Source organism: Pseudactinotalea sp. Z1732 (assembly GCF_049724975.1).
In the GTDB taxonomy this organism is placed as follows: domain Bacteria; phylum Actinomycetota; class Actinomycetes; order Actinomycetales; family Beutenbergiaceae; genus CALKWS01.
On record NZ_JBMPQC010000007.1, the window covers coordinates 57480 to 113484 of the forward strand.

The 56005-nt window shown below is 69.8% G+C and carries 52 protein-coding genes and 1 riboswitch (1 of these 53 running past the window's edge); of the genes, 23 read left to right on the forward strand and 29 right to left on the reverse strand.

The window, feature by feature from the left end; genetic code table 11:
- The 8 genes from ACPL7H_RS13420 to ACPL7H_RS13455 form a co-directional block, all read right to left on the reverse strand.
- Nucleotides 1–169, reverse strand: partial view of an MsnO8 family LLM class oxidoreductase gene (locus tag ACPL7H_RS13420; RefSeq protein WP_424797386.1) — the start only. 818 nt of this gene lie to the left of the window's left edge; 169 of the gene's 987 nt are visible here — the first part of the coding sequence; its start codon is at nucleotides 167–169; the stop codon falls past the left edge of the window.
- Nucleotides 170–252: 83 nt separating this feature from the next.
- Nucleotides 253–1065: an alpha/beta fold hydrolase gene (locus ACPL7H_RS13425; protein WP_424797387.1), complete on the reverse strand. Its 813-nt coding sequence runs from the start codon at nucleotides 1063–1065 to the stop codon at nucleotides 253–255.
- A 200-nt stretch (nucleotides 1066–1265) separates the two neighbouring features.
- The gene (locus ACPL7H_RS13430) at nucleotides 1266–1616 is read right to left on the reverse strand and encodes a class I SAM-dependent methyltransferase (RefSeq protein ID WP_424797388.1); all 351 of its coding nucleotides are present in this window, start codon (nucleotides 1614–1616) and stop codon (nucleotides 1266–1268) included.
- Between the two features lie 109 nt (nucleotides 1617–1725).
- Nucleotides 1726–2901, reverse strand: coding sequence for an RtcB family protein (locus ACPL7H_RS13435; RefSeq protein ID WP_424797389.1), 1176 nt, complete (start codon nucleotides 2899–2901; stop codon nucleotides 1726–1728).
- A gap of 495 nt (nucleotides 2902–3396) precedes the next feature.
- Nucleotides 3397–4485 carry a DUF2332 domain-containing protein gene (locus tag ACPL7H_RS13440; RefSeq protein ID WP_424797390.1) on the reverse strand — a complete coding sequence of 363 codons (1089 nt, stop codon included), beginning with the start codon at nucleotides 4483–4485 and terminating at the stop codon, nucleotides 3397–3399.
- Between the two features lie 55 nt (nucleotides 4486–4540).
- Complete coding sequence (locus ACPL7H_RS13445) at nucleotides 4541–5317, reverse strand: amino acid ABC transporter ATP-binding protein (protein WP_424797391.1); 777 nt, start codon at nucleotides 5315–5317, stop codon at nucleotides 4541–4543.
- Nucleotides 5314–6156 (reverse strand): amino acid ABC transporter permease, encoded by an 843-nt coding sequence (locus tag ACPL7H_RS13450; RefSeq protein WP_424797392.1) that lies wholly within the window; start codon nucleotides 6154–6156, stop codon nucleotides 5314–5316. The genes ACPL7H_RS13445 and ACPL7H_RS13450 overlap by 4 nt, the downstream gene beginning before the upstream one ends.
- Before the next feature lie 5 nt (nucleotides 6157–6161).
- Entirely contained in the window at nucleotides 6162–7040 is an 879-nt protein-coding gene (locus ACPL7H_RS13455) for an ABC transporter substrate-binding protein (protein ID WP_424797393.1), read from the reverse strand.
- Between the two features lie 157 nt (nucleotides 7041–7197).
- Between ACPL7H_RS13455 and ACPL7H_RS13460 the strand changes: the two genes are divergently transcribed.
- Nucleotides 7198–7926: a PIG-L deacetylase family protein gene (locus tag ACPL7H_RS13460; RefSeq protein WP_424797394.1), complete on the forward strand. Its 729-nt coding sequence runs from the start codon at nucleotides 7198–7200 to the stop codon at nucleotides 7924–7926.
- A gap of 71 nt (nucleotides 7927–7997) precedes the next feature.
- On the opposite strand, the gene ACPL7H_RS13465 is transcribed toward ACPL7H_RS13460, so the two are convergent.
- Nucleotides 7998–8966, reverse strand: coding sequence for a PPK2 family polyphosphate kinase (locus ACPL7H_RS13465; RefSeq protein WP_424797395.1), 969 nt, complete (start codon nucleotides 8964–8966; stop codon nucleotides 7998–8000).
- 115 nt (nucleotides 8967–9081) lie between these two features.
- Between ACPL7H_RS13465 and ACPL7H_RS13470 the strand changes: the two genes are divergently transcribed.
- Nucleotides 9082–10488 carry a sn-glycerol-1-phosphate dehydrogenase gene (locus tag ACPL7H_RS13470; protein ID WP_424797396.1) on the forward strand — a complete coding sequence of 469 codons (1407 nt, stop codon included), beginning with the start codon at nucleotides 9082–9084 and terminating at the stop codon, nucleotides 10486–10488.
- On the opposite strand, the gene ppdK is transcribed toward ACPL7H_RS13470, so the two are convergent.
- The 4 genes from ppdK to ACPL7H_RS13490 form a co-directional block, all read right to left on the reverse strand.
- A complete protein-coding gene (gene ppdK, locus ACPL7H_RS13475; protein WP_424797397.1) occupies nucleotides 10478–13228 on the reverse strand; it encodes a pyruvate, phosphate dikinase in 2751 nt (916 codons plus the stop codon). The two genes, ACPL7H_RS13470 and ppdK, sit on opposite strands and share 11 nt — an antisense overlap.
- A gap of 13 nt (nucleotides 13229–13241) precedes the next feature.
- Nucleotides 13242–14081, reverse strand: a complete 840-nt coding sequence (locus ACPL7H_RS13480; RefSeq protein ID WP_424786616.1) for a pyruvate, water dikinase regulatory protein — start codon at nucleotides 14079–14081, stop codon at nucleotides 13242–13244.
- A gap of 59 nt (nucleotides 14082–14140) precedes the next feature.
- Entirely contained in the window at nucleotides 14141–14920 is a 780-nt protein-coding gene (locus ACPL7H_RS13485; protein WP_424797398.1) for a hypothetical protein, read from the reverse strand.
- 127 nt (nucleotides 14921–15047) lie between these two features.
- On the reverse strand, nucleotides 15048–15569 hold the full coding sequence (locus ACPL7H_RS13490) for a hypothetical protein (protein WP_424797399.1): 522 nt from the start codon (nucleotides 15567–15569) through the stop codon (nucleotides 15048–15050).
- 14 nt (nucleotides 15570–15583) lie between these two features.
- On the opposite strand from ACPL7H_RS13490, the gene ACPL7H_RS13495 reads away from it, so the two are divergent.
- On the forward strand, nucleotides 15584–16045 hold the full coding sequence (locus ACPL7H_RS13495; RefSeq protein ID WP_424797400.1) for a hypothetical protein: 462 nt from the start codon (nucleotides 15584–15586) through the stop codon (nucleotides 16043–16045).
- Here the strand turns inward: ACPL7H_RS13495 and ACPL7H_RS13500 are convergent.
- A complete protein-coding gene (locus ACPL7H_RS13500) occupies nucleotides 16003–16653 on the reverse strand; it encodes a hypothetical protein (protein ID WP_424797401.1) in 651 nt (216 codons plus the stop codon). The two genes, ACPL7H_RS13495 and ACPL7H_RS13500, sit on opposite strands and share 43 nt — an antisense overlap.
- Before the next feature lie 8 nt (nucleotides 16654–16661).
- Nucleotides 16662–17333 carry a hypothetical protein gene (locus tag ACPL7H_RS13505; RefSeq protein ID WP_424797402.1) on the reverse strand — a complete coding sequence of 224 codons (672 nt, stop codon included), beginning with the start codon at nucleotides 17331–17333 and terminating at the stop codon, nucleotides 16662–16664.
- Between the two features lie 158 nt (nucleotides 17334–17491).
- On the opposite strand from ACPL7H_RS13505, the gene ACPL7H_RS13510 reads away from it, so the two are divergent.
- The 4 genes from ACPL7H_RS13510 (at nucleotide 17492) to ACPL7H_RS13525 (ending at nucleotide 22123) form a co-directional block, all read left to right on the forward strand.
- Entirely contained in the window at nucleotides 17492–20326 is a 2835-nt protein-coding gene (locus ACPL7H_RS13510; protein WP_424797403.1) for an FAD-binding and (Fe-S)-binding domain-containing protein, read from the forward strand.
- A gap of 107 nt (nucleotides 20327–20433) precedes the next feature.
- Nucleotides 20434–20655, forward strand: coding sequence for a hypothetical protein (locus ACPL7H_RS13515; protein ID WP_424797404.1), 222 nt, complete (start codon nucleotides 20434–20436; stop codon nucleotides 20653–20655).
- A gap of 9 nt (nucleotides 20656–20664) precedes the next feature.
- On the forward strand, nucleotides 20665–21225 hold the full coding sequence (locus ACPL7H_RS13520; RefSeq protein WP_424797405.1) for a methylated-DNA--[protein]-cysteine S-methyltransferase: 561 nt from the start codon (nucleotides 20665–20667) through the stop codon (nucleotides 21223–21225).
- Between the two features lie 16 nt (nucleotides 21226–21241).
- Complete coding sequence (locus ACPL7H_RS13525) at nucleotides 21242–22123, forward strand: DNA-3-methyladenine glycosylase family protein (RefSeq protein WP_424797406.1); 882 nt, start codon at nucleotides 21242–21244, stop codon at nucleotides 22121–22123.
- Here the strand turns inward: ACPL7H_RS13525 and ACPL7H_RS13530 are convergent.
- From ACPL7H_RS13530 to ACPL7H_RS13545, 4 genes are all read right to left on the reverse strand, one after another.
- The gene (locus tag ACPL7H_RS13530; RefSeq protein WP_424797407.1) at nucleotides 22113–22640 is read right to left on the reverse strand and encodes a DinB family protein; all 528 of its coding nucleotides are present in this window, start codon (nucleotides 22638–22640) and stop codon (nucleotides 22113–22115) included. The genes ACPL7H_RS13525 and ACPL7H_RS13530 overlap by 11 nt on opposite strands.
- A gap of 79 nt (nucleotides 22641–22719) precedes the next feature.
- On the reverse strand, nucleotides 22720–23406 hold the full coding sequence (locus ACPL7H_RS13535; RefSeq protein ID WP_424797408.1) for a SprT-like domain-containing protein: 687 nt from the start codon (nucleotides 23404–23406) through the stop codon (nucleotides 22720–22722).
- Nucleotides 23407–23435: 29 nt separating this feature from the next.
- Nucleotides 23436–27755: a DUF3418 domain-containing protein gene (locus ACPL7H_RS13540; protein ID WP_424797409.1), complete on the reverse strand. Its 4320-nt coding sequence runs from the start codon at nucleotides 27753–27755 to the stop codon at nucleotides 23436–23438.
- 72 nt (nucleotides 27756–27827) lie between these two features.
- Nucleotides 27828–27965: a FeoB-associated Cys-rich membrane protein gene (locus ACPL7H_RS13545; protein WP_424797410.1), complete on the reverse strand. Its 138-nt coding sequence runs from the start codon at nucleotides 27963–27965 to the stop codon at nucleotides 27828–27830.
- Nucleotides 27966–28124: 159 nt separating this feature from the next.
- Between ACPL7H_RS13545 and ACPL7H_RS13550 the strand changes: the two genes are divergently transcribed.
- The 3 genes from ACPL7H_RS13550 (at nucleotide 28125) to ACPL7H_RS13560 (ending at nucleotide 30189) form a co-directional block, all read left to right on the forward strand.
- The gene (locus ACPL7H_RS13550; protein WP_424797411.1) at nucleotides 28125–29087 is read left to right on the forward strand and encodes a GlxA family transcriptional regulator; all 963 of its coding nucleotides are present in this window, start codon (nucleotides 28125–28127) and stop codon (nucleotides 29085–29087) included.
- A 45-nt stretch (nucleotides 29088–29132) separates the two neighbouring features.
- Nucleotides 29133–29534, forward strand: coding sequence for a VOC family protein (locus tag ACPL7H_RS13555; protein ID WP_424797412.1), 402 nt, complete (start codon nucleotides 29133–29135; stop codon nucleotides 29532–29534).
- Between the two features lie 76 nt (nucleotides 29535–29610).
- A complete protein-coding gene (locus tag ACPL7H_RS13560) occupies nucleotides 29611–30189 on the forward strand; it encodes a histone deacetylase (RefSeq protein WP_424797413.1) in 579 nt (192 codons plus the stop codon).
- Between the two features lie 170 nt (nucleotides 30190–30359).
- Here the strand turns inward: ACPL7H_RS13560 and ACPL7H_RS13565 are convergent, their stop codons facing one another.
- The gene (locus ACPL7H_RS13565) at nucleotides 30360–32027 is read right to left on the reverse strand and encodes an MFS transporter (RefSeq protein ID WP_424797414.1); all 1668 of its coding nucleotides are present in this window, start codon (nucleotides 32025–32027) and stop codon (nucleotides 30360–30362) included.
- Nucleotides 32028–32297: 270 nt separating this feature from the next.
- Here ACPL7H_RS13565 and ACPL7H_RS13570 point away from each other — a divergent pair, with 270 nt between their 5' ends.
- From ACPL7H_RS13570 to ACPL7H_RS13610, 9 genes are all read left to right on the forward strand, one after another.
- Entirely contained in the window at nucleotides 32298–32987 is a 690-nt protein-coding gene (locus ACPL7H_RS13570; RefSeq protein WP_424797415.1) for a GntR family transcriptional regulator, read from the forward strand.
- Nucleotides 32988–33001: 14 nt separating this feature from the next.
- Nucleotides 33002–34093 carry a mandelate racemase/muconate lactonizing enzyme family protein gene (locus ACPL7H_RS13575; RefSeq protein WP_424797416.1) on the forward strand — a complete coding sequence of 364 codons (1092 nt, stop codon included), beginning with the start codon at nucleotides 33002–33004 and terminating at the stop codon, nucleotides 34091–34093.
- Entirely contained in the window at nucleotides 34090–35154 is a 1065-nt protein-coding gene (locus ACPL7H_RS13580) for an Ldh family oxidoreductase (RefSeq protein ID WP_424797417.1), read from the forward strand. The genes ACPL7H_RS13575 and ACPL7H_RS13580 overlap by 4 nt, the downstream gene beginning before the upstream one ends.
- Before the next feature lie 59 nt (nucleotides 35155–35213).
- Nucleotides 35214–36284 (forward strand): DctP family TRAP transporter solute-binding subunit, encoded by a 1071-nt coding sequence (locus tag ACPL7H_RS13585; RefSeq protein ID WP_424797418.1) that lies wholly within the window; start codon nucleotides 35214–35216, stop codon nucleotides 36282–36284.
- A gap of 2 nt (nucleotides 36285–36286) precedes the next feature.
- Nucleotides 36287–36832 carry a TRAP transporter small permease gene (locus ACPL7H_RS13590; protein WP_424797419.1) on the forward strand — a complete coding sequence of 182 codons (546 nt, stop codon included), beginning with the start codon at nucleotides 36287–36289 and terminating at the stop codon, nucleotides 36830–36832.
- Between the two features lie 12 nt (nucleotides 36833–36844).
- Nucleotides 36845–38107, forward strand: a complete 1263-nt coding sequence (locus ACPL7H_RS13595; RefSeq protein WP_424797420.1) for a TRAP transporter large permease — start codon at nucleotides 36845–36847, stop codon at nucleotides 38105–38107.
- A gap of 25 nt (nucleotides 38108–38132) precedes the next feature.
- Complete coding sequence (locus tag ACPL7H_RS13600; RefSeq protein ID WP_424797421.1) at nucleotides 38133–39515, forward strand: enolase C-terminal domain-like protein; 1383 nt, start codon at nucleotides 38133–38135, stop codon at nucleotides 39513–39515.
- The gene (locus ACPL7H_RS13605) at nucleotides 39512–40702 is read left to right on the forward strand and encodes a fumarylacetoacetate hydrolase family protein (RefSeq protein ID WP_424797422.1); all 1191 of its coding nucleotides are present in this window, start codon (nucleotides 39512–39514) and stop codon (nucleotides 40700–40702) included. The genes ACPL7H_RS13600 and ACPL7H_RS13605 overlap by 4 nt, the downstream gene beginning before the upstream one ends.
- 81 nt (nucleotides 40703–40783) lie before the next feature.
- Nucleotides 40784–41728 carry a pirin family protein gene (locus ACPL7H_RS13610; RefSeq protein ID WP_424797423.1) on the forward strand — a complete coding sequence of 315 codons (945 nt, stop codon included), beginning with the start codon at nucleotides 40784–40786 and terminating at the stop codon, nucleotides 41726–41728.
- Nucleotides 41729–41754: 26 nt separating this feature from the next.
- On the opposite strand, the gene ACPL7H_RS13615 is transcribed toward ACPL7H_RS13610, so the two are convergent.
- From ACPL7H_RS13615 to ACPL7H_RS13640, 6 genes are all read right to left on the reverse strand, one after another.
- Nucleotides 41755–42441 carry a FadR/GntR family transcriptional regulator gene (locus ACPL7H_RS13615; RefSeq protein ID WP_424797424.1) on the reverse strand — a complete coding sequence of 229 codons (687 nt, stop codon included), beginning with the start codon at nucleotides 42439–42441 and terminating at the stop codon, nucleotides 41755–41757.
- A gap of 61 nt (nucleotides 42442–42502) precedes the next feature.
- Complete coding sequence (locus ACPL7H_RS13620; protein ID WP_424797425.1) at nucleotides 42503–43261, reverse strand: SDR family NAD(P)-dependent oxidoreductase; 759 nt, start codon at nucleotides 43259–43261, stop codon at nucleotides 42503–42505.
- On the reverse strand, nucleotides 43258–44094 hold the full coding sequence (locus tag ACPL7H_RS13625) for a fumarylacetoacetate hydrolase family protein (protein WP_424797426.1): 837 nt from the start codon (nucleotides 44092–44094) through the stop codon (nucleotides 43258–43260). Before ACPL7H_RS13625 ends, ACPL7H_RS13620 begins: the two co-directional genes overlap by 4 nt.
- A 236-nt stretch (nucleotides 44095–44330) precedes the next feature.
- Nucleotides 44331–44522 (reverse strand): hypothetical protein, encoded by a 192-nt coding sequence (locus ACPL7H_RS13630; RefSeq protein ID WP_424797427.1) that lies wholly within the window; start codon nucleotides 44520–44522, stop codon nucleotides 44331–44333.
- Nucleotides 44523–44641: 119 nt separating this feature from the next.
- Nucleotides 44642–47884: a fused isobutyryl-CoA mutase/GTPase IcmF gene (gene icmF / locus ACPL7H_RS13635; protein ID WP_424797428.1), complete on the reverse strand. Its 3243-nt coding sequence runs from the start codon at nucleotides 47882–47884 to the stop codon at nucleotides 44642–44644.
- A 53-nt stretch (nucleotides 47885–47937) separates the two neighbouring features.
- Nucleotides 47938–48456 (reverse strand): MarR family winged helix-turn-helix transcriptional regulator, encoded by a 519-nt coding sequence (locus ACPL7H_RS13640; RefSeq protein ID WP_424786584.1) that lies wholly within the window; start codon nucleotides 48454–48456, stop codon nucleotides 47938–47940.
- A gap of 151 nt (nucleotides 48457–48607) precedes the next feature.
- Nucleotides 48608–48708, forward strand: a riboswitch (SAM riboswitch).
- Between the two features lie 58 nt (nucleotides 48709–48766).
- On the opposite strand from ACPL7H_RS13640, the gene ACPL7H_RS13645 reads away from it, so the two are divergent.
- The 3 genes from ACPL7H_RS13645 (at nucleotide 48767) to ACPL7H_RS13655 (ending at nucleotide 52503) form a co-directional block, all read left to right on the forward strand.
- Complete coding sequence (locus ACPL7H_RS13645; protein WP_424797429.1) at nucleotides 48767–49687, forward strand: methylenetetrahydrofolate reductase; 921 nt, start codon at nucleotides 48767–48769, stop codon at nucleotides 49685–49687.
- A 76-nt stretch (nucleotides 49688–49763) separates the two neighbouring features.
- Nucleotides 49764–52088, forward strand: a complete 2325-nt coding sequence (gene metE / locus ACPL7H_RS13650; RefSeq protein ID WP_424797430.1) for a 5-methyltetrahydropteroyltriglutamate--homocysteine S-methyltransferase — start codon at nucleotides 49764–49766, stop codon at nucleotides 52086–52088.
- A 106-nt stretch (nucleotides 52089–52194) separates the two neighbouring features.
- Nucleotides 52195–52503: a YtxH domain-containing protein gene (locus tag ACPL7H_RS13655; protein ID WP_424797431.1), complete on the forward strand. Its 309-nt coding sequence runs from the start codon at nucleotides 52195–52197 to the stop codon at nucleotides 52501–52503.
- A 46-nt stretch (nucleotides 52504–52549) separates the two neighbouring features.
- On the opposite strand, the gene ACPL7H_RS13660 is transcribed toward ACPL7H_RS13655, so the two are convergent.
- The gene (locus ACPL7H_RS13660) at nucleotides 52550–53275 is read right to left on the reverse strand and encodes an HNH endonuclease family protein (protein ID WP_424797432.1); all 726 of its coding nucleotides are present in this window, start codon (nucleotides 53273–53275) and stop codon (nucleotides 52550–52552) included.
- 143 nt (nucleotides 53276–53418) lie between these two features.
- On the opposite strand from ACPL7H_RS13660, the gene ACPL7H_RS13665 reads away from it, so the two are divergent.
- Complete coding sequence (locus tag ACPL7H_RS13665; protein WP_424786579.1) at nucleotides 53419–54489, forward strand: VIT1/CCC1 transporter family protein; 1071 nt, start codon at nucleotides 53419–53421, stop codon at nucleotides 54487–54489.
- A 21-nt stretch (nucleotides 54490–54510) separates the two neighbouring features.
- Here the strand turns inward: ACPL7H_RS13665 and ACPL7H_RS13670 are convergent, their stop codons facing one another.
- Nucleotides 54511–55563, reverse strand: a complete 1053-nt coding sequence (locus ACPL7H_RS13670; protein ID WP_424797433.1) for an App1 family protein — start codon at nucleotides 55561–55563, stop codon at nucleotides 54511–54513.
- Nucleotides 55564–55603: 40 nt separating this feature from the next.
- On the reverse strand, nucleotides 55604–55834 hold the full coding sequence (locus ACPL7H_RS13675) for a DUF6458 family protein (RefSeq protein ID WP_424797434.1): 231 nt from the start codon (nucleotides 55832–55834) through the stop codon (nucleotides 55604–55606).
- Nucleotides 55835–56005: the final 171 nt, after the last annotated feature.

Consider the following 56005-nt stretch of genomic DNA (forward strand, 5'->3'; position numbering starts at 1 on the left):
AGGCGATCCCCGGCACCGCGTGGTGCTCGGCGACCCAGAACCGGTGATGGCCCAGGTCCTCCACGTGCCTTGCCCGCTCGACCGTGGCCCACAGCGCGCTGGCGTGGTCTTCGCCCGCGCGGGTGCGGGAGCGATCCAGGAGCGACACGGGGACCTTGAGTGCGCTCATGCCTCACCTTATGTGTTGACCGACGTGTGATGGGGTTCGCCCGTGCCGGGCCGGACGCCTGCCCGGTAAGCCCGGACCGCGGATCAGGCCGGAGTGCGCAGTGAATCCAGCAGGTGCGCCAATGTCTCGGGCGCCTCCAGGTGCGCCATGTGCCCTTGTCCGGGGAGTTCGTGCACGCCGGCGTGCGGGGTCAGCACCTGCACGTGCTCGAAGGAGGTCCCATAGGGTGCCCGGCCCCGGTTGTTCCCACCCACGACGAGGTCGACGGGCACGGACGGGGCGAACGCCTCCGGCGGGGGCGACTCGTTCAGGGCCACCGTCTCGGCGTACACCGGGCGTGCCAACGCGCGCATTGCCTCCCAGACGGCGCTGTTCCTTCGGAGAGCCTCGATGGCGGCGGCATCCATTCCGGAGATCTGGCCGCAGACGATCTCCACGGTCCGGTCCAGGTCAGCGTCCTGGTGCGCCTCCTCGAGGTCACCCAGGGCATGGGCAGCGAAGGGCCGCACCACCGGTTCGTACGCGATCACCTGGGGAACGCTGGTGCGGCTTGCCAGCGTGAGGGTGATCAGCCCCCCGTAACTCCAGCCGAACAGCGCCGACACGGACGGCATGGCCCCGATCGCCGTGGCGACGTCGTCGAGTTCGGTCGCCAGGGAGTAACCGGGGGGAAGGTCACCTGAGGGGTGTCGTCCCCGGCGGTTGACGACGGCGACCGCGGGCCAGGCGGTGATGGCACCCGCCATGCGGCGCCACGCCCGGGCATCGCTCATCACGCCCGGCACGACCATCAGGGCGGGTGCGGCCGGGTCTCCGTGGATGTCGACGGTCAACCATGAGCCATCGGCCAGGTCCACCCTGTCCTGGATCACTTGCGACCCGCCCGTGGCACCCACGCATCTGGTCTCACCGATGAACCGGGGTCGTTGCGGTAGTCGATCACTGGCCACACCTTCCTATAGCCGTTGCACCGTGGCCGTGAAGGACGGCGAGACGTCGGAAACTGCTTCGCCCGTGTCGTCGTCCCTGAGATCGACGATTCTCAGTCCGGCGCGCGGGCAGAGAGCGCTGATTGTCTGTGGCCTGCATGGCTGTCTCATCGTCGGCCAGCAGGTTGAACGTCGGACCGTTCAAAGTAGATCGACGAATAGCGTCGGTTCAGTTCGAGGGCGTCGACGCGCTGGTGGAAGACATTGGTGGCGAGGCCGCGTTTGGCTGCGTTTGCGCGACATCGCTCGACCATGTCGGCGGAGGAGTCGACGCCATCAACCTCGAGCCCGGCTGCGCAGAGATCAAGCAACGGTTCGCCGTCGCCGCAGCCGACCTCCAGGGCTGGTCCGCCGTGCGTCCTGACGAACTTCAGGTACGGCCCGGCCTGAAAAGTCGATGACTTCAAACGGGCGTAGGCGTCGACCACGATGCCGGAGTAGAAGTCCGCAGGGTCCATGGGCCGGAGCGTTTCATGCGTGGACGCGAGCAGGCATCCTGTTTTCCGGCCGGCCGGATCTCTGGCCTGCCGGCTTGCTGTCGGGAAGGATCGGTCCGGCCTCCGCGTGCTACTGCCCCTTGACGTTGATGATCTGGCGCAGCACGTGGTCCACTTCCACCAGGTCCGCGGCATCGTCCATCACCTGGTCGATGTCCTTGTAGGCATCGGGGATCTCATCGATGAAGGCTGCGTCGTCGCGGTACTCGATACCGGCCATCCGCCGGCGCAGGTCATCCTGGCTGAATGTCTGGCGGGCCTTGCGCCGGGAGTACATCCGCCCCGCACCGTGCGGGGCCGAGCACAGCGACATCTCGTTGCCCTTCCCCGTCACCACGTATGAGGCGGTCCCCATCGAACCGGGGATCAGCCCCCGGGTCCCGGCGTGCGCGGCGATCGCACCCTTGCGGGAGACCACCAGGTCCTGCCCGAAATGGGTTTCGGTGGCGGTGTAGTTGTGGTGACAGTTCACCTCCTCCAGGCGCTGCACCTCCTCCTCCATGAACGCCCCGAGTTGATCGATCACCCGGTCCATCATCACCTCCCGGTTCAGCCGAGCGAACTCCTGGGCCCAGTGCAGATGGGACATGTACCCCGCGTAGTGGAAGTCGGTCACGGCCAGGTGTGCCAGGTTGGCATCGGGTAGATCAGGGTCTCGCTTGGTGGCGTACTTCTGGGCCTGCTTGATGTAGCGCTGGGCGATCTTGTTCCCCACCCCGCGGCTGCCCGAGTGCAGGAACGTCCACACCGCGCCGGTCTCGTCGACGGTGACCTCGATGAAGTGGTTACCCCCACCCAACGACCCCAACTGCAACCGCCAGTTCTTCGCGAACTCCTCCGGCGTCACGTTCTCGGCTGCGGCCAGTTCCTCCAACTGGGTGACCTTCGGTGCCGTTGCCTCCTGCACCTTGCGGTTGTACCGGCCCGGGCTGAGCGGAACGGCCCGTTCGATCCGCTCCCGCAGGTGCGACAGCGGCCGGCCGGCGGCGCGCAACCGCTCGGCGGAGAACTGGGTGCGCACCGCCACCATCCCGCACCCGATGTCCACGCCGACCGCCGCGGGGATCACCGCCCCCTGGGTGGGGATGACCGAACCGACGGTGGCGCCCATCCCCACATGCGCATCCGGCATCAGCGCCACGTGTGGGGTGACGAAGGGCAGCGCGGCCGTCAGCTCGGCCTGTGCGAGCGCGTGCTCGTCGATGATCGAGGCCCAGGAGTACAGCTTCTCGCTGATCTGCTTCATGCGCGCCACCATCTCAGGTCCGCCCGGGCCCAGCACCCCCGCCCGCCCCGCACCCGCCTCCCGCCCCGCACCCGCCCCGCGCGCCCGCGCCCTCCCGCCCCGAGCGCCCGCGCCGCGCTCCGGAGGGCGCCCTCACGCCGCGGTGGCCGCTCGGCAAGCGCCGAGGGCGATCCTTGTGGCCGAGGACGAGTGGTAGACGTATCGTCCTCGGCCGCGGGGCTCGTCCTCGGCGGATGTGGCGACGGGAGCCCCTGGGCTGCGGATGCTCGCCCAGGGCCGCCGCCCAGCGCCGGCGGATGGTCGAGGGCGATCTTGGCGGCCCAGGACGAGCGGTAGAAGGCTCGCCCTCGGCCGGGGGGCTCGCCCTGGGCGGGTGTGGTGACGGGAGCCTTGGCATCTTGGCCACAGGGCTCGTCCTGGGCGGGTGTGGTGACGGGAGCCTTGGCGTCTTGGCCGCGGGGCTCGTCCTGGGCGGGTGTGGTGAGGGGAGTGGGGTCAGTGGAGGCCGTGCACCGCGCTGCCGTGCGGGTTGGTGCGCGCCCGGGGGATGCCGTCGACGGTTAGCAGGAACTGGCCGTTGTCGGCCCCGGCCCCGGCCCCGGCCCCGGCCCCGGGTCCGGCGCCCGGTGCGGGGGCGCCCCGCGTGGAGGCAGCCGGCGGTGAGCCACCCTGCTCGGAGGCACCCAGCGTGGAGCCATCCAGCGTGGCGGACGGCAGGACCGGGGCGAGCACCGAGGCGCCCTCGTTGCTGATCCAGTGCCCGGGAAGACCCCCGACCGTGTCCACGAACTGTGCCCGTGCGTCGGTGTCCAGATAGGCCAGCACCGCGGAATGGAACACCACCAGCGTGGCCTCCGATGGGGCCTGGGCGGCCAGGGACGGGAGCGCCTCGCCCAGATCACCGGCGACCAGGCGCGGGCGCTCGCGAGCGGCGATGTCCAACGCGGCCCGCAACCGCCGGCGCCGGACCGGCTGCCCGGGCCAGATGAGGGTCTCCAGCCACGCCCGGGCGTCGGGGTCGGTGGCATCGATCGGGTTCAGGTCGATTCCGGCACGCCAGGCGACCTGCGGCATCGCTGGGGCGGGCACACCGGCACCCAGGCGAGCCTCGATCACCACCGAAGAGGGGCCGGCGTCAGGGTCGAGGCTGGTGTCGTCGTCGTAGGCGTAGGAGTAGTGGTCCGGCAGTAGGCATAGTCCGGCGGCGGCACCGACCTCGATCAGAGCCAACGGTTGGGGAAGTTCGGCCAGGAACGGGAGCAGGGTGGCGCAGCGAGCGGCCTCGTTCGTCTGCGTCGCCCTGGTCATGATGGTGGAGCGGACCTGATCCCAGCGCCGCAGCACCGTCCCCCGGAAGGAGGCATAGGACTCATCCGCCCCGTGCCAGCGGGCCGCGGCGAAGACCAGGTTCGGCTGGCGCTTACCCCCGGGCAGCGCGGAAAGAAGGTCCAGCACCTCCCTGTCCTGGGCGACCGCGTGCGCCCAGTCCGTGTAGACCGCCGAGACCCCCCGTGCTTCCTGCTCGGCGAACAATCGGTAGCCCTCGGCGAGGGGGCGCCGGCCCAGATGAATAGATGGATCCATCGGGCCATCCTGCCCGGGACCAGCCGCTGGTGGGCAAGTCCTTACTGACCTGCGCTCAGCCGGCCAGGGGGTTGAGCACCCGGCGCAGGAAGTCGCGGGTGCGCGGCATCTGCGGGTCGCCGATCACCTTGGCGGCCGGTCCCTCCTCCACCACCACGCCGTCGTCCAGGAAGACCACCCGGTCGGCGACCTCCCTGGCGAAGCCCATCTCATGGGTGACCACGAGCATGGTCATCCCGGCCTCGGCCAGGTCCCGCATGGTCGAGAGCACATCGCCCACGGTCTCGGGGTCCAGCGCGGAGGTCGGTTCATCGAAGAGCATCAGTTCCGGTTTCATGGTCAGGGCCCGGGCGATCGCCACCCGCTGCTGCTGACCGCCGGAGAGTTGCGATGGCCGCCGCTGCGCCAGGTCCTTCAGGCCCACCAGGTCCAACTGGTGCATCGCCTCGGTCTCAGCGGCCTCCCGGGAGAGCTTGAGCACCCGGCGGGGAGTGATCGTGCAGTTCTCCAGCACGCTCAGGTGCGGAAACAGGTTGAACTGCTGGAAGACCATCCCGATCCGCCGGCGCATCGCATCGAGGTTCACGTCCAGGTCAGTGGCATCGAACCGGCCCACGGTGATCCGGCCGGAATCGGGGTCCTCCAACCGGTTCACACACCGGAGCAGGGTCGACTTGCCCGACCCGGAGGCCCCGATCAGGCAGACCACCTCCCCGGGGTCGACGGTGAGGCTCACGCCCTTGAGGACCTCGTTGTCGCCGAAGGACTTGTACAGGCCGGAGATGGTGACCCCGGAGTACTGCTCGGCCGGCGCGCTCGCCTGCTTGCTCATGGCACTCCCTGGGTCGCCGGCGTGGTCGTGATGGGTTTCTTGCGCCGCCGGGCGGGTTTGCCCGAGCCCCGGCTCTCCATCCGACGGGCGAGCAGCGCCAGCGGCACCGTGATGATCAGGTAGCACGCTCCGGCCACCACCAGCGGCGTCATGCCTGCCTGGTACATGGTGATGCCGTCACGGCCCATCTTGGTCAACTCCGCCGCGGAACCGGCCATCCCCACCACGTAGATCAGCGAGGAGTCCTTGGTCAGCAGGATCGCCTCGTTCGTCAGCGGGGGCAGCACGATCCGGAAAGCCTGGGGAATCTGGATGGTGATCATCGCCCGCCAGGCCGGCATGCCCAGCGCCCGAGCGGCTTCCACCTGCCCCTTGGGCACTGCCTGCAGGCCGGCGCGGATGGTCTCGGCGATGTAGGCGCTGCCCACGATCGCCAGGGCGGTGGCCGCGGTCTGCAGGGTGGTCAGGTTGAGCCCGAACGCCAGGCTGGCCCCGAATCCCAGCGCGATGAACACCAGGATCGCGGGGATGCCGCGGAAGAACTCGATATACCCAGTGGCCAGCCAGCGATAGACCGGGAAACTGGCCATGCGCATCAGCGCCAGCAGCGTGCCCGCGAGCAGCCCGAAGACGAACCCGAAGAACGTGTACTGCACCGTGTTGACCAGACCGGTGGTGATCACCCCGGGGAACATGGAGCTGATCCGCTCGAAGTTGAAGAAACTCTGCTGAACGGCACCCCAGTCGATGAGGACCAGCAGGGTCACCACCACGACGACGAACAGCAGGGACTGGATCCCCAGGCTGATCCTGCGACGCTGACGGTTCGACAGGGCCATGGGGCTTAGCTGTCGTCCCCGGTGTCGCCCTCTTCAGGAGTCTCGGAGTGGAACCAGGCCTCCTCGATCTCATCCAGGCCGCCACTGGACCTCAGTTCCGCGAGGACCTCGTTGACCGCGTCGATGAGTTCGGTGTTGTCCAGTTGGGCCGCGACGCCGAGCTGCTCCCCGGTGTCGATCTCCTCCACGAACACGTACTGCGGATCCTCACCGGCCTGGTACCCGAGGATGGAGATGTTGCCGATCAGGGCCTCCACCTGGCCGGCCTGCAGTCCCTGGAGCATCAGCCCCGAATCCTCGTACTGCACCACGTCCAGACCCAGTTCCTCGCTGGCGTAGACATCACCAGTGGTGGCGGCCTGAACGCCGACCGAGACCCCTTCCAGGTCATCGACGCTTTCGATGCCGGAGCCCTCGGTGGCCAGCAGCCCCAGGTTGTCGTCCAGGTAGGGGTCACTGAAGAGCATGTTCCCGCTGCGATCCTCGGTGATCGTCATCCCGGAGATCGTCAGGTCGCAGTCCTGGGCGTTCAGGGCCACACCGGACTCCAGACCGTCCCAGGAGGATTCGATGATCTCCAGGTCCAGGCCCAGGCCGTCGGCGATGGCAGAGGCGATGTCGATGTCGAAGCCGACGACGTTTCCGTCGGCGTCGTAGTACTCGAACGGCGGGTAGGGCACGTCGGAGCAGACCTGCAGGGTGCCTTCGTTGAGGGTCTGGACCTCGGCGTCGACACTCACGTCGGCGTCGACCTCGGATTCGGCGTCAGCTCCGTCGCCGTCATCGCCGTTGCCGCCGCAGGCGGTCAGTGCCAGGGTCGCGGCGGAGACGAGTGCGAGGCCCTTCAACCAGGGCCTTCCGTGAATCTGTGCGGTGTTGCGCATCGTCTTTCCTCCGTCGGATGGTGAAGCGCTCAGGTGCCTGGGGGGTGAGGTTGAGTATAGGACGGCAGAACCTGGTGATGGCGCGACGACGCGGTCGCGAACCGGCGCGATAGCGTGGCGCACAGTTCGCCCGATGGTCGACTGCACTGGAGGAACGATGTCCACCCCACCCCTGCCGCACGTCACCGAGGACTGGGACCGCGCACTCGCCGTCGTCGCCCACCCCGATGACATGGAGTTCGGCTTCGCCGCCGCCGTGGCCCGCTGGACCGGCCAGGGCAAACAGATCACCTACTGCATGGTGACCTCCGGGGAGGCCGGCATCGACGGTATCGAACCCGGGGAGGCCGGGCCGTTGCGGGAGGCCGAACAGGTCGAGGCCTGCCGGATCGTGGGTGTGGCCGACGTGGTCTTCCTACGCGAACCGGACGGTGTCCTGGAGTACGGCCTGCACCTGCGCCGGCGCATCGCCCACCAGATCCGCCGGCACCGCCCCCAGATCGTCATCACCAACAACTTCCGCGAATCCTGGATGGGCGGCGGACTGAACCAGGCCGACCACATCGCCACCGGTCAGGCCACCCTGGACGCCGTGCGCGACGCCGGGAACCGCTGGGTCTTTCCCGACCAGGTCAGCGAGGGCGGCCTGCAACCCTGGGACGGGGTACGCCAGGTGTGGCTGCCCGGATCACCGCAGGAGAACCATGGTGTGGACGTCAGCGACACGATGGACGACGGCGACGCCTCCCTGCGTGCGCATCGCGCCTACCTGGAGGGGCTGGGTGGGGACTTCGACTTCCCCGCGATGATCCAGCAGAACGCCCGGGCCACCGGAGAGCGGATGGGTGTGGCCTTCGGTGCCGGGCTGGAGGTCCTGGAGCCGTAAGCGGCGATGACCGTTGCGCAGTAGTCGATCCTGCGAGGGGTGTCGCGGAGCCCCCCACCAGCGGGCGGAGCTCAGCGGTACTTGTCGGCCTCGGCGACGGCTGCGGCGAAGGCCTGCTCCTGCCTACGCACCTTCTTCTTCGCATCCTTGGCCGCGGCCCTGGCCTCCGCCAGCGTCTCCTCGCTCATCGTCTCGGCCAGCCGTCGCTTCTGGGTCGCCACCTTCCACCGGGGCGTGGGCCAGGCCAGGTCGAGGTCGATCAGGGCCTGGGTGAGCAGTTCGGTGACGGCCAGCCGGGCGTACCACTTCCGGTCGGCCGGGATCACGTGCCAGGGCGCGACCTCGGTGTGGGTGCGGGCGAACACGTCGGCGTAGGCGTCGCGGTAGTCCTCCCACTGGCGGCGCGCGTCGACGTCGGCGGGGTCGAACTTCCAGTACTTGTCGGTGCGGTGCAGCCGCTTCATCAGCCGCAGGCCCTGCTGCTCATGGGAGATCATCAGCGCGACCTTGACGATGGTGGTGCCGGACTCGGCGACCTCCTTCTCGAACCGGTTGATCTCCTCGTACCGCTTCTGCCAGACCGCCTCCTCCACCAGGCCGTCCACGCGAGCGATGAGGACGTCCTCGTAGTGGGATCGGTCGAACACCCCGATCTGACCGCCGGCCGGCAGGGCCCGACGGATCCGCCACAGGAAGTGGTGATCCAGTTCCTCCTGCGTGGGCCTGCCGAAGGCGCGCAGCGTCACGCCCTGGGGATCGACCATCCCGATCACGTGCCGGGCTATGCCACCTTTCCCGGAGGTGTCCATGCCCTGGATCACCAACAGCACCGACTTCTCCCCACCGCTGCGGCCGTGGGCGTACAGTCGCTCCTGCAACTCTGAGAGCAGCCCGCCGCGATGCGCCATGAACTCGCGCGCGTGCCGCTTCCTCCCCGACCAGCCCGGGGTTGAGCGGTGGTCCAGGTCGGCCAGGGAGAAGTCCTCACCGGGGCGCAGCAGGGTGCGGGGGTGCTCGGTCCAACGGTTCTTCGGTGGCATGGCGATCCTTCGTCGGGGCTGGCTCGGTACGCTAGCGCGCGGCGCCGCTACGCGCGCGCCATACCCTCGGGTGACCCGCTCCGGCAGGCTCACCTGCCCCGACAGAGAGGCCCAGATGACTGAGGATCGCGCGTCCGCAGACGTGCTCCAGGCCGCATTGGCCGCAGCGACCGACACCCGGGTCCTGACCGCGGGCACGGACGTGCTGGGACGCACCGGTTCGGTGTTCGCCGAGGCTTTCGGCACACCCACCGGGTTGCCATCGGCGCAACTGATCGCCGACGGGAACACCTGGGCTGTGGCCGGGGAGCAGGTCGGTGCCGCGCTTCGCCAGGCCGGGGTGGGACTGGGCGAGCCGCTCATCTTCCCGGCCGTGCCCACGGTGTACGCCTCCTACGACAACGTCGAACGGATCCGGGAGCACCTGCGGGCCCGGGACGGCGTGCCGGTGGTGATCGGTTCGGGCACCCTGAACGACCTGGTCAAACTGGCCGCGTGGGAACTGGAGCGGGAGTACCTGGCGGTGGCCACCGCCGCCTCGATGGACGGCTATGCCGCCTACGGCGCCTCCATCACCAAGGGCGGTTTCAAGATCACCCGGTACTGCCCGGCGCCGGCGGCGATCGTGGCCGATTACGGACTTCTCGCCGCTGCCCCGGGCCGGCTGACCGCCACCGGCGTGGGCGACCTGGTGGAGAAGATCCCGGCCGGTGGGGACTGGATCCTGGCGGATGCCTTGGGCATCGAGGCGATCGACGACGACGTATGGCACCTGGTGCAGGACCCGCTGCGGGACTCGATCGCGCACCCGGAACTGATCGCCGCCGGTGACGCGGGAGCGATCAGGGGGCTCTCGGAGGGGTTGTTGATGTCCGGCCTGGCGATGCAGGCCCACCAGTCCTCCCGGCCGGCCTCCGGCGCCGGACACCAGTTCTCCCACCTGTGGGAGATGGAAGGGCTCGGCCTCGATGAGGAGCCGCCGCTCTCCCACGGGATGAAGGTGGGGCTGGGCACCATCTCCCTGTGCGCGCTGTACGAGGTGGCCCTGAACCGGGATCTGGCGACCTTGGACGTCGAGGCGGCCGTGGCGGCCTGGCCGACCTGGGAACAGATGGAGGCGCGGGTGCGCGGGGCCGCGCTGCCGCCGGAGGTCACCGAGGCGGCCGTGGAACAGTCGCGCCTGAAGTACCTGGCGGCGCCGGAACTGCGGGCTCGACTGGAGCGCCTGCGGGACCTGTGGCCCGGGCTCGCCCAGCGCCTGCGGGCCCAACTGCTGCCAGCCGCCGACATCCAGCACCGCCTGGCGACGGTCGGCGCGATCACCCATCCGAGCCAGATCGGGGTGGAGGAGGCCCGGTTCCGGGCCACCTATGTGCGCGCGCAGATGATCCGCAGCCGCTACACCCTGCTTGATGTGCTGCTGGAGGCGAACCTGCTGGAGGAGTGCGTCGCCGAACTGTTCGCCCCCGGCGGTTTCTGGGGCTCCCAACCGTGGCGGGGGCCCGGGGAGATCACGAACTGACCGCGTCAGCCTCCTGGGCGGCCAGAACGGCCTGGGCGGCGGCGAAACGGGCGATGGGCACCCGGTAGGGGGAGCAGGAGACGTAGTCCAGCCCGATCCGGTTGAACAGGTCGATCGAGGCCGGGTCCCCACCGTGCTCACCGCACACCCCCAGCTTCAGCCCCGCCTTGGCGGCCCTGCCCTTGGTGGCACCGATGCGCACGAGCTCGCCCACGCCGTCGGCGTCGATCGTGGCGAACGGGTTCTCCGGCACGATCCCGCCTTCCTCGTAGGCCGCCAGGAAGGAGCCCTCGGCGTCATCACGGGAGATGCCGATCCCGGTCTGGGTCAGGTCGTTGGTGCCGAAGGAGAAGAAGTCGGCGTGCTCGGCGATCTCATCGGCGGTCACCGCCGCCCGCGGCAGTTCGATCATGGTGCCCACGCTGATGTCCAAGTCCGCCCCGGCGGCGGAGAGTTCCTCCGCCACCGTCTCGGTGACGATCGCGCGCATCCGGCGCAACTCCTCGGCGAAGGCCACCAGCGGCACCATGATCTCCACCACCGGCTCCCCGCCGCCCGCCCGCACGGCCAGGGCGGCACGCACGATGGCGCGCACCTGCATCCGGGCGATCTCGGGGTACAGCAGTGCCAGGCGCACCCCGCGGGTGCCCAGCATCGGGTTCATCTCCGTGAGCGAGCGCACCTGCCCCAGCAGCCGTCTGGCCCGGGCCAGCTCGGCGGCGTTGCCATCGCCGCTCAGTTCCAGACGCTGGACGGTCAGGGCCTGGGTGACCAGATCCGGCAGGAACTCGTGCAGCGGCGGGTCCAGCAACCGGATCGTGACCGGCAGGTGGGACATCGCCGAGAGGATCTCGGTGAAGTCGTCCTGCTGCATCGGCAGCAACGCCTCCAGCGCCTGCGCACGCTCGGAATCATCGGCGGCCAGGATCATCGCCCGCACCGCGGGCAGGCGGTCCTCAGCCATGAACATGTGCTCGGTGCGGCACAACCCGATGCCCTCGGCGCCGAACTCCCGGGCCTTGGTCGCGTCGGCACCGGTGTCGGCGTTGGCGCGCACCCCCAACGTCCGGATCTCATCGGCCCAGCCCACGATCGTTGCGAAGTCCTCACCCAACTGCGGTGGCACCAGGTCCAGCGCCCCGGCGAAGACCTCACCGGTGGACCCGTCCAGGGTGATCAGATCACCTTCGTGCAGCACCACGTCCCCCACGGCCAGGGTGCCGGCGTCGGTGTCGATGCGGATCTGCCCGGCCCCGGCCACGCACGGTTTACCCATCCCACGGGCCACCACCGCCGCGTGGGAAGTCATCCCCCCGTGCGCGGTGAGCACACCTTGTGCGGCCAGGGTGCCGGCGATGTCGTCGGGGGTGGTCTCCCAGCGCACCAGCACCACCGGGGTGCCGGCCTTGCCGCGCTGCTCGGCCACATCGGAGTCGAACACGATCTGGCCCACGGCCGCCCCGGGGGAGGCGTTCAGCCCGCGGGTGAGCACCTCGCGGTGGGCGCCGGGGTCGATCGCCGGGTGCAGCAGCTGGTCCAGGTGGGCCGGTTCGATGCGGCGCAGCGCCTCGGCGCGGTCGATCACGCCGTCGGCCTCCAGGTCCCGGACCACTTTGAGCGCCGCTGCCGCGGTGCGCTTACCGCTGCGGGTCTGCAGCAGGTACAAGGATCCTTCCTCCACGGTGAACTCGATGTCCTGCATGTCGCCGTAGTGGACCTCCAGGCGGTTCATCGTCTCCACCAACTGGGCGAACGCCTCGGGCAGCACCTCCTCCATCTGCGCCAGCGGGAGCGGTGTACGGATCCCGGCGACCACGTCCTCCCCCTGGGCGTTCAGCAGGAACTCCCCGTAGAGCTCCTTGGCGCCGGTGGAGGGGTTGCGGGTGAAGCACACCCCGGTGGCGGAGGTGTCGCCGCGGTTGCCGAACACCATCTGCATCACGTTCACGGCGGTGCCCAGGTCGTCGGGGATCCGGTGCGCCTTGCGGTACACCCCGGCGCGCGGGTTCTGCCAGGAGGCGAACACCGCCTCGATTGCCCGTTCGAGCTGGGTGTGCGGGTCGGTGGGTAGGTCGGTGCCGATGTACTCGGCCGAGACCCCCTTGAACGTCTGCACCAACTCGCGCAGGTCCGCGGCGGTCAGATCGGTGTCGTTGTGCACGCCCCGGTCGCGCTTCATCGCGCTGAGGGCGTCCTCGTAGGCATGGGCCGGCACCCCCTCGACCACCTCGCCGTACATCTGCAGGAACCGGCGGTAGGAGTCCCAGGCGAACCGCGGGTCATCGGCCTCGGCGCCCAGGGCTTCCACCGTGTCATCGGAGATCCCCAGATTCAGGATGGTGTCCATCATCCCCGGCATCGACACCACCGCCCCGGAACGCACCGACACCAGCAACGGGCGCTCCGACCCGCCCAGGGTGCGGCCGGTGCGTTCCTCCAGGTCCGCCAGCGAGGTGCGGATCTGCTCGGCCAGGCCATCGGGCCACCGTCCGCCGGCGCGGGTGGCGGCCACGCAGGCGGTGGTGGTGACGGTGAACCCGTCCGGCACCGGGATGCCCAGGTTGAGCATCTCCGAGGCGTTGGCGCCCTTGCCGCCGAGCAACTCCTTCAGGTGCGCCCCGCCCTCGGCGAGGTCGTAGACGTAGCGGGTTGCGTCGTCGTCGGCGCTGCCCTGACCGGACTCGCCCGCCCGGGAGGCGGCTTTGATCCCGGTTGCGCCCGGCTGGTTCTGGTTGGTCATCTGTTCCTCCTGCTCAACTGCCCGTCAGGGCCCGACGCCGGTTCTCCACGAGTTCGATCACCCGCACCGCGGCTTCTTCCAGCGCCAACTCGGTGGTGTCCACCACCGGGCAGCCCAGGCGCCGCTGGATCGCCTTGGCGTGGTCGAGTTCGTCGTAGATCGCCACCAGATCCGAGTACCCCTCGTTCACCCCGGAGGCGCCCATCGTGCGCAGCCGGCGCTGGCGGATGTGCAGCAGTCGTTCGGGGTCGATGCTCAGCCCCACCACGTGCCAGGGCGTCACCGTGAACAACTCCTGCGGCGGTGGCACCCCGGCCACCAGCGGGATGTTCGCGGTCTTGTAGCCCAGGTAACCCAGGTACATCGACAGCGGGGTCTTGCCGGTGCGCGAGACGCCCACGAGCACGATGTCGGCCTCGGTCAGGGACTCGGGGCGCTGGCCGTCGTCCAGGGCGATCGCGAACTCCATCGCCTGGATCTTCTTGAAGTAGTCGGCGTCTATGCCCACCGGGCGGATCTTGCGCCGGGGTGCGGTCCCGGTGACCCGCTCCATCGCCTGCATCGCCGGCAGCAGCAGGTCCACGTGGGAGATCCGGTGCTCATCGCACAGGTCATCCAGCAGACTGCGCAGCCCGTCGTCGACGAGGGTGGAGAAGACCACCACGTCCTCCTCCGAACCGGTGATGTCGCGGAACGCTGCCCGCAGCACCGCGGAGGTGCGGATGCGCGGGTGGCGCACGATCCGGGTGTCGAAGTCCTCGTACTGCACACGCGTGGCCCGGGCCACACGCGCGGCGGTGTCCCCGGTCGAATCGGCCATCACGTGGATCGCGATCGGCACCTCGCTGACCATGGGCCTCACAGTACGGCCAGAACCTCACCCGGGCGGGGCCTATCGCGGAGTGGAACGGTTCAACGGATGGTCTGTCCTGCCCGCGCGGCCTCGTTGCTGCGATACCGGTACCACTGCGGTGCCGGGGGTACCAGGAAAAGAACGACGACGAGGGCCGGGATGAGCACGGCCAGCGCGCCCTCCATGGTGGGCACCTCCACCACGGCCGGCAGGGCGCCCAGCGCGGCCAGGCCGATCAGGATCATCAGCACCCAGCGGGCCCCGTTGGAGCCGCGGAAGGCGCCGACGGTCAACGCGCCGAAGACCAGGCCCATCGCGATGGCGAAGGCGCCGATGAGGCTGATCAGGATCGAGAAGCCGGCGTGGAACTCCGGGATCATGAACGGCAGCGAGACCAGCAGGTCCGCGGCCCGGTCCCGGACCACCAGCACCCCGATCCCCGCGACCAGGGAGGCGGCGCAGGCCAGCCACACCAGGATCGAGCCCAGCAGCACGGTGACCGGGCGGCGCGGCGGTGGGCCCGGGGGATGGTCAGCGGTGGTGGGCATGCCCTCATGGCCGGGCGGGGCGTAGGGGTACTGAGCTGGTGCCGGTTGCGTGCCGGGCTGGGCATAGCCCGGTTGGCCGTAGGCGGGGTGGGTGCCCGGCTGACTGTGTGGGGACTGGCCGTAGGCGGGGTGAGCACCGGGCGGCCGGCTCTGTGCGGCGTCGCCGTAACCGCCCCGGTGGCCGGGGTGCCCGTAACCCGGTGCCGCTGCGTCGGGTTGGGCGGACGGGTTCTGGGCGGGCCCGCCGGTCCACTGCCCGCCGTCGTGCTGCTGCGGGTAAGGATTCGTCACGGTCCCCTCCACGCCGTCGTCCTCTCGGCCGCACCCGGTCAGGAGTGCTCCTGCGCCAGCCTAATCTCGGCGGGGTCGGTTCCGGGCTCATTCGGCAGCGCGGCAGGCAACTTTCAATGCCCGAGGGCTACCTGCCCGGGGACGCTGGATGGCCCGGTCGTGCTGGGCGACCCGGGGGCGCCGGCCCGGGCCGGCGCCCCGGACGGCGCTGGGTCTCGATCAGGTGGCGGCGCCATCGCCGCCGGGACGTCTGGTGTCGGTACCAGGCCGAGGCCGGCGGGAGTAGGAACAGCAGGATCACCACCGCTGGACCGAAGCCCAGGAGCACGCTCACCGGGTGCGGGTGGACGGTCCCGGCCAGCACAGTCGGCAGCGACCAGAAGCCGAGCAGACCCACCAGCACCCACCGGCACGCGTTCGACCCCTGGTAGGCGGCCACCGCCAGCAGTCCGAGGGTCAGCACCACCGCCATGGCGGCCAGGTACAGCGTGAGTTCCACGATCCTGATTCCGGTGCCGTGCGGGGGATGGCCGAAGAGGAACCGCGGCAGCAGTTCACGGACGAGCAGATCGTCGGTGGCCAGGGCCAGCACGCCCACACCGAGCCCCAGGGCTCCGGCCACCCACATCAACGCAGCGGCGATGGTCACGGTGAGCGGTCGCCGTGGTGGCGGCGCCGCGCCCCCGGGCCGTACCCCGCCCGGTGCTGCCGACCGGGGTCCGGACGGTGGACCCGGTGGTGCCGGCCGGGGCGGGCCGGCCGGTGGACCCGGCCCGGGCGGCCGTGACGGAGGACCTGCGCCGGGCGGCCCCGCCGGGTGGTGCCCACCGGGCGGCCCAGGTGGATGGTGCGGATTCGTCATCGGCTGCTCCCGCCGTCGTCCTCCGGGAGCGCGCGTGCCGCACCGGAGGGAGGGACCTGACAGAGCCCGACGGTACGAACCGGACCGGCGACGCCGCACGTGCCTCACCCGGCCGTGTGGACAACGAAGAGCGGGCCCACCCGTTGTGGATGGACCCAGCCGGTGGGGGCGATCAGTCACTGTCCGGTGCCGTCGGTGCAGCCGGCGCCGGAGGTGCGGGTCAGCGCCGGAAGGGGGCCGACGACGGCGGCTCGGTGCCGTAGCTCGCCGCGGGTCTGTGCGGCCCACCGCTTGGTCCACCGGGGCCGCCACCGGAGGCGCCACCGTATCGATCGCCGGTCTGCCGGTGTTGACGCTGGACGTACCACTGCCGGGAGGAGGTGACGTGGAACAGGATCACGGCGACACCGGTCCAGGAGGCGGCGATGAGGGAGAGCAGTTCACCGGCCAGCAGCAGGATCGAGATCGCCAGCACGAAGACGATGCCCATCACCGTCAACCCCCAGACCGCTGCCCGGGAGCCCCGGAAGGCGAGCACCGCCAGCAGGAACACCACCGCGCCCCAGACCAGCGAGACCACCCCCGCCGCCGTCATGATCGGCGACAGGTAGGGCAGCGCCTCGCGCAGCAGAGCCAGGAAATCGGCCGCCTGCGAGGGGTGCACCCCCACATCGACCAGCCCCTGCTCACCACCGGCGATCAGGTCCGCGATCATCGCCAGCAGGGAATCCCGTGCCATCAGCAGCACCGCCCCACCCACGATCGGTAACAGCGTGCCGAACCAGGTCATGAGCGAGGCGGCCGCGACCGTGCCGGGTCGGTGGGCCTGCTCGGCCGCGTTGCCGGGTTGTCCTTCGGTGATCGAGCCCATCCAGGAAGTCAGCGGGTGTAGTTGCCGGGGTTGAACTGGGTGGTCTTGCGGGCGTTGTACCAGTCCCGCGACTTCGGGGCCAGGAACAGCCCCACCGACAGGCCCACCCAGATGATGGAGATGAGAGCGAGCGCGTTGCCGTCGAAGAGGTTGAACAGGCTGCCGGCGATGGCCAGGGCACCGAACACCACCAGCACCCAGCGGGCCCAGTTGGCACCACGGAAGGCGAAGATCGCCATCACCAGCACCAGCACACCCCAGATGGCGGCGACCACCCCGAAGATGGCGATGAACTGCAGCACCACGCCCTCGTCGGCGCTCAGCCCGAGATCGGCGGGGTCGAGAGCCTGGGCGAACATCAGCAGCAGCCCGAGGATGATCATGACCGCGGAGCCGATCCAGGCCAGCACCGCCCCGCCGGTGACCGTCCCGGGCCGGAAACTGCGGGAGCCTGCGGCCGAGCCAGCGGGACTGGAGCCGTAGGGGGCGTTCTGGGCGTACTGGGCAGGCTGGCCGTACTGGGCGCCCTGGCCCGCCTGCTGCGTGTACTGGCCCGGCTGCGACGGCTGCCCCGGCTGCGGCGGCTGACCGGGTTGGGTGGGCTGGCCGTACTGCCCGGGCTGAGCCTGCGGCTGCTGGCCGTACTGATCAGGTTGCGGCGTACCGGATGGCGTGGTCATGGTGTCCTCCCTCGTCCGTGCGTCCATCATGACGCATCCGGGGCCAATCGTGTCGGATGAGTTCAGCGATATCGATGGGCACATCTGCCCGGCGCAACACCGATCGGGCGCCCGTTCCGCGCTCACGCGCCCACCCGCCCGGGCGTAGGGTCGGCACTGTGACAGTCACCGAGGATCTGCTGGCGCAGGTGCGCGACGTCGCCGCCCCGGCCGCCTGGAGCACCGATCAGGCCACCCGGACCGCGATGGCCCATGACGCTTCGCACTACCTGCTCACCCCGCGTGCCGTGCACACCCCTCGCACGCTGGGCGAACTCACCGCCGTTCTGGCCCGCGCGAGCACCGCCGGGGTGCCGGTGACCTTCCGCGCGGGCGGCACCAGTCTGTCCGGGCAGGGCGTGGGCGATGGGGTGCTCATCGACGTGCGGCGCCACTTCGCCGGGTTCGACGTGCTCGACGACGGCGCCCGGGTGCGCTGCGAACCGGGGGTGCTGCTGCGCAAGGTCAACGCCGCGCTCATGCCGTACGGGCGCCGGCTGGGACCGGACCCGGCCAGTGAGATCGCCTGCACCATCGGCGGGGTGGTGGCCAACAACTCCTCCGGGATGACCAGCGGCTCGGCCGCCACGGCCTATCACACGATGGAATCCGCGGTGTTCGTACTGCCCTCGGGTACGGCGATCGACACCGCCGCCGGTGACGCCGACGCCCGCCTGCGTGAGCAGGAACCAGCCCTGCACGCCGAACTTGTGCGGATCCGGGACACGATCCGCACCACACCGGCGCTGCGCCGCATCGTTGAGCACCAGTTCTCGATGAAGAACACCATGGGTTACGGGCTGAACGCCTTTCTGGACCACCACGAGCCTGCCCAGATCCTGGCGCACCTGATCGTCGGGTCCGAGGGCACCCTGGCCTACCTGGCCTCGGTGGTGCTGACCACCGTGCCCGCCCACCCGCACGTGGCGACCTCGCTGCTGGTGTTCGACGACGTCAACCGAGCCACGGACGCGTTGCCGGCGATCCTGGGCGCCGGCGCCCGGGCGGCCGAACTCATGGACGCCCGCGCCCTGCGGGTGGCCCAGCGACTGCCGGCGGCACCGGAGTCGATGCGCGGAATCGACGTGCAGGCCCACACCGCCCTGCTGGTGGAGCTGCAGGCCGAGCAGGAGGCCGAACTGACCGAGCAGAGTCGGGACCTGCTCGCGGCGCTGGCCGATGCCCGGCTGTCGATGCCGGCCGAACTCAGCCAGGACGGCGCCGCCCGTGCGGCCATGTGGACGGTGCGCAAGGGGCTCTACCCCGCAGTGGCCGGGGCGCGCCCGGCCGGCACCACCAACCTGCTGGAGGACGTCGCCGTCCCCCCCGAGCACCTGCGGACCACCGTGCGCAACCTGGCGGAGTTGTTCGTGCGGCACGGGTATGACGACGCGGTCATCTTCGGCCACGCCCGCGATGCGAACCTGCACTTCATGATCAATCCGCGGCTGGACGATCCGGCGCAGGTGGACACCTACGCCGCTTTCACCGAGGACATGGTCGAGGTGATCCTGGGCGCCGGCGGCACGCTGAAGGCCGAGCACGGCACCGGGCGGATCATGTCCGCCTACGTCGAGCGTCAGTTCGGCCCGGAGTTGTACGCCCTGATGCGCCGGATCAAGGCGGCCTGCGACCCCGCCGGCATCCTCGCCCCCGGGGTGGTGCTGAACGAGGACCCGCTGGCCCACCTCAAGCACCTGAAGACGATGCCCACCGCCCACCCGCTCGTGGACGCGTGCGTGGAGTGCGGGTTCTGTGAGCCGGTGTGCCCCTCCCGGGACGTGACCACCACCCCGCGCCAGCGCATTGTGCTGATGCGGGAGATGGCGGTGGCCGACCCCCAGCGCCGGGAGGAGTTGGCCAAGGCGTTCGAGTACCAGGCGGTGCAGACCTGCGCCGGGGACTCCATGTGCGTGACGGTGTGCCCGGTGGGCATCGACACCGGCGCGGTGATGAAGGGCATGCGTGCCGAGGCCGCACCCCCGGTGGCGCAACGGGCCGGGCGGACGGCCGCGATGCACTGGGCGGGCACGACGACGGCGGTGCGGGCCGGCCTGGGGGTCGCCGCGGTCCTTCCCGGCGGGGTGCTCGCGGCGGGCAGCCGGGCGGTGCGCACCGCGGCGCCCCATGACCTGGTGCCCGAGGTGGGCAAGGACCTGCCCGGGCCCGGCACGAAACGCTCGGCGCTGCGCCCCGGCGCGGTGACCACACGTACCCCCGCGGCTGGTGCCACGGCTGACCAGGGGGCTGTCGGCGTCGTCCTCTTCCCCTCCTGTACCGGGGCGATGTTCGGCTCGGACTCACCCGGGGCCGCCCAGGCCTTCCTGGACCTGTGCGCCCGGGCCGGGGTGCACGTGCGGATCCCGGAGCAGATCGACTCCCTGTGCTGCGCCGTGCCATGGACCTCCAAGGGCCTGACCGGTGGCGCCCGGACCATGGCCGAGCAGGTGCGCCAGGTGCTCACCGAGGCGAGTGAGGGGGGCCGGTTGCCGGTGGTGACCGACGCGGCCTCGTGCACCCTGGGCCTGGTGGAGTCGGACCCTGGCCTGCAGGTGATGGATGCCCTGGCATTCGTACGCGCCCACGTGCTGCCGAGGGTGCCGGTGGACCCCGACCGGCGCCTGGCCTCGGTGGCGGTGCACCCCACGTGTGCCACCACCCACCTGGACGTCACCGATGACCTGCTCGCCCTGGCCCGCTCGGTGGCGCGGCAGGTGACCGTTCCGGTGAGCTGGGGGTGCTGCGGGTTCGCCGGTGACCGGGGCATGCTGCACCCCGAACTGACCGCCGGCGCCACCGCACCCCAGGTGGCCGAACTGGCCGCGGTCGAGGCCCGGCACGGTGCGTTCGATGCCTACATCTCCGCCAACCGCACCTGTGAGATGGGGATGAGCCGGGCCACCGGGCGCACCTATGAGCATGTGCTGGAGGTGTTGGCGCGTCTGGCGCGTTGAGCCCACCCGCAGGGTCCGCAGCGGCGCCAACGGCCGTCACCCTCGGCGGACCGATGGCGGTAGTGTGCCGACAGGCCCGCCACGCCGGACCGGAGAAGGTGACTTCCATGACCATGATCGTGTTGTTGGTGCAGTTGTTGCTCGCGCTGGGCGTGCTGGCCGTGGTGACCTTCTTCGTGGCGCTCGCAGTTCGGCGTCGCGCCAAGCAGCGACAACTGAACCAGGACATCTACCGCGCGGCCTACTCCCATGTCCAGCAGCCGCAGCACGGCGGCCAGGGGCCGGGACCGCAATCGCCCGGTTCCCAGACGCCGCCACCCCCGCGCTGACCACTGACCATGACCACCCGGGGAAAGGTCGCTCCGGCGGACCGGCGCCACGCCTACCTGCCCACCACGATGGGGACCCTCCTGGCCGTCCGATCGGGCACAGCACTGTCTGGCCTGTACTTCCCGGACCGCACCTACCCACCGAAACCCGGCACGCTCGGGGAACTGGTACACCCCAGCGGTGACCGGTTGCGCCGCCGCGACGATGAACTCCTCTTCACCGTCGGGGAGCAGGTGCGCGAGTACTTCGCCGGGGAGCGGCAAGCGTTCGACCTTCCGCTGCGTACCGCAGGCGAGGAGTTCAACGAGACGGTATGGGCGATGCTGCGGCAGATCCCCTACGGGCACGTGACCACCTACGGCGCGCTGGCGCAGCAAGCGGGGTCGGCGACGTTGGCCCAACGGGTGGGCCAGGCCGTGGGGCGCAACCCGATCAGCATCGTGATCCCCTGCCACCGCGTGCTCGGCGTCGATGGGTCCTTGACCGGGTACGCCGGCGGACTGGACCGTAAGCGGGCCTTGCTGGACCTCGAGGAACCTGCCGAGGCCCGAGCGGCGAGGCTGTTCTGATCGCGCGCAGACGATGATGACTGAACGCTTCCTGCCCGCACGCGGCCCGTGGGATACCCGCGCGACCCTGACCACACTGGGTCATCACAGCATCCCTGGTGCACACCGCACCGACACCGTGAGCGGGACCCACACCCGGGTGCTCAGGATCGGTGGGCATCTTCACATCGTCGACCTGCGGCTCACCCCCGCCGGCGTGTACTGGCGCGTGCGCGGCCACGACCGGGCCGCCGGAGCGCCCGATGCGAGGACCATGGAGCCACTGCTGCGCTGGTGGTTCGACCTGGACGCCGAGATCGGGGCCATCGACGCCCACCTGCGCGGTGATCCACTCCTAGCGGGGCAGGTCGCGGACCGTCCCGGGATCCGGATCACTCGTCATGCTGACGCGGCAGCCGGGGTCCTCACCACGATCCTCGGTCAGCAGGTGTCCCTGGCGGCCGGCCGCACCTTCGCCGGCAGGCTGGTCGCTGCCTACGGCGAGGAGACCGCGGCCCGCCTCCGGGCCTTCCCGGTGCCCGCTCGGATCGCTGCGGCGGACGAGGAGGACCTGCGGGCAGCGATCGGCCTGACCGGGGCCCGCGCCCGCACGCTCAGGGCAACGGCCGCGCTGCTGGCCGAGCACCCCGGCCATCCCGACGCGCCGCACCTGCTCGAGGGGGACGTGCTCGCCCGACTCGCCGACCTTCCCGGAGTCGGTCCCTGGACCCTCTCCATCATTGCGCTACGCGGTAGCGGCGACGGTGATGCGCTGCCGGCCTCCGATCTGGTGCTGCGCCGCGGCATGGGCGGTCTGACGGCGCGTGCGGTCAGGACTGCGGCCGAGGCGTGGCGGCCGCACCGTGGTTACGCCGTCGTGCGGCTGTGGGTGGAAGCCGGCTCACCGACTAGCGGGTGATGTCACCGAGGTGGTGGATGACGTCATGCAGGTGGTACTGGGCGAGAGTGACAGCGGTGAACTGCGCGCCGTCGGAGCGGCGGCCGGTGCGCTGCCACTGGTCCCGGGACAAGCGCTGGTACCGCTCGGCGACGGGCTCGGCGCGCTCGCGCAACTCGGCTAGGACCTGATCGGCATCCTCCTGAGCGTAGTTGCCCTTGATCGCGGCGGCGTCCTGGTCCCAGTTGGGGAAGGTGGGGTCCTCCTCGGTCTGCATCAGCCCCAGTCGCTCGGCGAACACCCCGTGCACATCGCGCACGTGCGCTGCGTACTCCAGCGGTGACCACGTCTGAGCGTTCGGGCGCCGGGTCCACCAGTGGGCGTCGGTGCGCGCCCGCACGTCCTGCCATTGCCTGGCGTTGTCCCGCAGCATCTGGGGGATCAATTCCGGCACCACGGTGCCCGCCTCGAGCCCGCACTCATCGCAGGGTTCGCGCAGGACCCAGGTCCAGTCCTTGGCATCGGGTTCGATGCTCATCGGTTCCTCACCTTCGCCAGTGCCGCTTGCGGGTCTGGATCGAGTCTGCCAGCCATCGGGTGGGCCCGGTAGCCGGGGTTTAGAAGAGGGTGGCCGGAACGAGTGGCGGCGGATCCTTGGGGCGACCGGGAGCCGCCCCGCGGTGGCCGGTGCGAGCGGGCTCGCGTGCGGTGTCGGTGGCACCGCCGCACCGGCGGCACACCCGCTGCCGCTTGGCCCGCCGGGCTGCGTCCTTCAGCGCCCGATGGTAGGTGGGGCCGGGTTGCATGGGCTCGCCGTCGCGGGTCCAGATGATCAGGTTCGCGATGCAGAACTGCGGGCAGCACCGGCTGCAACTGACCGGGCGCGCCGGCTTGCGGAACCGTCGGTGCTCGTGCCCGCCGGGACAGTGGCCCTCCCACGGCGCCGGCGGCAGCGGGGCTTCAGCGGGCAGGGTCCGTTCCGGGCGGGCGCCGATCCGGCCGGCGACCTGGCGCCACTGGGTGCCGTGCCCGGCATCGGGGCCGGCCAGGGCGTGGGCGATCTCGTGCAGCACGGTGTCCCGCACCAGATCGTCGTGGTGCAGTTCGGTCAGGTGACGACTCAGGGAGATGGTGCGGGTGTGGAACCGGCACAGGCCCGCGCGGCGTTTCGCGCGGTCGAAGGCGAAGGTCCAGTCCCTCAGGCCGTGTTCGGCCATCAGGTCACGGGCCATCGACTCGGCTTGCTCCAGATTCACCACATCACCCCAACTGCACCGGTTGGTGCCGACTCTAATCGCTGCCACCGACACCCTCCGGCACCGCTGGTCCGGCCTCAGGCCGAGCCGACCTCGGCGAGGGCCTTGCGGATGCGCTTGGCCGAGACCGGGACCGCGGTGCCCAATTGCTGCGCGAAGAAGCTGACCCGCAACTCCTCCAGCATCCACCGCACCTGCGCCAACTGCTCGGCGTGGGTCGGGTCGGTGGTGGCCCGCTCCGCGGCCCACCAGGCATCGTGCAGGTCCCGGATCTGCCAGGCCAGATCCGCGTCCCGGTTCGGGTTCTCCGCGGCCTTGGCCAGCCGCATCGTGGCCGCCTGCAGGTACCGGGGCAGATGCGTCAGCTGCTCCGGTGGGGTGGTGGTGAGGAACCGGTCATGAATCAACGCGGCGTGCTGGTCGCGCACATCGGTGAGCACATCGAGCAGTGCGATGGAGGTGGTGGCCTTGATCTGGGCCTGCAACTCCCGGGAGGCATCCAGGATCTGCACCGTCAGGGCCGCCAACCGGTAGATCTCATCCTCCAGCCGCGCCCGCACATCGGCCTGGACCTGCGCGAACGCCTCCGCGGTGCGCACCTGCGCCAGGTCCCTGCTCGCGGTGAGGGAGGCCACCGCGGCCCGGTGCAAACCGGTGACCAGGGCGGCGGTGTCCCGGTACGGGCTGGCCGCCAGGGACAGCGCCTCCCGTCCGCCCCACCGGCTGGAGACCCGCCCGGTGGGCAGAGCGGTGGTGTCGGCCAGCAGCCGCCGCACACCGGCGCGGTGGGCGCCGGTTTGGGCCGCGGCATCCTGCAGCACCCGTAGCGACACCCGGCCGGTGACCTCGCCCTCCACCACCAACGCCGGGTAGCCGCGGATCTCCAACCCGCCGGCGCCGGTGGCGGTGACCACGTCCGGGATCCGGTCCATCGCCGGCCATCCGGTCAGGTTCTTCTCCTCAGCCAGCCCGGCGCGCACGCCGCCCTGCGGGAAGGCCGCACGGTCGCCGTCGCCGTCGCCGTCGCCGTCTTCCGCCGACCCGGCACCGGCTGATGCCGCGCCGGCACCGGCCGCTCCAGCGCCCGCCGATGCCCCGCCTGCGGTTCCGGGCCCGGCAGCCGCAGCCCCGGCGCGTTTCCGGGCCGCCAGCAGCGCCGCCTTCACCGCCGTGCGCACCGCGTCGCCGGACTGCCGGGACAACTCCCGCTGCAACGCCTCCAGATGCTGACCGGTGCCCAGCACCGCCCCGCGCTCGGCGTGCACCTGGAAGGTGATGCGCAGGTGCGGGGGCAGTTTCTCCGGATCGCGGTCCCCGGCGCTGATCTCCAACTCCGGGCGCACCTGCCGGGCGGCGGTCGCGAAGGCCTCGGCGTAGGAGACCGCTCCCTCCCCGGCCGGGGCCATCTGCTCCCACGGCGGCAACAGCTCGGCGATCGCGCGTGCGGTGTCCGGCGCCGGCACCAGATGCTTGCGGATCGGCTTGGGCAGGGCCTTGATGCTGGCCACCGTCAGTTCCTGCAGGAGTCCGGGCACCAGCCAGTCGAATCCCTCCGGACGCACCCGGCCCAGCACCGCGATCGGGATGTGCACGGTGACCCCGTCGGCCTCGGTGCCCGGTTCGAACTGGTAGGACAGCGGCAACGTCAGGTCCCCCTGCTGCCACACCTGCGGGTACCGGCCGGGATCGAGTTCCTGCACCTGCGGCACCAGAAGGTCCACGCTCAGATTCAGCAGGTCCGGGTGCTCCCGGCGGGCCTGCTTCCACCAGGTGTCGAAGTGCGCGGCGGTGACCACGTGCTCGGGGATGCGTTCGTCGTAGAAGTCGAACAGGCCGTCCTCATCCAGCATCAGGTCCCGTCGGCGCTCGCGGGCCTGGAGTTCCTCGGCCTCGGCGATCACGCCGGCGTTGTGCTCGACGAAGGCGTGGTGGGTGCGCCACTCACCGTCCACCAGGGCGTGCCGGATGAACATCTCCCGCGCCGCCGGGGCATCGACCCGGGCGTAGGGGACGGGCCGGTCGGCCACCAGGGTGAGCCCGTAGAGCATCACCTTCTCCTTGACCATGCCCGCACCCTGCCGGGTGGACCAGTACGGCTCGGAGTAACTTCGTTTGATCAGGTGGGCCGCCAGCGGCTCGACCCACTCGGGGCGGATCCGGGCCGCGGTGCGGGCGAACAGCCGCGAGGTCTCCACCAGTTCGGCCGCCATCACCCAGTCCGGGCGCTTCTTCGCCAGGTGGGAGCCGGGGAAGATCACGAACCGCGCCCCGCGGGCGCCGAGATAGTCCCGTTTGCGCTCATCCCAGGAACCGATCTGGGTCAACAGCCCAGTCAGCATCGCCTGGTGCACCGCGTCGGCGTCGATGTCCCCGGGTGCCTTCAGACGACCCAGATGGATGCCCAGCGGCTTGATCATCTGCCGCAGTTGGGTGTGCACGTCCTGCCATTCCCGGATCCGCAGGAAGTGCAGGTACTCCGCCCGGCACATCCGCCGGAACGCCGAGGACGACAGCTCGGTCCGCTTGGTGCGCAGGTAGTCCCATAGCCGCAGGATGGACAGGAAGTCGGATGTCTCGTCGGCGAACCGGCGGTGCTTGGCGTCGGCCTGCTGCTGGGCATCCGGCGGGCGCTCGCGCACGTCCTGGATGGACAGGGCCGCCACGATCACCAGTACCTCGGCGGCTACCCCGAGCCGGTCGGCCTCCAGGAGCATCCGGCCCAGGCGCGGGTCGATCGGCAGGTGCGCCAGGGATCGGCCCACCTTGGTCAGGCGCAGCCCGGGAGTGGCCGACGACGGCGCATCCCGCCGGGCTGTCTTCGCGGCGGTGGGGTGCAACTCACCCGGGCGAGCGGCGTCCGCGGGACCCGGACGGGCGGGCCGGGCACCGTCGTCGTCGGTGATCGCACCCAGTTCGGTGAGGAGGGCTACCCCATCCCGGACGGAGCGGGTGTCGGGCGGGTCGACGAAGCCGAACTTGGCGACTTCTCCCAGACCCAGGGCGGTCATCTGCAGGATCACCGAGGCCAGGGAGGTGCGCAGGATCTCCGGTTCGGTGAACTCCGGGCGGGATTCGTAGTCGGCCTTGGAGTACAGCCGGATGCAGATGCCGTCGGCCACCCGTCCGCAGCGGCCGGCGCGCTGGCCGGCGCTGGCCTGGGAGACCGGTTCGATCGGTAGGCGCTGGACCTTGGTGCCCTTGGAGTAGCGGGAGATGCGGGCGGTGCCCGGGTCGATCACGTACCGGATGCCCGGCACGGTCAGCGACGTCTCGGCGATGTTGGTGGCCAGCACGATGCGCCGGTTGGAGTGCGCGGCGAAGACCCGGTGCTGGTCTGCCGCGGAGAGGCGCGCGTACAGCGGCAGGATCTCCACCTCGGGACCCGGGCGGCCGGACAGGTGATTGGTGAGGGCCTCGGCGCCGTCGCGGATCTCGCGCTCCCCGGAGCAGAACACCAGGATGTCGCCGGGGCCCTCGGCCATCAGTTCATCGGCGGCCAGGCAGATGGCGGTGGCCTGGTCCAGGGGTTCGCGCTCGCCTGAGTTTGCGCGGGAGCGTGTGGGACCGGCGCTTCCGCGGGAGCGCGCGGGGTCGCCTGCGTTACTCCCAGCGCCGGTGCCGCCTGCGCGGCCGGGTGCTTCGTCGTCGTCCTCGGTTGTCTCCGTGTCCGGCACCAGGGGGCGGTAGCGCACCTCGACGGGGTAGGTGCGCCCGGACACCTCGATCACCGGGGCAGGGGTGCCGGGGGAGCCGAAGTGCTCGGCGAAGCGCTCCGAGTCGATGGTGGCCGAGGTGATGATCACCTTCAGGTCCGGGCGCTTGGGCAGGAGCTGGTGCAGGTAGCCGAGCAGGAAGTCGATGTTGAGGGACCGTTCGTGGGCCTCGTCCACGATGATGGTGTCGTAACGGCGCAGCATCGGGTCGCGCTGGACCTCGGCGAGCAGGATGCCGTCGGTCATCACCTTGATCAGCGTGGTCTCGGAGACCTGGTCGGTGAAGCGCACCTGGTAGCCCACGGCCTGGCCGACTTCCGTGCCCAGTTCCTCGGCGATGCGTTCGGCCACGGTGCGCGCGGCGATCCGGCGGGGTTGGGTGTGCCCGATCGTGCCCTCGATACCGCGGCCCAGGTCCAGGCAGATCTTCGGCAACTGGGTGGTCTTGCCCGACCCGGTCTCCCCGGACAGGATCACCACCTGGTTCTTCTCGATGGCCTCGGCGATCTCCTCCCGGCGGGCGGAGACCGGCAACTGCTCCGGATAGGCCACCTTCGGGACGGCGTCCCTGCGCCGCTGGAGCAACTGGGGATCGGGCTTTCGGTAGCCCTCGCGACGGCGCTGGGGTCGACGACGTCGTGACCCGCGCTCGGGCCGCCGCTGGTTGTGCTTCGTCTCGGTCACCGCGCGCCATTGTCTCAGGCGCGCGGGCGGCGGTGAACTCAATAGTGGGCTCGAGCCGGCGTGGCCATGGCCTCAGGGCAGTATGCGCGGAGCGTGCTCATACTCCGAACGCGGGGGTGGGGCGGAGCCGTAACCGTCGCGGTAGACGGTCCGGACGGCGAAGGCCACCAGGGACAGGATCAAGGCGAGTACGACGATGAGAGTAAACATGGCAGTTATCGTGCGCCCATTGCGTCTCTGCCACCAGTGGCAGATATGCCAAGATCCGTTTAGTTCCTGCCAACCGTCTCGTGGCCTCATCCGGACGATGCGGTGGCAGAGGTATTGCTACCCATTGATTTCCTGCCATCGGTGCAGGATGCTGGTGGGATGCAGAAGGTCGCCGTGATCGTGCAGGACGGCGTCGAGCCGTTCGGGCTTGGCGCCTTGTGTGAACTCTGGGACGAGCCCTACCACCCCGATGACGACAACCCGGTGTTCGACTTCGTCGTCTGTGCTCCCGAGCCGGGCCGGATCCGAGCCAACTCCGGTTTCGATCTGCACGTCGAGCACGGCTTGGACGCCGCGAAGGATGCGGACCTGATCTGCGTTGCCCCCAAGCAGGACATAACCGCCGATCACTCGGACGTGCTGGACCTGCTCCGCGAGGCCGACGCCGGCGGCCGGAGCCTGTTCTCGCACTGCACCGCGGCCTTCACCCTCGGACGGGCCGGCCTGCTGGATGGTCGGCGGTGTGCCACGCACTGGCGTTATGCGGACCGTCTGATCGCCATGTTCCCCGAGGCCGTGGTGGACCGGGACGTGCTGTACGTGACCGACGGCAGGCTGACCACCGGTGCCGGTGCGGCCGCGGTGCTGGACGCCGGCCTGCACCTGATGCGCGAACTCTTCGGTGCGGGCACCGCGGCGACCGCGGCCCGGCGGATGGTGGTGCCCCCGCACCGCTCCGGTGGCCAGAGCCAGTACATCGCCCGAGCGGTCCCGGACTGCCGGGCCGAGACGCTCGGACCCCTGCTGACCTGGATCGTGGCGAACCTGCAGGAGGATCTGAGCGTGGAGGCACTCGCTCGCCGCGCGCACATGTCGGCACGGACCTTCGCCCGGCGCTTCCGGGCCGAGACAGGTCAGACACCGCACGCTTGGGTGGTCAGTCAGCGAGTGGCCGCGGCCGAGGAGATGCTGGAGAGCGGCGACGGTTCGGTGGAGTGGGTCGCCGACCAGGTCGGATTCGGCAACGCCGGCACCCTGCGTCAGCACTTCCTGCGGGAACGAGGCGTGTCCCCCCAGGCCTACCGGCGCACGTTCGGGACGCTGGAGAAGGCCGGGCGCTGACCAAACAGCTGGTGTGTGCAGACGGGCCCTGGGAAAGTGGCTCCCATGACTTCCTTCGTGTCACATACGACCATCGACGCCCGTAACGCCTATGAGATCTCGGAATGGTGGAAGCAGGTGCTGGACTACGGTGACGTGCCCGGCGACCCGAACGAGCCGGGGCATGCGGAGTGCATGATCCAGGACGTTGACGGCAGGCACCGGATCCTGTTCCTCGAGGTGGAGGAGCCCAAGTCGAAGAAGAACCGCATCCATCTGGATCTTCGTCCCACCGAGGGTGACCGGGACACCGAGTTGGCGCGCCTGCTCGAACTGGGCGCCCGTGAGGTGGCCGATCGTCGAGGCAAGTACGGTCCTGGCACCGGGTGGGTCGTCCTGGCTGACCCGGAGGGCAACGAGTTCTGCATCCTGCGCTCCGAGGCCGAGGTGAGTGCGACCGAAGGCTGAGACCCTTTCGGCGAGACAGGAATTGGTACCAGTCGAGATGGTGGCCGCCGGATTCGGAGTCTGAAACCACAGCGCGATGGACGAGGTCTGGTATGTCAGTTACGGCTCGAACATGAGCCGGCAGCGGCTGCTGTGCTACTTGAAAGGTGGCTGCCCACCGGGCGGAGTTCGAACCTACCCCGGAGCGCGGGACCCGAGCCCGCCCACCGAGGCTGTGGCCGTCCACCTACCCGGGCGGAGCTACTTCGCCGGGCACTCGCTGACCTGGGGCGGTGGGATGGCCTTCTACGACCACCACGAGCCCGGACCCACGCCCGCGCGGGCCTACCGGATCACGGTCGGGCAGTTCGCCGATATCACCGCCCAGGAAATGCGGAGGGAGCCGGTGGCCAACGGTCCGCTGGAGCAACTCCTTGCCGGTGGCCTCACCGACTCAAGCCACCGCGTCGGGCCTGGTCGGTACGAGACTTTGGTGGACGTCGGTGCACGGGATGGGCTGCCGATGCTGACCTTCACCAGCCCGGGTGGGCTCGACCGTGCCGAGCACGTGGCCCCTACCGCGGCCTACCTGGCCATGCTTACGCAAGGGCTGCGGGAGGGCCACGGCTGGTCCGACGAGCGCATCGCCGTCTATCTGGAGGGCGTGCTGCCCTGAGCGGCGATGCGGGGCGCTTGGTCGGACGCCGTACCGGCCGCGCGAAACGGTGCGGGAGTCGCGGTCCGGGGGCTGTCAGCGGCCCGTTTCACCGCGGGTGAAGAACACCGATTAGGCGCTGAACCCCCTGCCCTCGGACTCCTCGACTGCCGGCGTGAGACTCCGCTCCCTCACTCGGCCCTCGCAGGGCCCGTTGCCGTCGGCGCCTGCGGCACGGGTGTGTCCTCGGGCAGTGCCCGCCCCTCGTCGCCGGACTCGTCGTGCCCGCTCGGAGGGTTCTCGCTGCCGACCTCGTCGACGCCTGGGTCAGAGTCGATGCGCGCGTGCCGCAGACCCCACAGGATCACCGCCGCGAGTACCGCTAGTCCGAGGGTCGCGAAGGCGTAGGTGTTCCGGGTGGCGACGGCGAAGGCGTCGATTGCGGCAGCGTGCAGCGGCACGCCGAGTTCGTCCGGTAGCGACCGGGCGGTCGCGAGTGCCGAGCCGATGCTCTGCAGGCTCAGTTCGCGCGTGGCCTCATCCAGACCGGCCGGCAGGGTACCTCCGAGTCTGCTCTGGTAGCTGACGAAGGCGATCGTTCCCCCGGTGGCCAGTCCGATGGTGTTCCCGAGGCTCCCGGCGACGTCGGTGCTCGCCGAGGCCGAGCCGGTCTGCGCCGCGGGGGCGCTGTTGACGATGATGACCGCGCCGAGCGCGAAGACTGGTGCTGCGCCGGCAGCGATGATCGATACCGCCGCCAGCGCCGGCGCCACCGACGCCTCGCCCTGGAGCAATACGGCCATCAGCAGCGCTCCACCGGCGGCGATCAGGACGCCTGTTCCCATGACCGCGCTCGGCCGGACCCACCGAAGGAATGATGGCGCCAAGACGGTCGCGACGATAGAGAGCGTCGCGGGGATGATCAGCAGCATGCCGGCGGTGAACGGGGAGTGCCCGAGCCCGACCTGCAAGTACTGGGCGAACTGCATGTCGGCACCAGCGGTGGCAAGGATCACCAGCAGGATCGCCACGAGCCCCACGGTGAACGACCGGGAGGCAAACAGTGCCGGGTCCAGCAACGGCGTGGTCAGCCGGAGTTGACGCCGGATGAACAGCAGGCCCGCGACGAGACCGACGGCGACCGCTGCCACCTGCGGCGGTCCCACGTTCCGGGAGGCGAGTTCCTGGCCACCGTAGACCACGAGCGCCACCGCGGTCAGGGACAGCAGCACGCTCACCATGTCGATCCGACCGACCCCGCTCCCGGGAACCTTGGGCAGGGTCGGCGCCAACAGCGCCACCAGGAACGCGATCGGTACGTTGAGCAGGAAGATCGACCCCCACCAGAAGTTCTCCAACAGAGCGCCGCCGATGGGCGGGCCGAATGCCACCCCGCCGGAGAAGGCCGACATGAAGATGGCCACGGCACGGGAGAACTGGGCATCGGATGTGAACATGCGCCGCAGCAGGGCCATCCCCGCCGGGATCATGGAGATTGCCGAGAAGCCGATCAGCGCCCGGGCGGCTATCAGGTACTCGATCGAGGGGGCGTAGGCGGCCAGCAGGTTCGCACTGCCGTAGGCGAGTGCGCTGATGACCAGCAGCCGTCGCGGGCCGAACCGGTCCACCAGGCGCCCGGCGGTCAGCACCAGCCCGGCGCCGACCAGGTCCCCGATGTGCAGCATCCATAACTGCTGGGTGGCGGTGGGTTCCAGCGCCGCGGCGATCGTCGGGGTGGCCAGGAAGAGCACGGTCATGTCGATGGCGACCATGAACACCGGGACGGTCAGCAGGGCCAGACCTGCCCAGGCGGCCAGGCTCGCCCGCGGAGGAGGTGTAGGAGTCATCTCAAGTCTCATAACGTTACGTAATGGAACGTTACGAACGTAGGCGACGCACGCATCGGCCGTCAACCCCCTCAGCAACGCGAACGGCCGATCCAGGAGGCTCTACGTCCACTCACGTCCGCATCGGTTCGCGGCAACTTGCTCCGATGTATTAGCGCCGCCCTCCGCCGCTCCGGGGGTAACGTCACCGGATCGTAATCAAACATCGGAGCACTCAACCCTTGTTGACCAACTTGTGTCCAAGTAGGGTGACGGCCAACCACCGAGATCAATGAGGCTTCGATGACGACCAAGGCTCGCCAGTCGCTGAGCGTGCAGATCTACACCGAACTACGTCACGAGATCGCCACCCTGCAGTTGCAGCCCGGCACGATGCTGTTCGAAAACTCCCTGGCGGCCCGGTACGAGACCAGCCGGACCCCGGTCCGTCAGGCCCTGACCCGCCTGGAGCAGGAGGAGTTGATCGAGGTACTGCCCCAGCGCGGAGCGCAGATCGCCCCCTTGTCCATCCAGCGCATCATCGAAGCCCAGGAGATCCGCAACAGCCTGGAGGTCACCGCGATCCGAAAGGCCGCGGAACTGTGGCGATCGTCGGAGTTGAGGTTCCGTCGTTACGACGAGCAGATCCGGGAGAACCTGCGCGAGCAGGACCACGCCTCGAGCCAGAGCGACCTGGCCTCTTTCGCCCGCCTGGACGGGGAGTTCCACGCCATCTTCATGCGGGTGGCCGGAAACCTCCTGCTGCTGCACATGGTGGAACAGGCCCGGGTGCACCTGATGCGGATGCGCTACCTGGAGTTGCGCACCATGCGCCACGACGAGGGGGCCATCGCCCAGCACCGTCAGATCCACCAAGCCGTACGGTCCAATGACGCCGACCGTGCCGTGCTGATCCTGATCGACCACCTGCAACTGCTCACCGCCGCCCGCGACGAGCTCGTCGGCGCCCACCCCCAGTTGTTCTCCGCCTGAAGGCAAGGAGCCCCATGTCCCGAATCACCGATGTCTCGGTCCGCATGCTCGACATCCCCGTCGAGGTGCCCCGCTCCGACGCCATCCAAGCCTTCACTTCCCAGGAGACCCCGTTCGTGGAGATCCGCACCGACGACGGGCTCACCGGCCGCGGATACACCTACACCATCGGCACCGGCGGCAGCGCGGTGATGGCCCTGCTGCGCGATGTATTCGTGCCCCAGCTGCCCGGTCAGGACGCCCGCCGGATCGAGGCGATCTGGTCCGCCCTGCACGGCTCCACCCGCGCCACCACTACCGGTGCGCTGACCTCGCTGGCGCTGGCCGCCGTCGACACCGCTCTGTGGGATCTGAAGGCCCAGCGACAGAACGAACCACTGTGGATCGCCGCCGGCGGGTACCGCCGTCAGGTCCCGATGTATGACACCGAGAGCGGTTGGCTGCACCTGGACGCCGACGACCTCATCGCCGGGGCGCAGGCGATGCGGGACAAGGGCTGGAAGGCGCTGAAGGTCAAGGTCGGCAAACCCACCATGGCCGAGGACCTGGAACGGCTCCGGGCGGTTCGCGAAGTGGTCGGTGACGACGTCGACATCATGATCGATGCGAACCAAGCCTTCACCGGAGCCGAGGCGCTGCGCCGCATCACCGCCTTCGATGATGCTGTCGGGATCGCCTGGTTCGAGGAGCCGCTCCCGGCCGACGACGTGCTCGGCCACGTGGAGCTGGCCCGGCGCACCTCGGTGCCGATCGCGGTGGGGGAGACCCTGTACAGCCCGGCACAGTTCCGCACGTACCTGAACAGCAACGCCGCTGCCATCGTGCAGGTCGACGTGGCCCGCGTCGGGGGTATCACCCCCTGGCTCAAGGTCGCCCACCTGGCCGAGGTCTCCAATGTGGATGTCTGCCCCCACTTCCTGATGGAACTGCACGTGAGCCTGGTGGCGGCCATCCCGAACGGGCGCTACGTGGAGCACATCCCGCAACTGACCACCCTGACCCGCACGCCCGTCGAGATCGAAGGGGACCGGGCCAGCGCCCCGCGCACCCCCGGCCTGGGTATCGACTGGGACCTGGACAGAGTTGAGGAGTTGACGATCGCATGAGCAGAATCGACGTCGACCACGCCCGGGACGTGGCGGCCGCGCTGCTGCGCGGCGCAGGAGTGCCCGACGACGACGCGCACCTGACCGCCGACTGTCTGGTGTACGCCGATCGCCGTGGCACCGCCTCACACGGTTTGCTGCGCCTGCCGCTGTACCTGAGCGCGCTGGAAGCCGGGGGCATCAACCCGCGGCCCCAGATGCGCTGGGTCAACTCCCATCCCGGCGGTGGCCTGCTGCACGCCGACGGCGCCCTGGGGCAGGTGGCGACGGGACAGGCCGTGGAGTTCGTCGCCGAACGGATCGAGGCAAGCCCGGTGGTGGCCGTCGTCGTCCAGGACTCCACCCACTACGGCGCCGGCGCGTACTGGTCTGACCTCATCGCAGACCTGGGCTGCGTGGCCCTGATCACCTCCACCACCGGTCCGGTGGCCGCCCCGCACGGGGCGCACCGCACCGTCCTGGGCTCCAACCCCTTGACCATCGCCCTGCCCGCCGGTGCCGAGGGCCACCTCACCGCAGACATCGCCACCAGTGCCGGTGCCTACGGGAAAGTGGTGGAGGCCGCCAACGCCGGGGAGCAGATTCCCCCCGGCTGGGCGGTGGACTCGGCCGGACGCCCCACCACCGATCCCGACCAGGCCCTGCGCGGGGCCCTGGTCGCGATGGGCGGCCACAAGGGCTCGGCGCTGATGGTGGCCCTGGAAGGGCTGTCCGCGGCCCTGGGGTCCGCGGCCTACGCCTTCGAGACCGAGGACATCTGGGTCAATCCCGCCTCCCGGATGAACGTGGGCCACACGCTGATCGCGTTGAACCCGGCCTTCTTCGGTGGCACCGACCACACCGCCGCCCGGGTGGAGACCCTGCGGCAGGCCGTACGCGACGCCGGCGAGCCGGGAGCGGTGCACGCACCGGGAGATATCGAACTGGCCCGGGCTGCCCGGAACACCCGCACCATCGAGGTGGCCGAGTCCACCGTGACCGCCGTCAATGACCTCGCTCGATCCCACCGCACACCCCTCCTGCGCCCCGACAGCCAGCCCGGAGATGGCCCCGCCTCGTAGAAGCCCCCTACCACCCACCTTCCGAACCCGAACCACTCAGCAGTTCAAAGGAGAATGAGATGAAGACCCGCACCCGCACCATCGCCAGCCAGGTGAGCATGCTCGCCGCGATCGGCCTGGTCGCCACCGCCTGCGTCTCCAGCGAGGCGCCCGGCTCCGGCGACGCCGAACCCGACACCGACGACAACGGCACCGAGGTGACCGAGGACGACGCCGGGACGGGCGACGACGTGGAGACCACCACCGCCCGGTTCGCCTACGTCTACGACCCCTCCCACCCGGTGGGAAGTTGCGGCGTCCCCGCCATCCAGGAAGGGCTCGAGGGCAGCGGCATCTCCATCGACGACTACCCCGCGGCGCAACTGGGCAACGAGGCCGAACTGCTCGAGCAGGTGGCCAGTGGTGGCCTCGAACTGGCTGTGGCCGGCCCCTCCTTCCTCGGGGTGTGGCACGAGGAGGCGGCAATGTTCGACGCCCCGTTCCTGTTCCGGGACGTGGACCACTTCCAGGAGACCCTCGATGGCCCCATCGCCGAGGACGTCTGGGGTGACCTGGCCGAGGAGTCCGGCCTGAACGTGCTGTCCTCCTGGTACTACGGCACCAGGCACGTGACCTCGAACATGGAGGTGAACACCTCCGCCGACCTGCAGGGGGTGACCCTGCGCGCCGCGGACGCCCCGTTGTACCTGACCATGGCCGAGATCATGGGCGGCTCACCCACACCGATGGCTCTGGACGAGGTGTACCTGGCACTGCAGCAGGGCACCATCGACGCCCAGGAGAACCCGATCCCGACCATCGCCAGCCAGGGCTTCCACGAGGTGCAGGACTACATCAACCTCACCGGCCACATGATCCAGGGCGTCATGGTGGTCACCAGCGACCAGTACCTGGACTCCCTCTCCGATGAGGACCGCACCGCCCTGGAGGACGCCATGGTCGGGGCAACCGAGGCCGTGCGCGACTGCATCGAGCAGCAGGAGAACGACTTCCTCGAGGAGTGGCGCGAGACCGGTGAGATCACCGTGAACGACGACATCGACCACGACCACTTCCGCGAGCGGGCGATGGAGATCGTGCCGGAGAACTTCGCCTGGGGTGACCTCTACCTCGAGATCCAGGGTTCCTGACGGTGACGGCGGCGCCCACGGACCAGGACTACCTGGAGCAGAAGTCGCGGATATACGGCGCGGTGGTGTTCATCGAGCGTGTGCTCTCGATGTGGTTGCTCACCGCGTTGCTGGTGCTCATCGGGATCCAGGTGTTCACCCGGTACGTGCTGAACTCCCCGTTCGTCTGGACGGAAGAGTTGGCCAGGTTCGTGTTGATCTGGTTCGCGTTCATGTCCGCGTCCTTCGTCATGGCGCGCCGCCGTCACATCACCGTGCTGCTCTATTCGGCCCGGTCCTCCGGGCGGGTGATCGCCGCGATCGATGCGTTCGCCTACTTCATGGTCCTGGCGGTGTCGGCAGTGCTGACCTACGGCGCATGGGACCTGGTGCGCGCAACCGGCCGGCTGAATGCCCCGGCCACCGACATTCCGCTGAGCGTGGTCTATGCGGCGTTGTTGGTCGGGTCGGTACTGATGACACTGCACGCGGCGTTCAACCTGTACCTGGCCGCGCGGTACCCGGGCCGGTACCAGGAGTCCGACGACATCGAGAAGATCGGACTCTGAGATGACCGTTCTGTGGATGATTCTGGCCCTGTTCCTGCTCCTGGGCTGCGCGTCCCGGTGGCGTGGGCGCTCCTGGTGCCGGCCCTGGTGTACGTCGTACTGGACGGCTCGGCGAGTTTCCAGATCGCCGCCCAGCAGACCGTCTCCGGGGTGAACACGTTCCCGTTGCTGGCGGTGCCGCTGTTCATCATGCTGGGCAACATCGCCAACGTCTCCGGCATCTCCGACCGGTTGTTCAACGCGGCCACCGCGCTGCTGGGTCACTTCCGCGGCAGCCTGGGCTACGTCAACGTGTTCACCAGTTTCGGGTTCGCGTGGATGAGCGGCGCGGCGATCAGTGACGCCGCGGCGCTCGGCCGGGTGCAGGTGCCGGCGATGCTCAAGCGGAACTATCCCGAGGGCCTGACGCTGGGTATCACGGCCGGTTCATCGCTGATCGCCCCGATCCTGCCGCCGTCGATCCCGGCGATCATCTACGCCGTCACCGCCGGGATCTCGGTGGGTGCGCTGTTCATCGCCGGGATCGTGCCCGCGCTGCTGCTGCTCACGGTGCTGTGCGTGACGGTGTTCGTCTCCCTGCGCAAGCGCAACGACCTGCGCCTGGCCAAGGCCAGTGTCCGGGACCAGGTGACGCTGTCACTGAAAGCCCTGCCGGCGCTGGGCGCGGCAATCGTGGTGCTCGGCGGGATCCTGGGCGGGATCTTCACCCCCACCGAGGCCGCCGGGATCGGCGTGGTCTACATGACCGTACTGGCGATCTTCTACGGCGCGATGAACTGGCACAACGTCAGGCGCGTGCTGCAGAACACGGTGGAGACCACCGGGTCGGTGCTGATCATCGTGTGCGCAGCGGCGTTGTTCGGTTGGGTCCTGGCCCGTGAACGGGTCCCGCAGCTGGCCGGGGAGTTCATCTTCGGCCTGACCGAGAACCCGATCGTGTTCCTGCTGCTGCTGAACGTGCTGCTGTTCATCATCGGGGCGATCATCGAGCCGACCGCGGCGATCCTGGTGCTGGTCCCGGTGCTGGCTCCGGTGGCCACCCTGTACGGGCTCGACCCGCTGCACGTGGGCTCGGTGATCATCTTCAACCTGATGCTGGGCCTGCTCACCCCACCGGTGGGCCTGGTGCTGTTCGTGCTGTCCAGCGTGACCGACATACCGGTCTCACGGATCATCCGCGGAGTGGTGCCGGTGTACGTGCCGCTGGTGGCCGTGCTCCTGCTGATCAGTTTCATCCCGTTCTTCACCACCTGGCTGCCCGGAGTGCTCGGGTAGCCGCCCATTAACCGAAAGGACCTTCATGACCACCATCGCCTCGGTGCGCACCGACGACGTGCGGTTCCCCACCTCCCTGGAGCTGGACGGCTCCGACGCGGTCAATGTGGACCCGGACTACTCCGCGGCCTACGTGCAGATCACCACCGAGTCCGGGGAGAGCGGGCACGGCCTGGTGTTCACCGCCGGGCGCGGGAACGAGATCGTGGCCCGGGCCATCGACTCCTACGGTGACCTGCTCATCGGCAAGAACACCGATGAGTTGCTGGCGGACCTGGGCGCGGCGGCGAAACTGCTCGTACACGACTCGCAGATGCGCTGGTTGGGCCCGGAGAAGGGGGTGAGCCACATGGCCGCCGGGGCGCTGATCAACGCCCTGTGGGACCTGGCCGCCCGCCGCGCCGGCAAACCGCTGTGGCGGTTCGTCGCGGAAATGGAGCCGGAGGAGATCGTGCGTGCGGTCGACTTCACCCACATCACCGACGCGCTCACGCCGGAGGAGGCCCTGGAGATCCTGCGCAGGGGCCAGGAAGGCAAGGCCGAACGGATCGAAGAACTCCAGCGCGAGGGCTTTCCCGCCTACACCACAACCCCGGGCTGGCTGGGCTACTCCGATGAGAAGCTCATCCGGTTGAGCAAGGAGGCCGTGGCCGACGGGTTCGACCTGATCAAACTCAAGGTGGGCGGCTCCCTGGAGGACGACCGGCGGCGCATGGACCTGGTCCGTCGCGAACTCGGCCAGGACCTTCGGGTGGCCATCGATGCCAACCAGCGCTGGGACGTGAACGAGGCGATCGAGTGGGTGAACGCGCTGGCCGAGTTCGACCCGTGGTGGATCGAGGAGGCCACCAGCACCGATGAGATCCTGGGGCATGCGCGGATCCGCGCCGAGGTGGCGCCGGTGAAGGTGGCCACCGGTGAGGCGGTGGCGAACCGGATCGTGTTCAAGCAACTGCTGCAGGCCGGTGGGATCGACATCATGCAGATCGACGCCACCCGGGTGGCCGGGGTGAACGAGAACCTGGCGAACCTGCTGCTGGCCGCCAAGTTCGAGGTTCCGGTCTGCCCGCACGCCGGTGGGGTGGGGTTGTGCGAATTGGTGCAGCACTTCTCCTTCATCGACTACGCGGTGGTGTCCACCTCCCAGCAGGACCGATACATTGAGTTCGTCGACCACCTGCACGAGCACTTCGTGGAACCGGTGCGGGTCCGCGACGGCCGTTACCAGGCACCCGTACAGCCCGGCATCGGCGCCGAGATGCACACCGCGTCGCGGCAGCGCTGGACCTTCCCCGACGGCCCCGGATGGCAGGAGGTCGCCGGCAGGGCGGCAGTGACCGGTGCCACGCGCGCCCACGCCGACTCCAGTGCCGACACCGACACCGACCCCATGGAGACGTCCCGATGAGCGCGGACCTGAACGAGGCCCTCACCACCGCGAAACTGCTGCCCGACGACGTCGGCGACGCCACCCTGATCGGCCGGGTCTGGGACCCGGCCGCCGGGGGGCCCTCGGTGGTGCGGGTGACGGCCGAGGACGTGATCGACCTGAGCGGTTCGGTGGCCACGGTGCGCGACATCACCGAGCACCCCGACCCGGCCGGCTACGCGGCCGGGCTGGACGGGCCGAGCCTGGGGTCGCCGTCGGCCATCGTGGCCAACACCCCGCCGGAGCGGCGGGATGCGTCCCTGCCCGGGTTCCTCTCGCCGGTGGATGTGCACGTGGTCAAGGCCGCCGGGGTGACCTTCCCGGTGTCGATGATCGAACGGGTCATCGAGGAGCGTGCCCATGGCGACGCCGGCGCCGCGGCGAAGATCCGTGAGCAGATCGGCTCGGTGGTGGGCGGGTCGCTGCAGGACCTCAAGCCCGGCTCGGAGGAAGCGGCCCGGGTCAAGGACATGCTGGTGGAGCGGGGCTGGTGGAGCCAGTACCTGGAGGTGGGCATCGGCCCGGATCCCGAGGTGTTCACCAAGGCACCCGTGCTGGCCAGTGTGGGCACCGGGGTGGAGATCGGGCTGCACGCGGACTCGGCCTGGAACAACCCCGAGCCCGAGGTGGTGCTGGTGGTCTCCTCCACCGGGCGCGTCGTGGGGGCCACGCTGGGCAACGACGTGAACCTGCGCGATGTGGAGGGTCGCTCCGCGCTGCTGCTGCCCAAGGCCAAGGACAACAACGCCTCGGCCGCGATCGGCCCGTTCCTGCGCCTGTTCGACGAGGGCTATCGGATGGACCAGGTGCGCGCAGCGGACGTGACGCTGACCATCGAGGGCACCGACGGGTTCCGGCTGGAGGCCAACAGCCCGCTGTCGAAGATCAGCCGGGACCCGGAGGACCTGGTCTCCCACGTGATCGGTGACCATCACCAGTACCCCGACGGGTTCGCGCTGTACCTGGGCACGCTGTTCGCCCCCACCCAGGACCGCGGGGAAGGTGGTTCGGGCTTCACCCACGCCCTGGGCGACATCGTCACCATCAGTGAGCCCGGTCTCGGGTCGCTGGTGAACCGGGTCACGCACAGCCACCAGGCCGAGCCGTGGACGATGGGGATCGACGACTTCTACCGCAACCTGCTGCAGCGGGGTCTGTTGCGCTGAGGTGACGCGGGGGTCTCAGCGCAAGGCCGGTCGCCGCCGCTGGGACTGCCGCCCCCTTCCGTCTGTGCCAGGGTGAACGGCATGGGCGATGTGCAGTTGATCACCAGCCGGGAGGTGCCCCTCGGGGGGCCGCGGGCGATGCGGGTGCGCCGGACGTTGCCGCAGCGGGCCCGGTCGCTCATCGGCGCCTGGTGCTTCGTGGACCACTACGGCCCCGACGATGTCTCGAGCACTGGTGGGATGGACGTGCCGCCGCACCCGCACACCGGCTTGCAGACGGTCAGTTGGTTGTTCACCGGAGAGATCGAACATCGGGACACCACCGGCGCCCACGCCCTGGTCCGGCCCGGGGAAGTGAACATCATGACCGCCGGGCACGGCGTGGCCCACTCGGAGGTCTCCACCCCCGGGTGTGACACCTTGCACGGGGTGCAGCTGTGGACCGTGCTGCCCGAGGCCTCCCGGCACTCCACCCGGGACTTCACCCACCACGTCCCCGAACCGCTCGCCCTCCAGGGCGCTGAGGCGCGGGTGCTGATCGGGTCGTTGGCCGGCCATACCTCCCCGGTGCCCGCTTACAGCCCGCTGCTGGGTGCTGAACTGCTGCTCGATCCCGACACCGAGATCGTCCTCGACGTCGAGCCGGATTTCGAGCACGGAGTGCTGGTGGACGCCGGGCCGGTACGCCTGCAGCAGACGGAGTTGGAACCGAGCGAACTCGGCTACCTGGGCCCGGGCCATGACCGGCTCAGGCTGACCAACCTGACCGATCGGCCCGCCCGGGTGATGCTGCTGGGCGGTGAACCGTTCCCGGAGCCGGTGATGATGTGGTGGAACTTCATCGGCCGCACCCACGAGGAGATCGTCGACTACCGCACGGAGTGGGAGGCGGGCTCGGAACGATTCGGACGGGTCCAGGGCTATACCGGGTCGGTGCAGCGCCTGCCGGCCCCGCCGATGCCCAAGGTCCGTCTGAAACCCCGCATGAACCCCCCCGGTGACGGCGACCCGAGCGCCTGGGGCTAGGACGGGACCGCCACGAGTGTGATGACTCAGTCCCCGGTGAGGCGCGCGGCGCCGTGCAGCCAGTGCTCCACACCGGCGATGTGCGCTGCCGCCTGGGCGCGGGCCAGGTCCGGGTCGCGCACCTCGATCGCGTCCAGGATGGCGGTGTGGTCGGCCAGGGTGCGTTCGACGACGCCGGCCTGGGTGATGCCGCGCCAGATCCGGGCGCGCACGGTGGCACTGGAGATGGAGTCGATCAGGCTGCCCAGGTAGTTGTTCCCGGCCGCGTCGGTGATGCCCTTGTGAAATCGCAGGTCGTGCTCGACCAGCTCCTCCACCGTCGCGGCCTTGGCCACCTGGTCCAGGTCGGCGCGCAGCGCGGCGATCTGCTCATCGGTCATCCGGCTGGTGGCGCGCGCCGCGGCAGCCTCCTCCAGCACCCGGCGCACCTCGAAGATCTCCAGCACCGAGGCGTCGTCGTGCAGGTCGATCACGAACGAGATCGCCTCGAGCAGCAACGTCGGGTCCAGGCTGGTCACATAGGTGCCGTCGCCGCGGCGCACGTCCAGCACCCGGATCACCTCCAGGGCCTTGACCGCCTCGCGCATCGACGAGCGGGAGAGCCCCAGGCGCTCGCTCAGTTCCTTCTCCGGCGGCAGCCGCATCCCGGGCTTCAGTTCACCGCTCATGATCATCGACTTGATTTTGGTGATCGCGTGGTCGGTGACTGCCATAGCGCTGAGCATAGTGAGGGGCGGGTTCGCCAGGGGCTGTACCGCGCTGAACGTACCGGCCTCAGGAAGGCATGCGCAGGTCGTTCATCCCGCCGTCGACCGACAGCGAGATACCCGTCACCGCTCCGGACAGCGGCGAAGCCAGGTAGGCGATCGCACGGGCCACGTCGATCGGTTCGACCAGCTCATTGGTGGGCTGGCGGGCACGCAACTGCGCGAGCATCGTCTCGGGGTTCTCCGCCGAGGCGAGCAGCCGCTGTACCCACGGGGTGTTCACGGTGCCGGGGGAGACGCAGTTGACCCGGATGCCCTCACCGACGTGATCGGCCGCCATCGCCCGGGTCAGCGCCAGCACCGCGCCCTTGGAGGCGGTGTAGACGGCCCGCTGGGGCAGCCCCACCAGCGCGGCGATGGAGCAGGTGTTGACGATCGCGGCTGCCCGGGAGCGGCGCAGGTGCGGGATGGCGGCCGCGCTGACCCGTGCGATGCCGACCACGTTGATGTCCAGTACCTGCAGCCAATCCGCGGAGGAGTTCTGGGTGACATCGCCCTGGGCGCCGATCCCGGCGTTGTTGACCACGATGTCCAAGCCGCCGAGATCAGCAACGACCCGCTCGATCGCGGAATTGACCTCGTCATCGGACTGCACATCGGCCCGGTACAGGGGCAGCCCCTCCGGTGGCGCGCCCTCGTCACGGTCCAGGAGCGCCACCCGCGCCCCACGCTCGGACAACTCGACGGCGGTGGTGGCTCCGATCCCGGAAGCACCGCCGGTGACCAGGGCCACCAGCCCCGCGAGGTCCTGTGCCGGGGCGCTCATGCCTGCACCAGTTCCTGGCGCTGACGGCCCAGGCCCTCGATTACCAGTTCCATCACGTCACCGGCGCGCAGGTAGGGCTGGCCGGGTAGGCCCATCGCCACCCCCGCCGGGGTGCCGGTGTTCACCACATCACCGGGGTGCAGCACCATGAACTGGCTCAGGTAGTGGATGATGTGCCCGACGCCGAACACCATGTCCGCTGTGGTGCCGTCCTGGCGCAGCTCCCCGTTCACCCACAGGCGCAGGTTCAGGTTGCCCGGGTCGGCCACCTCATCGGCGGTGACCAGTACCGGGCCGAGCGGGTTGAACGTCTCGCAACTCTTGCCCTTGTCCCACTGCCCGCCGCGCTCGAGCTGGAACTCCCGCTCCGACACGTCGTTGGCGATGGCGTACCCGGCCACGCAGTCCAGAGCCGCTTGCTCGTCGGGCAGGTACCGGGCGGTCCGACCGATGACGACGGCGAGTTCGACCTCCCAGTCGGTCTTGACCGACTCGCGGGGGATGAGCACCTGGTCATCCGGGCCGACGACGGTAGCCGGGTCCTTCATGAACAGCACCGGTTCGGCGGGGATGTCCATCCCGGACTCGGCGGCGTGATCGCGGTAGTTCAGGCCGATGCAGACCACCTTGCCGGGCCGTGCGACCGGGGCGCCGATGCGGCCGGGCTCCAGCGGCGTCAGGCCCCCGAGCACACCGGCCCAGTCCACCTCACCCTGTCGGCCGAGGAACTCGCCGTCGATCTCCTCGGTCACCGTGCGCAGGTCGCGCCAGGTGTCGCCGTCCAGTACTGCCGGGACCTCAGCCCCGGCCGGTCCTACTCGCCCGAATCGCATGGTGTTCTTTCCCTGTTCTGGTGTGGTGTTGTCGGGGCTGCCGGGGGCTCCCAGATGCCAGCCCAAAGCCTAGTCATCCGATGTTTAGGGTGTCGACCTTGACCGGATGGCGGAACCTCGGGCTCGAAGTCGGGTGTGCCACCCACCTGCGGACCGATTCTCCAACTGAATCGGCTGGGGGTGTCTCTCGCTCAAGGCGTGTCCCTCGGGCGGGACCTCGGCCCGGGCGGGATGGCTCAGGCGCCGAGGCGCTGATCCCACTGCTCGAGTTCGCTCAGCAGCGACCACTCCCATCCGGTCAGGCCCTCGCCGTCCAGCCGGGCGCGCAGGCCGTCCTCGTCCCCGCCGATCAGGTGCAGGACCGCGTCGCGTTCGGCGCGCGCCTCGGCCTCGGTGGTCTCGGTGTTCTCCCTGGTGTGCTGTGTCATGATCTCCTCCGCATCTGCGGGCGATCGGCGCCGGTGTCCAGCCGATGCCATCTGCCTCCAATGTCGCACCCGCTCAGCATGCACCCCGGCACCGACACTCCGCCCGGAAGCGTTCTGTTTCACACGTTGCGCCGGTACTGGCCACCCACCTCGAAGAATGCCTCGGTCACCTGCTGCAGGGAACACACCCTGGCGGCGGTCATCAGTTCGGCGAAGGCGTTCTCGCCGGTCACCGCCACACGCTTGAGCCGTTCCAGCGCCTCGGTGGCCTCCTCGCGGTGGCGGTCCTGGAAGTCGGCCACGCGCTCCAACTGGGAGCGCTTCTCCGCCTCGGTGGCGCGGGCCAGCTCCACCGTGGCGTCCTCGGGCTCCTCCGAGGGTGGACGGCGGAAGGTGTTCACGCCGATGATCGGTAGCGTGCCGTCATGCTTGCGGTGCTCGTACAGCAGCGATTCGTCCTGGATCTTGCCGCGCTGGTACCCGGTCTCCATCGCGCCGAGCACACCACCGCGTTCGGAGATCCGGTCGAACTCGGCCAGCACGGCCTCCTCGACCAGGTCGGTGAGTTCATCGATGATGAACGAGCCCTGGTTGGGGTTCTCGTTCAGTGCCAGTCCCCACTCCTTGTTGATGATCAGTTGGATCGCCAGCGCCCGGCGCGCCGACTCGGCCGACGGGGTGGTCACGGCCTCGTCGTAGGCGTTGGTGTGCAGGCTGTTGGCATTGTCGTAGATGGCGATCAGGGCTTGCAGGGTGGTGCGGATGTCATTGAAGTCCATCTCCTGGGCGTGCAGGGAACGACCCGACGTCTGCACGTGGTACTTCAGTTTCTGGCTGCGCTCGCCGCCGCCGTACTTCTCCCGCATCGCCACCGCCCAGATGCGGCGGGCCACCCGCCCGATCACCGAGTACTCCGGGTCCATCCCGTTGGAGAAGAAGAAGGACAGGTTGGGTGCGAAGTCGTCGATGTCCATCCCCCGTGCCAGGTAGGACTCCACGTACGTGAACCCGTTGGCCAACGTGAACGCCAACTGGCTGAGCGGGTTCGCCCCGGCCTCGGCGATGTGATAGCCGGAGATCGAGACCGAGTAGAAGTTGCGCACCCCGTTGTCGATGAACCACTGCTGGATGTCGCCCATCATCCGCAGCGAGAACTCGGTGGTGAACAGGCAGGTGTTCTGCCCCTGGTCCTCCTTGAGGATGTCGGCCTGCACGGTGCCGCGCACGTTCGCCAGGGCGTGCCCGCGCAACTCCTCGGCTTCGGCGGCTGAGGGCTCGCGCCCCTCGTCCTGGCGGAAGGCGTCCAGCTGCTGGTCGATGGCGGCATTGAGGAAGAACGCCAGCACGGTGGGTGCCGGCCCGTTAATCGTCATCGACACCGAGGTCGCCGGCGACACCAGGTCGAAGCCGTCGTAGAGAGCCTTCATATCCTCCAGCGAGGCGATCGAGACACCGGAGGTGCCGACCTTGCCGTAGATATCGGGCCGGGCGGCAGGGTCGTGACCGTAGAGGGTGACCGAATCGAACGCGGTGGACAGCCGAGTGGCCGGCTGGCCCTCGGAGAGCAGCTTGAACCGCCGGTTGGTGCGGAAGGGGTCGCCCTCACCGGCGAACATCCGGGTCGGATCCTCATCGGCCCGCTTGAACGCATAGAGCCCGGCGGTGAACGGGAAGCGCCCGGGCAGGTTCTCCCGGCGCCAGAAGCGCACCATGTCCCCGGCGTCGCGGAAGCGCGGCAGTGCCACCCGGGGCACCTTCGTGCCGGACAGGGACTCCCGGGTCAGGCGGGTGGTGATGTCACGCTCGCGCACTCGCACCGTGTGCTCGGTCCCGGAGTAGACCTGCACCGTCGCCGGCCACTGCTGCTGCTGTTCGAGCACCTCGGCCGGCAACGCCCGGCGTGCGTCCTCGGCAAGCCGGGCCACGTCGTCGTGCGCCTTGCCTGCCGCGGACAACTCCTCGAGTGTGAACTCCAGGTGCTGCACCCGGCTGGCCGCATCGGCGTAGGTCTCGGTGTCGGCATGGTAGCCCCGGACCGTTTCGGCGATCTCGGCCAGGTAGCGCACCCGGGCCGCGGGGACCACCGGGGTGATCATCGACGAGTACCGCACGTCGACTCTGGGCAACGCGCCCGCGCCCACCTCCAGTCCGTGTTCGCCGAGCCGGTCGCGCAGCTCCTGGTACAGCGCCGTCACGCCGTCGTCGTTGAAGGTGGCCGCGGAGGTGCCGTAGACGGGCATGTCCTGTGGCTTGGAACCGAAGGCCTCCCGGTTGCGCACCATCTGGCGGCCCACATCGCGCAGCGCATCCATCGCTCCGCGGCGCTCGAACTTGTTGATCGCGACCACGTCGGCGAAGTCGAGCATGTCGATCTTCTCCAGTTGGCTGGCCGCTCCGAACTCCGGCGTCATCACATACAGGGACACATCGGCCAGCGGAACGATGCCCGCGTCACCCTGCCCGATCCCGGGGGTCTCGACGATGATGAGGTCGAAACCCGCCGCTTTGAGGATGTCGAGGACGGCCGGGACCGCCTCGGGCACCTCGCTGTCCCCGCGGGTCGCCATGGACCGGAAGTAGGTCTGCTCACCGCCCAGGGCGTTCATCCGGATCCGGTCGGCCAGCAGCGCACCACCGCCCTTACGCCGCGTGGGGTCGATGGCCAGCACCGCGATGCGTAACCGGTCGCCCTGGTCCACCCGGAAGCGGCGCAGCACCTCATCGGTCAGGGACGACTTGCCCGAACCGCCGGTGCCGGTGATCCCGAGCACCGGGACGGTGCGCCGCCCGGCGGCCTCGACGTACCGGCCTCGGTCGGCCTCGCTGATGCGCCCCAGTTCGGCGCCGGTGACCGCCCGGGCCAGCGCCGTCCGGTCCCCGGCCAGGACGGCGTGGACGTCGGCTCCGCCGAGTTCCCACAGGTCGACGTCGGCCTGTTCGATGACCTGGTTGACCATCCCCGGCAGTCCGAGTCGTTGACCGTCCTCGGGGGAGAAGATCGTCACTCCCGATTCGCGTAGCCGAGTGATCTCCTCGGGCACGATCACGCCGCCCCCGCCGCCGACCACCTTGATGTGGCCGGCGCCGCGTTCGGCGAGCTGGTCGACGAGGTACTCGAAGTACTCCACGTGCCCGCCCTGGTAGGAGGAGACGGCAACGGCCTGGACGTCCTCCTCCAGTGCGGCTTCGGCGACCTCCTGCACCGACCGGTTGTGGCCCAGGTGCACCACCTCGGCGCCCTGGGACTGCATGATCCGGCGCATGATGTTGATCGAGGCGTCGTGCCCGTCGAACAGGCTGGCAGCGGTGACGACGCGGACCGGGTGCTCCGGCACATGCAGGGGTCGTGCTTGTTCGGTCATGGCGTCCTCGGCTCACCGTCGGGTGCGACTACTCCAGATACTAGGACATCCAACTATTCCTCGATAGGGGGTGGCTGCACCTGATCGCCGCCGTCGGCGCGCATCAGGCCCAGCAACTTCGTCAGTTCCCGAACCTGTTCGGGCGGCAGACCGGGTCGGATGAAGACCTCGGCGTTGAGCGCGCTGGTCGCCTCCTCCACGGCCGTCCTCCCGGTAACGGTCAGGGAGGCCAGCACGACCCGGCCGTCGGAGTTGCTGCGCACCCGCTCCACGTAGCCCTGCCGCACCAGCCGCTCGACCAGGCTGGTCACGCTGGTCGGGTGCACCTGCAGCAAGGAGCCCATCCGGGACATCGCCATCTCCCCTCCGGCGGCGAACGACAGTAACCGGAGCACCTCGTACCGGGCGAAGGTCAACTCCATCGGGCGCAGGACCGAATCGATGCGCTCGGCCAGCAACTGGTTGACCCGCACGATCGAGGTGACCAGGGCCATGCCGTCGGCGGCTTCAGCCCAGCCGTGCCGGACCCACTGTTGATGGGCCTGATGGATCGGGTCCCGGTCGGCGCGCACGCGACCACCCTACGGCGCAAGCCGAGTGCGTCCCGGGGCGTTGCGGACACCTCACGAGCGTCACGGCGCCAGCCAGACCGGAATCTCAGGGGATGAGACGGGCGGACTTTACTCTTGTGCCTGCCCGGCAGCAGGCCCGTAGTCTGGCTACCGACCATCCAGAGCGGCCGAGAGACCTGGCTCCACGACGCCGCAGCAACCCCCAACGGAAGCCTCCCGCGGGAAGGGTGCTCACGCCAGGACCGATGGAGTTCTTCATGCAGGCATCCCCCGACGGGCGCATCCGATGAGCACGGCTAGCCTTCTTCGTGTGCCCTCCGACCGACCGACCATCTCCTTCGAGCTCTACCCCCCGCGCTCGGAGAAGGGCGAGCGCGCCCTGGTGCGCACCCTCGCGGAACTGGCCGCGGCCCAACCGGACTTCTTCTCCATCACCTACGGCGCGTCCGGCTCCACCCGGGAGACCTCACGGGAGTTGATCCGGCGGGTCGTCACCGAGACCGAGGTCACCCCGATCGCCCACCTGACCTGTGTGGGGGCCTCCGCGGGGGAACTGCGCGGGGTGATCGAGGACCTGCTCGACGAGGGGGTGCGCGACTTCCTCGCCCTGCGCGGGGACCCGCCCGCGGGCGAACCGGACTGGGAGCCGCACCCGCAGGGGCTGACCCGCTCCAGCCAACTGGTGCGCCTGCTGCGGTCCATCGAGGCCGAACGGTTCGGCGATGCCGGTGCCACCACCGGGCAGGTGAACCCGCTGAGCATCTCGGTGGCGACCTATCCCGGCGCACTGCGCGACAAGACCGGTAACCCGGTGGTCGACCCGCGTGACATCGCCGCCCTGGTGGAGAAGCAGGAGGCCGGTGCCGACTTCGCGATCACCCAGATCTTCTACGACGCCGGGCACTACGCCGCGCTGCTGGAACAGGCCCGCTCGGCCGGGGTGCACATCCCGATCCTGCCGGGGGTGATCCCGTTGACCGACCCGCGCCGGCTGCGCAAGCTGCACCAACTCACCGGCGTACGCCCCCCCGAGGGTCTATTGGACACGCTGGATGGAGCTGCCTCCAAGCAGGAGGCCTACCGGCTGGGTCTGCAGGCCACCCGCTCGCTGGTCAACGACATCCTCGCCCTCGGGGCACCCGGCCTGCACGTGTACACCTTCAACACCGCCACGCCGGCACTGGACCTGCTCTACGGGTCCGGGCTGCGCCCGGTTCCCACCCTGGCCTGAGCCCCGGCGAGGAGCGCCCCCACCCGGCCCCGCCGTCGTCGGCTTGATCTTCAACCGCACCCGAACAGGAAGTCTCATGACACAGCACACCCCGTTCCCCGCCGCCACCATCCTGGGCTACCCCCGGATCGGCCCGGATCGCGAACTCAAACGAGCCGTGGAGTCCTTCTGGGCCGGCCGCACCGACGCCGCCGAACTGACCGCATCCGCACGCGCGCTGCGTGCGGATCTGCGCACCCGCCTGCGTGGCCTGGGTCTGGACGCCCAGGACGCCTCGATCCCCTCCGACTTCACCTTCTATGACCAGGTGCTCTCGGTGGCCGCACAGGTGGGGGCGATCCCGGCGCGGTTCGACGACCTGCGCGATCAGAACGGATCGCTGGACCTGGCCGGCTACTTCACCGTGGCCCGCGGGGAGGGTGACCGGGCACCGCTGGAGATGACCAAGTGGTTCGACTCCAACTATCACTACCTGGTGCCCGAGATCGGCCCGGAGACCGCCTTCGATCTGGTTGAGACCCCCAGCGTGGCAGCGTTCACCGAGGCCGCCGAGGACGGCGTGATCACCCGCCCGGTGCTGGTGGGTCCGATCACGTTCCTGCTGCTGTCCAAGGCCAGTGAGGCGGCCCCGGACGGCTTCAGCCCGCTGGACCGTATCGATGACCTGACCGCGGTGTACGCCCGGTGGCTGGCCGCCTTCGCCGAGGCCGGTGCTCCCTGGGTGCAGCTGGACGAGCCGGGGCTGGTCTCCGACACCTGGCCGATCTCCCGGGCCGAACTCGGCGAACTGGTCTCCCGGGTCTACACCACCCTGGCCGGGGCGAGTGAGCGACCGGCGCTGTTCGTGGCCGCGCCCTACCACCGGCTGGGCAGCGCGTTCACCCCGTTGGCCCGAAGCGGGGTGGAGGCGATCGGACTGGACCTGGTGCGCGGGGACGTCCCCGACGACGTGGCGGGTGCGGACCTGTCCGGGGTGACCCTGGTGGCCGGGCTGGTCGATGGGCACAACGTGTGGCGCACCGACCTGGACGCCGCCCACGAGAAACTCACCGCCCTGCGCGGCGCTGCCGGGCCCGAGGCCACCGTGGCGGTGTCCACCTCCACCTCGCTGTTCCACGTGCCGCACACCGTGGCCGATGAACCCCAGCTGCCCGCGCAGCTGCGGTCCTGGCTGGCGTTCGCCGATGAGAAGGTCGGTGAGGTCCGGGCCCTGGCGGCCGGGCCCGAGCGGGCCGCCGACGCGTTCGAGGCCTCCCGCGCGGTGCGGGCCAATCGGGCCGGCGCCGAGGGGGTCACGGTGCCCGTGGTGCGTGAGCGCACGGGCCGGCTGTCGAAGGCCGACTTCGCGCGCAGCGACTACCCCACCCGGCAGGCCGCCCAGCGGGCGGCGCTGGACCTACCGGAGTTGCCGACGACGACGATCGGGTCGTTCCCGCAGACCGCCGAGGTGCGGCGCGCCCGGGCGAAGGCACGACGCGGCGACATCACCGGAGAGGAGTACCTGGCGGCGATGCGCGCCGAGATCGACCGGGTGATCGCGCTGCAGGAGGAACTGGGCCTGGATGTGTTGGTGCACGGCGAGCCCGAGCGCAACGACATGGTGCAGTACTTCGCCGAGAACCTCGACGGTTTCGCGGTCACCCAGAACGGGTGGGTGCAGTCCTACGGATCCCGGTGCACCCGGCCCTCGATCCTGTGGGGTGACGTGTCCCGGCCCGAACCGATCACGGTGCAGTGGTCCACCTACGCCGCCTCCCGCACGGACAAGCCGGTCAAGGGCATGCTCACCGGTCCGGTGACGATCCTGGCCTGGTCCTTCGTGCGCGATGATCAGCCGCTGGGTGAGACCGCCAACCAGGTGGCCCTGGCGCTGCGCGATGAGGTGGCGGATCTGGAGGCGGCCGGGATCGGGCTGATCCAGGTGGATGAGCCGGCGCTTCGGGAACTGCTGCCGCTGCGCCAGGAAGAACACGAGGACTACCTGGACTGGTCGGTCAACGCGTTCCGGCTGGCTACCGCCGGCGCCGGGGACGCCACCCAGGTGCACACCCACCTGTGCTACTCCGAGTTCGGTGAGGTCATCGGGGCTATCGATGGCCTCGATGCCGACGTGACCTCGGTGGAAGCGGCCCGGTCCAAGATGGAGATCGTCCCGGACATCGCCGACTCCTCCTTCGCCCGGGGGATCGGGCCGGGGGTCTACGACATCCACTCACCCCGGGTGCCCAGCACCGCCGAACTCACCGGACTGCTCCGGATCGCGCTGGGCTCGGTGGACCCGCACCAGTTGTGGGTCAACCCCGACTGCGGGCTGAAGACCCGAGGCTATGAGGAGACCACGGCCTCACTGCGCAATCTGGTGGCCGCGGCCAGGGAGGCGCGCGCGATCGTGCAGGCCTGATCCGGCCGGGGTTCGCACCGGAGCGGCTCCAACCGCACTCCCCGGCGTGCGATCACGGCGAGCAGCGCTAGCGTGGAGGCACGAAGACAACGAGGGAGTGGATGCTATGAAGGGCAAGGTCGGGTTCGTGCTGGGCGCCGCCGTGGGATACCTGTTGGGTACCCGCGCCGGCCAGGAGCACTACGACAAGATCAAGGCGCAGGCCAAGAACGTCTGGGAGAACCCGACGGTGCAGGAAAAGGTCTCGGCTGCGGAGAGCAAGGTCGGGGAGGTCATGCGCGAGCAGGGCTCGCACGTGGCGGGAAAGATCACCGACACGGTCAAGAGCAAGTTCGGCTCCGACTCCTCCGTGGGCTCCGAGGACGTTCAGGCCCCGGCCGAGCCTTACCCGCCGGCACCGCGCCCGCACGACTGAGGTCGTCCAGAGTTCGCCGTGGCTCGCCCGGGCCGGCTGTGCGTCGTCAGCCGGCCGGGCAGGCCGTGACGATCTCGGTGAGCGCGCCCAGTTCCTCCGGGGTCACGCCCAGGCGGTAGGCGTCCTTGATCAGTACCTGCTGGACGGCGTAGGCGCAGTGAAACCGCTCATCGGAGGGCAGCCAGTGCGCGGCATCGGAGGCGCCCTTGTCCTGGTTGGCCGCTCCGTCCACCGCGATGAGGTTCCCCGGGTCATTGGCGAAGGCCAGGGCCACTGACGGCGACCAGGAATCGGCCCCCTTGCTCCACGCATCGGCCAGGGCCACCACGTGGTCGATCTGTACCGCTGAACTGGTGTCCGGGCCGCGTTCGAACTCGATCCGGTGCCCGGTGTAGGGGTCGTGCAGCACACCGGCCACCACCACGCACGGTTGCACCGGGTCGTAGGTGACCTCGGCGAGCCAGTGGGCCAGTTGATCGTTGCGGGTGTCACAGCCGTTGCCGTCCACATCGAACCACGGCGGACCGAAGTGATCGCGGTCATAGCCGGCCAGCATCCGCGGCTCGCCCACCACCGGCAGCCGGGTCAGTGCCTCCGTCGCGGCCTGCACCCGCTCGGGTGGGACCGTCCACGCCGGGGCCGGGGTCACCTGCGCCCACCACGTCGGGGCCACCAGCGCGAACACCACGCACAGCACCGCCACGGCGACGGCGTGCAGCACCCGCCGCACCAGGCCGGGCTCCCACCCCAGCAGTTCCGCCAGTCTGTTCACCACCAGGAGCCTCACAGGGCACACCCGGCCCGGGCCCGCGCCGCCGAGTCTGGTGTGGACCCCGGGATCGCCCCGGGCAACGCTGTGGACACGGGCGCGGCGCCGTCATCGGGAGTGCCCCGGGATACGCAACACTGGTCCCCATGTCCGACCCTTCCCCGCGCAGGACCCAGGTGCGCCGGTGGCGCCGGTACCTGGCCGAGGAGCAGGCCGAGGCCAAGGTCTACCGGGCGTTGGCGCAGCGCCGCAGTGGTGAGGAGGCGCAGATCCTGAACGCCCTCGCCGATGCCGAAGCGCGTCATGCCGCGCATTGGGAGCAACTGCTGGCCGACTACCCCGGCCGCGCCCGCGGCCCTTCGTTGCGGTCACGCCTGTTGATCCTGCTGGCCGGATGGTTCGGCTCGGTCTTCGTGCTCGCCCTGGCCCAGCGTGCCGAGTCGCGTTCGGCCTATGCCGAGGACGACGACGCCACCGACGCCATGGCCGCTGACGAGCGGATCCATGCCGAGGTGGTGCGTTCGCTGGCGGTGCGGGGCCGGGCCAGGATGTCCGGCTCGTTCCGGGCCGCGGTGTTCGGGATGAACGACGGGCTGGTCTCCAACCTTGCTCTGGTGCTGGGGATCGGCGCAGCAGGCACCTCCACGAACGTCATCCTGCTGGCCGGGCTGTCCGGGCTGCTCGCCGGGGCGTTGTCGATGGCGGCGGGGGAGTACGTCTCGGTGCAGTCCCAGCGGGAACTCGTCGATGCCTCCGCCCCGAGCCCGTCGGCCCATACCGTGATCGAGCACCTGGATGTCGACGCCAACGAACTCGCCCTGATCTACCGCGCCCGGGGGATGCCGGAGCAGGAGGCGCAGGCCCGGGCCGCCGAGCGCCTTGCGGTGGCCGACCCGCAACGCCAGCAACCACTCGGGGCCGGCTCGGCACCCGTCGAGCTCGGCTCGGCCCTGGGTGCGGCGGTGGCCAGTTTCTTCTTCTTCGCCACCGGGGCGATCATCCCGGTACTGCCCTACCTGTTCGGGGCCAACGGGCTGTTGGCGGTGCTGCTGGCCGCGCTGCTGGTCGGGGTTGCGCTGGTGGTCACCGGCGCGACCGTGGGCCTGCTGTCCGGATCCTCGCCCTGGCTTCGGGCGCTGCGGCAACTGGGCATCGGGTGGGGTGCGGCAGCGGTCACCTACGCGCTGGGGCTGGCCTTCGGTGCGGTGATCGGCTGAGCGGCCGAAAGGTCCGCTCTCTCAGTCCGGGGGCGCTGCGTCCGCCAGGGCGTTGAGGACCTGGGGGGCCAGGGCCACACCGTCCCCACCCAGGAACTGGGGCGCGCCCCGCATCCCGCGGCGCCGGTCGGCGTCGGGGAGGGCCACCGGGGTGCCGTGGGACAGGATCTGCTCGCCGGGGGTGAGCTGGCGGATCGCGATCGCCGCCACTGCCCCGGGGAACTCCTGGGCGAACTCGGCGTAGATCGCCGGATCGCGCTGACCGTCATCGCCCACCAGCACCCAGCGCACGTGCGGGAACTCGGTGTGCAGCCGCCGCAGAGTGCGCTCCTTGTGCTCCCGGCCGGAACGGAACCAGCCGGTATTGGTCGGGCCCCAGTCGGTCATCAACTTCGGGCCGAACGGATAGTCGTGCTCGTGCAGGAACTCCGCGATCGCGGGCACCACGTTCCACGCACCAGTGGACAGGTAGAACACCGGCAGGTCGGACACCTGCTCCTCGACCCGGCGGTAGAACCGGGCCATCCCCGGAACCACCCGGCGGCTGCTGTGGTGGCGCACGAACGTGTTCCAGACCGCGATCAACGGGCGCGGTACGGCGGTGATCATCACGGTGTCGTCAATGTCGCTGATCAGGCCGACCCGGGCCCGGGAGGAGATGATGCGCACCCGGGCCGGGACCGGCGTGCTGGCCCGGGCGCGCAGGGTGACCTGGTGCCAGCCGGGCGCCAGGCCGTGGCCGTGCACGGACAGGTCGATGTAGCCGCCGCGGTCGGCACGGGTGTGGTGGTCCCGGCCGTCGATGGTGACCGTGACCGGGATCATTCCCACCGGCGCCGTCACGTACGGGCGCCAACCGCGTACCGGCTTGGCCGGTGCGTCGGCCTCGGCGTCGGACTCCGGCAGCGGGTTGCGGGTCATCACCACCCGGCCCAGGATGCGCACGAAGTCCGGCGATCCGTACCCGGTGTGCGCGATGGTGCGGGGGCGCCACCCGCGGTTGCGGAGGAAGTGGATCAGTCGACGGTTCAGCGCGTCCTCGACGGCGGCGGCAACATGGGTACCCGCTGGCATGCGATCTCCGTGCGCAGGGCGTCCGTCCGAGCCCGCCGGCTCAGGCCCGTGGTGCCGGCGGGGGCCCCTCGTCGCGACGCTCCACCACCTCTCGGTGGGAGGTGTTGGCCCGCTGGCCCTGGAGCACCAGGGACAGCACGATCGCCAGCACACCGGCACCCATGCAGATGTAGCCGATCATGGTCAGGTCCACCGCGTTGATGTTGTCCCTGACGGCGAAGCCCAGGATCGCTCCGACCACTAACAGGAAGACTCCAAGTCCGATCCTCATCTGCCAACCTCTCCTTCGTTTCGGCGCCGGTTCTCGACGCACGGCGCGCGAGGGCGCGACACCATGGTGGCGCAGGTTGACCGGTCCGGCATGTCGGGACGAGGCACGCGTCCTCCGCCGGTCAGTCCGGGCGCAGGTCACGCGCCGGGTGAACTCCGCCATCGCCGGCCG

What these genes read in the sequence shown, in the direction of transcription:
- ACPL7H_RS13455 (WP_424797393.1), bottom strand. Translation starts at nt 7,040, where the DNA reads ATGCGCAACACCGCACAGATTCACGGAAGGCCCTGGTTGAAGGGCCTC.
- ACPL7H_RS13465 (WP_424797395.1), bottom strand. Translation starts at nt 8,966, where the DNA reads ATGCCACCGAAGAACCGTTGGACCGAGCACCCCCGCACCCTGCTGCGC.
- ACPL7H_RS13620 (WP_424797425.1), bottom strand. Translation starts at nt 43,261, where the DNA reads ATGAGCGCCCCGGCACAGGACCTCGCGGGGCTGGTGGCCCTGGTCACC.
- ACPL7H_RS13570 (WP_424797415.1), top strand. Translation starts at nt 32,298, where the DNA reads ATGACGACCAAGGCTCGCCAGTCGCTGAGCGTGCAGATCTACACCGAA.
- ACPL7H_RS13545 (WP_424797410.1), bottom strand. Translation starts at nt 27,965, where the DNA reads ATGTTTACTCTCATCGTCGTACTCGCCTTGATCCTGTCCCTGGTGGCC.
- ACPL7H_RS13500 (WP_424797401.1), bottom strand. Translation starts at nt 16,653, where the DNA reads ATGGGCTCGATCACCGAAGGACAACCCGGCAACGCGGCCGAGCAGGCC.
- ACPL7H_RS13450 (WP_424797392.1), bottom strand. Translation starts at nt 6,156, where the DNA reads ATGGCCCTGTCGAACCGTCAGCGTCGCAGGATCAGCCTGGGGATCCAG.
- ACPL7H_RS13440 (WP_424797390.1), bottom strand. Translation starts at nt 4,485, where the DNA reads ATGGATCCATCTATTCATCTGGGCCGGCGCCCCCTCGCCGAGGGCTAC.
- ACPL7H_RS13655 (WP_424797431.1), top strand. Translation starts at nt 52,195, where the DNA reads ATGAAGGGCAAGGTCGGGTTCGTGCTGGGCGCCGCCGTGGGATACCTG.
- ACPL7H_RS13575 (WP_424797416.1), top strand. Translation starts at nt 33,002, where the DNA reads ATGTCCCGAATCACCGATGTCTCGGTCCGCATGCTCGACATCCCCGTC.
- ACPL7H_RS13550 (WP_424797411.1), top strand. Translation starts at nt 28,125, where the DNA reads ATGCAGAAGGTCGCCGTGATCGTGCAGGACGGCGTCGAGCCGTTCGGG.
- ACPL7H_RS13625 (WP_424797426.1), bottom strand. Translation starts at nt 44,094, where the DNA reads ATGCGATTCGGGCGAGTAGGACCGGCCGGGGCTGAGGTCCCGGCAGTA.
- ACPL7H_RS13435 (WP_424797389.1), bottom strand. Translation starts at nt 2,901, where the DNA reads ATGAAGCAGATCAGCGAGAAGCTGTACTCCTGGGCCTCGATCATCGAC.
- ACPL7H_RS13670 (WP_424797433.1), bottom strand. Translation starts at nt 55,563, where the DNA reads ATGCCAGCGGGTACCCATGTTGCCGCCGCCGTCGAGGACGCGCTGAAC.
- ACPL7H_RS13580 (WP_424797417.1), top strand. Translation starts at nt 34,090, where the DNA reads ATGAGCAGAATCGACGTCGACCACGCCCGGGACGTGGCGGCCGCGCTG.
- ACPL7H_RS13430 (WP_424797388.1), bottom strand. Translation starts at nt 1,616, where the DNA reads ATGGACCCTGCGGACTTCTACTCCGGCATCGTGGTCGACGCCTACGCC.
- ACPL7H_RS13480 (WP_424786616.1), bottom strand. Translation starts at nt 14,081, where the DNA reads ATGGTCAGCGAGGTGCCGATCGCGATCCACGTGATGGCCGATTCGACC.
- ACPL7H_RS13585 (WP_424797418.1), top strand. Translation starts at nt 35,214, where the DNA reads ATGAAGACCCGCACCCGCACCATCGCCAGCCAGGTGAGCATGCTCGCC.
- ACPL7H_RS13530 (WP_424797407.1), bottom strand. Translation starts at nt 22,640, where the DNA reads ATGAGCATCGAACCCGATGCCAAGGACTGGACCTGGGTCCTGCGCGAA.
- ACPL7H_RS13605 (WP_424797422.1), top strand. Translation starts at nt 39,512, where the DNA reads ATGAGCGCGGACCTGAACGAGGCCCTCACCACCGCGAAACTGCTGCCC.
- ACPL7H_RS13525 (WP_424797406.1), top strand. Translation starts at nt 21,242, where the DNA reads ATGACTGAACGCTTCCTGCCCGCACGCGGCCCGTGGGATACCCGCGCG.
- metE (WP_424797430.1), top strand. Translation starts at nt 49,764, where the DNA reads ATGACACAGCACACCCCGTTCCCCGCCGCCACCATCCTGGGCTACCCC.
- ACPL7H_RS13560 (WP_424797413.1), top strand. Translation starts at nt 29,611, where the DNA reads ATGGACGAGGTCTGGTATGTCAGTTACGGCTCGAACATGAGCCGGCAG.
- ACPL7H_RS13470 (WP_424797396.1), top strand. Translation starts at nt 9,082, where the DNA reads ATGACTGAGGATCGCGCGTCCGCAGACGTGCTCCAGGCCGCATTGGCC.
- ppdK (WP_424797397.1), bottom strand. Translation starts at nt 13,228, where the DNA reads ATGACCAACCAGAACCAGCCGGGCGCAACCGGGATCAAAGCCGCCTCC.
- ACPL7H_RS13615 (WP_424797424.1), bottom strand. Translation starts at nt 42,441, where the DNA reads ATGGCAGTCACCGACCACGCGATCACCAAAATCAAGTCGATGATCATG.
- ACPL7H_RS13515 (WP_424797404.1), top strand. Translation starts at nt 20,434, where the DNA reads ATGACCATGATCGTGTTGTTGGTGCAGTTGTTGCTCGCGCTGGGCGTG.
- ACPL7H_RS13675 (WP_424797434.1), bottom strand. Translation starts at nt 55,834, where the DNA reads ATGAGGATCGGACTTGGAGTCTTCCTGTTAGTGGTCGGAGCGATCCTG.
- ACPL7H_RS13460 (WP_424797394.1), top strand. Translation starts at nt 7,198, where the DNA reads ATGTCCACCCCACCCCTGCCGCACGTCACCGAGGACTGGGACCGCGCA.
- icmF (WP_424797428.1), bottom strand. Translation starts at nt 47,884, where the DNA reads ATGACCGAACAAGCACGACCCCTGCATGTGCCGGAGCACCCGGTCCGC.
- ACPL7H_RS13665 (WP_424786579.1), top strand. Translation starts at nt 53,419, where the DNA reads ATGTCCGACCCTTCCCCGCGCAGGACCCAGGTGCGCCGGTGGCGCCGG.
- ACPL7H_RS13555 (WP_424797412.1), top strand. Translation starts at nt 29,133, where the DNA reads ATGACTTCCTTCGTGTCACATACGACCATCGACGCCCGTAACGCCTAT.
- ACPL7H_RS13630 (WP_424797427.1), bottom strand. Translation starts at nt 44,522, where the DNA reads ATGACACAGCACACCAGGGAGAACACCGAGACCACCGAGGCCGAGGCG.
- ACPL7H_RS13445 (WP_424797391.1), bottom strand. Translation starts at nt 5,317, where the DNA reads ATGAGCAAGCAGGCGAGCGCGCCGGCCGAGCAGTACTCCGGGGTCACC.
- ACPL7H_RS13565 (WP_424797414.1), bottom strand. Translation starts at nt 32,027, where the DNA reads ATGAGACTTGAGATGACTCCTACACCTCCTCCGCGGGCGAGCCTGGCC.
- ACPL7H_RS13505 (WP_424797402.1), bottom strand. Translation starts at nt 17,333, where the DNA reads ATGACCACGCCATCCGGTACGCCGCAACCTGATCAGTACGGCCAGCAG.
- ACPL7H_RS13610 (WP_424797423.1), top strand. Translation starts at nt 40,784, where the DNA reads ATGGGCGATGTGCAGTTGATCACCAGCCGGGAGGTGCCCCTCGGGGGG.
- ACPL7H_RS13600 (WP_424797421.1), top strand. Translation starts at nt 38,133, where the DNA reads ATGACCACCATCGCCTCGGTGCGCACCGACGACGTGCGGTTCCCCACC.
- ACPL7H_RS13520 (WP_424797405.1), top strand. Translation starts at nt 20,665, where the DNA reads ATGACCACCCGGGGAAAGGTCGCTCCGGCGGACCGGCGCCACGCCTAC.